General features: G+C 58.9%; 52 protein-coding genes and 8 pseudogenes. 27 read left to right on the forward strand and 33 right to left on the reverse strand.

The features are described 5' to 3' along the window. Both CP49_RS47130 and CP49_RS10740 read left to right on the forward strand, forming a co-directional pair. Window positions 1–409, forward strand: a 409-nt coding sequence (locus CP49_RS47130) for a GDP-mannose 4,6-dehydratase (protein ID WP_245310642.1), incomplete at its 5' end; no start/stop codon positions are given. After that, entirely contained in the window at window positions 390–1,349 is a 960-nt protein-coding gene (locus CP49_RS10740) for a GDP-L-fucose synthase family protein (RefSeq protein WP_082645960.1), read from the forward strand. The genes CP49_RS47130 and CP49_RS10740, both read left to right, overlap by 20 nt. Before the next feature lie 195 nt (window positions 1,350–1,544). On the opposite strand, the gene queD is transcribed toward CP49_RS10740, so the two are convergent. The 3 genes from queD to CP49_RS10755 form a co-directional block, all read right to left on the reverse strand. Next, window positions 1,545–1,901, reverse strand: a complete 357-nt coding sequence (gene queD, locus CP49_RS42535; RefSeq protein ID WP_082645956.1) for a 6-carboxytetrahydropterin synthase QueD — start codon at window positions 1,899–1,901, stop codon at window positions 1,545–1,547. A gap of 359 nt (window positions 1,902–2,260) precedes the next feature. Then, complete coding sequence (locus CP49_RS10745) at window positions 2,261–3,574, reverse strand: LLM class flavin-dependent oxidoreductase (RefSeq protein WP_063791667.1); 1,314 nt, start codon at window positions 3,572–3,574, stop codon at window positions 2,261–2,263. Window positions 3,575–5,653: 2,079 nt separating this feature from the next. Next, a complete protein-coding gene (locus CP49_RS10755) occupies window positions 5,654–5,944 on the reverse strand; it encodes a LexA family protein (RefSeq protein WP_338060342.1) in 291 nt (96 codons plus the stop codon). A 12-nt stretch (window positions 5,945–5,956) separates the two neighbouring features. Here CP49_RS10755 and CP49_RS10760 point away from each other — a divergent pair, with 12 nt between their 5' ends. Beyond that, entirely contained in the window at window positions 5,957–7,084 is a 1,128-nt protein-coding gene (locus tag CP49_RS10760; RefSeq protein ID WP_057850239.1) for an IS630 family transposase, read from the forward strand. Here the strand turns inward: CP49_RS10760 and CP49_RS45880 are convergent. Together CP49_RS45880 and CP49_RS48595 are read right to left on the reverse strand one after the other, a co-directional pair. Further along, a pseudogene (locus CP49_RS45880) lies at window positions 7,067–7,171 on the reverse strand (hypothetical protein); the annotation flags it as partial. The gene CP49_RS10760 and the pseudogene CP49_RS45880 overlap by 18 nt on opposite strands. A gap of 1,029 nt (window positions 7,172–8,200) precedes the next feature. After that, window positions 8,201–8,608: a hypothetical protein gene (locus CP49_RS48595; RefSeq protein WP_276326583.1), complete on the reverse strand. Its 408-nt coding sequence runs from the start codon at window positions 8,606–8,608 to the stop codon at window positions 8,201–8,203. 588 nt (window positions 8,609–9,196) lie between these two features. On the opposite strand from CP49_RS48595, the gene CP49_RS10770 reads away from it, so the two are divergent. Then, window positions 9,197–10,102 (forward strand): hypothetical protein, encoded by a 906-nt coding sequence (locus tag CP49_RS10770; protein ID WP_057850241.1) that lies wholly within the window; start codon window positions 9,197–9,199, stop codon window positions 10,100–10,102. 6 nt (window positions 10,103–10,108) lie between these two features. Here CP49_RS10770 and CP49_RS10775 read toward each other — a convergent pair. Beyond that, a pseudogene (locus CP49_RS10775) lies at window positions 10,109–10,709 on the reverse strand (ATP-binding protein); the annotation flags it as partial. Window positions 10,710–10,860: 151 nt separating this feature from the next. Between CP49_RS10775 and CP49_RS10780 the strand changes: the two are divergent. The 8 genes from CP49_RS10780 (at window position 10,861) to CP49_RS10810 (ending at window position 20,357) form a co-directional block, all read left to right on the forward strand. Then, window positions 10,861–11,610 (forward strand): P-loop NTPase family protein, encoded by a 750-nt coding sequence (locus CP49_RS10780; RefSeq protein ID WP_057850242.1) that lies wholly within the window; start codon window positions 10,861–10,863, stop codon window positions 11,608–11,610. Between the two features lie 60 nt (window positions 11,611–11,670). Next, window positions 11,671–12,342, forward strand: a complete 672-nt coding sequence (locus CP49_RS10785) for a hypothetical protein (RefSeq protein WP_057850243.1) — start codon at window positions 11,671–11,673, stop codon at window positions 12,340–12,342. 480 nt (window positions 12,343–12,822) lie between these two features. Further along, window positions 12,823–15,036 (forward strand): hypothetical protein, encoded by a 2,214-nt coding sequence (locus CP49_RS45885; RefSeq protein ID WP_245310643.1) that lies wholly within the window; start codon window positions 12,823–12,825, stop codon window positions 15,034–15,036. A gap of 273 nt (window positions 15,037–15,309) precedes the next feature. Then, window positions 15,310–15,513 carry a DUF3363 domain-containing protein gene (locus CP49_RS49200; protein ID WP_420807601.1) on the forward strand — a complete coding sequence of 68 codons (204 nt, stop codon included), beginning with the start codon at window positions 15,310–15,312 and terminating at the stop codon, window positions 15,511–15,513. A gap of 1,583 nt (window positions 15,514–17,096) precedes the next feature. Beyond that, the gene (locus CP49_RS10795; RefSeq protein WP_156438271.1) at window positions 17,097–17,501 is read left to right on the forward strand and encodes a type 1 periplasmic-binding domain-containing protein; all 405 of its coding nucleotides are present in this window, start codon (window positions 17,097–17,099) and stop codon (window positions 17,499–17,501) included. A gap of 1 nt (window position 17,502) precedes the next feature. Further along, window positions 17,503–18,192, forward strand: coding sequence for a response regulator (locus CP49_RS10800; protein ID WP_057850245.1), 690 nt, complete (start codon window positions 17,503–17,505; stop codon window positions 18,190–18,192). Between the two features lie 73 nt (window positions 18,193–18,265). Next, on the forward strand, window positions 18,266–19,681 hold the full coding sequence (locus CP49_RS10805) for a type II and III secretion system protein family protein (protein ID WP_245310647.1): 1,416 nt from the start codon (window positions 18,266–18,268) through the stop codon (window positions 19,679–19,681). A 10-nt stretch (window positions 19,682–19,691) separates the two neighbouring features. Further along, window positions 19,692–20,357, forward strand: coding sequence for a CpaD family pilus assembly lipoprotein (locus tag CP49_RS10810; RefSeq protein WP_057850246.1), 666 nt, complete (start codon window positions 19,692–19,694; stop codon window positions 20,355–20,357). 39 nt (window positions 20,358–20,396) lie between these two features. Here the strand turns inward: CP49_RS10810 and CP49_RS10815 are convergent, their stop codons facing one another. From CP49_RS10815 to CP49_RS45890, 11 genes are read right to left on the reverse strand one after another with little or no spacing between them, the layout of a single operon-like run. After that, a complete protein-coding gene (locus tag CP49_RS10815; protein ID WP_057850247.1) occupies window positions 20,397–21,434 on the reverse strand; it encodes an EscU/YscU/HrcU family type III secretion system export apparatus switch protein in 1,038 nt (345 codons plus the stop codon). Beyond that, the gene (gene sctT, locus CP49_RS10820; protein ID WP_057850248.1) at window positions 21,431–22,252 is read right to left on the reverse strand and encodes a type III secretion system export apparatus subunit SctT; all 822 of its coding nucleotides are present in this window, start codon (window positions 22,250–22,252) and stop codon (window positions 21,431–21,433) included. The genes CP49_RS10815 and sctT overlap by 4 nt, the downstream gene beginning before the upstream one ends. Beyond that, entirely contained in the window at window positions 22,253–22,537 is a 285-nt protein-coding gene (locus tag CP49_RS10825) for an EscS/YscS/HrcS family type III secretion system export apparatus protein (RefSeq protein WP_057850249.1), read from the reverse strand. Between the two features lie 2 nt (window positions 22,538–22,539). Further along, complete coding sequence (gene sctR / locus CP49_RS10830; protein ID WP_057850250.1) at window positions 22,540–23,205, reverse strand: type III secretion system export apparatus subunit SctR; 666 nt, start codon at window positions 23,203–23,205, stop codon at window positions 22,540–22,542. Then, window positions 23,198–24,253 (reverse strand): type III secretion system cytoplasmic ring protein SctQ, encoded by a 1,056-nt coding sequence (sctQ, locus tag CP49_RS10835; protein ID WP_057850251.1) that lies wholly within the window; start codon window positions 24,251–24,253, stop codon window positions 23,198–23,200. The genes sctR and sctQ overlap by 8 nt, the downstream gene beginning before the upstream one ends. 59 nt (window positions 24,254–24,312) lie before the next feature. Continuing rightward, entirely contained in the window at window positions 24,313–24,843 is a 531-nt protein-coding gene (locus CP49_RS10840) for a YscO family type III secretion system apparatus protein (RefSeq protein ID WP_057850252.1), read from the reverse strand. Continuing rightward, window positions 24,819–26,168, reverse strand: coding sequence for a type III secretion system ATPase SctN (gene sctN, locus CP49_RS10845; RefSeq protein ID WP_057850253.1), 1,350 nt, complete (start codon window positions 26,166–26,168; stop codon window positions 24,819–24,821). Before sctN ends, CP49_RS10840 begins: the two co-directional genes overlap by 25 nt. After that, entirely contained in the window at window positions 26,165–26,788 is a 624-nt protein-coding gene (gene sctL / locus CP49_RS10850) for a type III secretion system stator protein SctL (protein ID WP_057850254.1), read from the reverse strand. Before sctL ends, sctN begins: the two co-directional genes overlap by 4 nt. After that, entirely contained in the window at window positions 26,778–27,416 is a 639-nt protein-coding gene (locus CP49_RS10855; RefSeq protein ID WP_057850255.1) for a hypothetical protein, read from the reverse strand. The genes sctL and CP49_RS10855 overlap by 11 nt, the downstream gene beginning before the upstream one ends. Before the next feature lie 10 nt (window positions 27,417–27,426). After that, window positions 27,427–28,293 (reverse strand): type III secretion system inner membrane ring lipoprotein SctJ, encoded by an 867-nt coding sequence (sctJ, locus tag CP49_RS10860; RefSeq protein ID WP_082645958.1) that lies wholly within the window; start codon window positions 28,291–28,293, stop codon window positions 27,427–27,429. Window positions 28,294–28,298: 5 nt separating this feature from the next. After that, a complete protein-coding gene (locus CP49_RS45890; protein WP_245310644.1) occupies window positions 28,299–28,823 on the reverse strand; it encodes a nodulation protein NolB in 525 nt (174 codons plus the stop codon). Window positions 28,824–28,998: 175 nt separating this feature from the next. Here CP49_RS45890 and CP49_RS10870 point away from each other — a divergent pair, with 175 nt between their 5' ends. Further along, window positions 28,999–29,697, forward strand: a complete 699-nt coding sequence (locus CP49_RS10870) for a secretin N-terminal domain-containing protein (protein ID WP_156438272.1) — start codon at window positions 28,999–29,001, stop codon at window positions 29,695–29,697. A 1,536-nt stretch (window positions 29,698–31,233) separates the two neighbouring features. Here the strand turns inward: CP49_RS10870 and CP49_RS10875 are convergent. The 3 genes and pseudogenes from CP49_RS10875 to CP49_RS47140 all read right to left on the reverse strand — a co-directional run. After that, window positions 31,234–32,658 (reverse strand): M16 family metallopeptidase, encoded by a 1,425-nt coding sequence (locus CP49_RS10875; protein WP_057850256.1) that lies wholly within the window; start codon window positions 32,656–32,658, stop codon window positions 31,234–31,236. Next, window positions 32,655–34,160 (reverse strand): M16 family metallopeptidase, encoded by a 1,506-nt coding sequence (locus CP49_RS10880; RefSeq protein ID WP_245310648.1) that lies wholly within the window; start codon window positions 34,158–34,160, stop codon window positions 32,655–32,657. The genes CP49_RS10875 and CP49_RS10880 overlap by 4 nt, the downstream gene beginning before the upstream one ends. Before the next feature lie 268 nt (window positions 34,161–34,428). Continuing rightward, window positions 34,429–34,581: pseudogene (locus tag CP49_RS47140) on the reverse strand (NUDIX domain-containing protein); the annotation flags it as partial. A 659-nt stretch (window positions 34,582–35,240) separates the two neighbouring features. On the opposite strand from CP49_RS47140, the gene CP49_RS10885 reads away from it, so the two are divergent. Further along, window positions 35,241–35,450, forward strand: a complete 210-nt coding sequence (locus CP49_RS10885; RefSeq protein ID WP_057850257.1) for a hypothetical protein — start codon at window positions 35,241–35,243, stop codon at window positions 35,448–35,450. Window positions 35,451–36,197: 747 nt separating this feature from the next. On the opposite strand, the gene CP49_RS10895 is transcribed toward CP49_RS10885, so the two are convergent. Then, window positions 36,198–37,625: a DUF1521 domain-containing protein gene (locus CP49_RS10895; RefSeq protein WP_057850284.1), complete on the reverse strand. Its 1,428-nt coding sequence runs from the start codon at window positions 37,623–37,625 to the stop codon at window positions 36,198–36,200. A gap of 657 nt (window positions 37,626–38,282) precedes the next feature. Between CP49_RS10895 and CP49_RS10900 the strand changes: the two genes are divergently transcribed. The 7 genes from CP49_RS10900 (at window position 38,283) to CP49_RS10930 (ending at window position 43,573) form a co-directional block, all read left to right on the forward strand. After that, on the forward strand, window positions 38,283–38,570 hold the full coding sequence (locus CP49_RS10900) for a hypothetical protein (RefSeq protein WP_057850259.1): 288 nt from the start codon (window positions 38,283–38,285) through the stop codon (window positions 38,568–38,570). A 53-nt stretch (window positions 38,571–38,623) separates the two neighbouring features. Continuing rightward, complete coding sequence (locus CP49_RS10905) at window positions 38,624–38,830, forward strand: hypothetical protein (protein ID WP_057850260.1); 207 nt, start codon at window positions 38,624–38,626, stop codon at window positions 38,828–38,830. A gap of 114 nt (window positions 38,831–38,944) precedes the next feature. Then, window positions 38,945–39,832, forward strand: coding sequence for a SctD/MshK family protein (locus CP49_RS10910; RefSeq protein WP_057850285.1), 888 nt, complete (start codon window positions 38,945–38,947; stop codon window positions 39,830–39,832). A gap of 30 nt (window positions 39,833–39,862) precedes the next feature. Next, a complete protein-coding gene (locus CP49_RS10915; protein ID WP_057850261.1) occupies window positions 39,863–40,390 on the forward strand; it encodes a hypothetical protein in 528 nt (175 codons plus the stop codon). A gap of 1 nt (window position 40,391) precedes the next feature. Further along, window positions 40,392–40,820 carry a hypothetical protein gene (locus CP49_RS10920; RefSeq protein WP_057850262.1) on the forward strand — a complete coding sequence of 143 codons (429 nt, stop codon included), beginning with the start codon at window positions 40,392–40,394 and terminating at the stop codon, window positions 40,818–40,820. Window positions 40,821–40,831: 11 nt separating this feature from the next. Further along, the gene (sctV, locus tag CP49_RS10925; protein WP_057850263.1) at window positions 40,832–42,949 is read left to right on the forward strand and encodes a type III secretion system export apparatus subunit SctV; all 2,118 of its coding nucleotides are present in this window, start codon (window positions 40,832–40,834) and stop codon (window positions 42,947–42,949) included. Window positions 42,950–42,982: 33 nt separating this feature from the next. Continuing rightward, complete coding sequence (locus CP49_RS10930) at window positions 42,983–43,573, forward strand: tetratricopeptide repeat protein (RefSeq protein ID WP_057850286.1); 591 nt, start codon at window positions 42,983–42,985, stop codon at window positions 43,571–43,573. Between the two features lie 305 nt (window positions 43,574–43,878). Here CP49_RS10930 and CP49_RS42560 read toward each other — a convergent pair. Next, window positions 43,879–44,642 (reverse strand): IS5 family transposase gene (locus tag CP49_RS42560; protein WP_156438274.1). Its coding sequence is split into 2 segments (ribosomal slippage): window positions 43,879–44,304 and window positions 44,307–44,642, totalling 762 coding nucleotides; the frame shifts between segments, so codons are not numbered across the junction. Between the two features lie 158 nt (window positions 44,643–44,800). Between CP49_RS42560 and CP49_RS42565 the strand changes: the two genes are divergently transcribed. Then, a complete protein-coding gene (locus CP49_RS42565; RefSeq protein ID WP_197423073.1) occupies window positions 44,801–45,298 on the forward strand; it encodes a hypothetical protein in 498 nt (165 codons plus the stop codon). Between the two features lie 846 nt (window positions 45,299–46,144). On the opposite strand, the pseudogene CP49_RS47145 reads toward CP49_RS42565, so the two are convergent. Further along, window positions 46,145–46,438 (reverse strand): annotated as a pseudogene (locus CP49_RS47145) (transposase); the annotation flags it as partial. Window positions 46,439–46,524: 86 nt separating this feature from the next. Next, entirely contained in the window at window positions 46,525–46,890 is a 366-nt protein-coding gene (locus CP49_RS10960) for a helix-turn-helix domain-containing protein (protein WP_057850267.1), read from the reverse strand. Between the two features lie 566 nt (window positions 46,891–47,456). On the opposite strand from CP49_RS10960, the gene CP49_RS45900 reads away from it, so the two are divergent. Next, complete coding sequence (locus tag CP49_RS45900; protein WP_057850268.1) at window positions 47,457–47,720, forward strand: hypothetical protein; 264 nt, start codon at window positions 47,457–47,459, stop codon at window positions 47,718–47,720. A 263-nt stretch (window positions 47,721–47,983) separates the two neighbouring features. Here the strand turns inward: CP49_RS45900 and CP49_RS10970 are convergent. The 3 genes and pseudogenes from CP49_RS10970 to CP49_RS47155 form a co-directional block, all read right to left on the reverse strand. Continuing rightward, window positions 47,984–48,511: pseudogene (locus CP49_RS10970) on the reverse strand (hypothetical protein); the annotation flags it as partial. A 263-nt stretch (window positions 48,512–48,774) separates the two neighbouring features. Beyond that, a complete protein-coding gene (locus CP49_RS47150; RefSeq protein ID WP_245310645.1) occupies window positions 48,775–49,299 on the reverse strand; it encodes a hypothetical protein in 525 nt (174 codons plus the stop codon). After that, window positions 49,232–49,603, reverse strand: a complete 372-nt coding sequence (locus CP49_RS47155; RefSeq protein WP_245310646.1) for a recombinase zinc ribbon domain-containing protein — start codon at window positions 49,601–49,603, stop codon at window positions 49,232–49,234. Before CP49_RS47155 ends, CP49_RS47150 begins: the two co-directional genes overlap by 68 nt. Before the next feature lie 89 nt (window positions 49,604–49,692). On the opposite strand from CP49_RS47155, the pseudogene CP49_RS42575 reads away from it, so the two are divergent. Then, window positions 49,693–50,462 (forward strand): annotated as a pseudogene (locus CP49_RS42575) (IS5 family transposase). A 112-nt stretch (window positions 50,463–50,574) separates the two neighbouring features. Here the strand turns inward: CP49_RS42575 and CP49_RS10990 are convergent. The 4 genes and pseudogenes from CP49_RS10990 to CP49_RS49595 form a co-directional block, all read right to left on the reverse strand. Beyond that, window positions 50,575–51,279, reverse strand: coding sequence for a recombinase family protein (locus CP49_RS10990; protein ID WP_420807600.1), 705 nt, complete (start codon window positions 51,277–51,279; stop codon window positions 50,575–50,577). A 409-nt stretch (window positions 51,280–51,688) separates the two neighbouring features. Beyond that, window positions 51,689–51,997 carry a HigA family addiction module antitoxin gene (locus tag CP49_RS10995; RefSeq protein ID WP_057850271.1) on the reverse strand — a complete coding sequence of 103 codons (309 nt, stop codon included), beginning with the start codon at window positions 51,995–51,997 and terminating at the stop codon, window positions 51,689–51,691. Continuing rightward, window positions 51,991–52,307, reverse strand: a pseudogene (locus CP49_RS11000) (type II toxin-antitoxin system RelE/ParE family toxin). Before CP49_RS11000 ends, CP49_RS10995 begins: the two are co-directional and overlap by 7 nt. A 166-nt stretch (window positions 52,308–52,473) precedes the next feature. Next, a complete protein-coding gene (locus tag CP49_RS49595) occupies window positions 52,474–52,890 on the reverse strand; it encodes a DUF3363 domain-containing protein (RefSeq protein WP_476695622.1) in 417 nt (138 codons plus the stop codon). Window positions 52,891–53,395: 505 nt separating this feature from the next. Here CP49_RS49595 and nodS point away from each other — a divergent pair. Further along, the gene (gene nodS / locus CP49_RS11010) at window positions 53,396–53,995 is read left to right on the forward strand and encodes a nodulation methyltransferase NodS (RefSeq protein ID WP_057850273.1); all 600 of its coding nucleotides are present in this window, start codon (window positions 53,396–53,398) and stop codon (window positions 53,993–53,995) included. 73 nt (window positions 53,996–54,068) lie between these two features. Further along, window positions 54,069–54,445: pseudogene (locus CP49_RS11015) on the forward strand (transposase); the annotation flags it as partial. On the opposite strand, the gene CP49_RS47165 reads toward CP49_RS11015, so the two are convergent. Beyond that, window positions 54,359–54,574: a hypothetical protein gene (locus tag CP49_RS47165; RefSeq protein ID WP_245310649.1), complete on the reverse strand. Its 216-nt coding sequence runs from the start codon at window positions 54,572–54,574 to the stop codon at window positions 54,359–54,361. The pseudogene CP49_RS11015 and the gene CP49_RS47165 sit on opposite strands and share 87 nt — an antisense overlap. Window positions 54,575–55,990: 1,416 nt before the next feature. Next, window positions 55,991–56,410: a DUF7694 domain-containing protein gene (locus tag CP49_RS49205; RefSeq protein ID WP_156438276.1), complete on the reverse strand. Its 420-nt coding sequence runs from the start codon at window positions 56,408–56,410 to the stop codon at window positions 55,991–55,993. A 683-nt stretch (window positions 56,411–57,093) separates the two neighbouring features. On the opposite strand from CP49_RS49205, the gene CP49_RS44530 reads away from it, so the two are divergent. Beyond that, a complete protein-coding gene (locus CP49_RS44530) occupies window positions 57,094–57,243 on the forward strand; it encodes a hypothetical protein (RefSeq protein WP_156438278.1) in 150 nt (49 codons plus the stop codon). Window positions 57,244–57,671: the final 428 nt, after the last annotated feature.

Raw genomic sequence — 57,671 nt, forward strand, 5'->3', positions numbered from 1 at the left:
CCTCGAGGCCAAGCGCGACTGGGGGCATGCGCGGGATTATGTCGAGGGCATGCACAGGATATTGCAGGCGGATGCCCCCGACGCTTTCGTGCTGGCGACCGGCGAAACCCGTTCGGTGCGCGCATTCGTCGAGCTGGCGTTTGCCGAAGTCGGCCGCCGCATCGAATGGCGCGGCAAGGGCGTCGAGGAAACCGGCGTCGACGCCAAGTTCGGCAAGACCGTGGTCCGGATCGATCCCGACTACTTCCGCCCCACCGAGGTCGACATCCTGATCGGCGACGCCAGCAAGGCGCGACAAAAGCTTGGCTGGAAGCCGAAGCGCAGCTTTGCGCAGCTGGTCGAGGAAATGGTGGAGAGCGATCTTGCGATCGCGTGGCGGGAGGTCGCCAATGGTAAGGACGCCGTTTGAGCTGAAGGGCAAAACGGTTTTCGTGGCCGGCCACCGCGGCATGGTGGGCTCGGCGCTCATGCGCCGGCTCGCGCAGGAGGATGTCACGCTACTCACCGCGGACCACAGCGAGCTCGACCTGCGCGACCAGGCGGAGGTGTTCGACTGGTTTGCAAAAAAGACCCCGCAGGCGGTATTTCTTGCGGCGGCCAAGGTTGGCGGCATCGTCGCCAACAACACGCTGCGCGCCGAGTTCCTATACGACAATCTCGCCATTGCGGCCAATGTGATCCACGCGGCTTACCTGAATGGGGTTCAGAAGCTGATGTTTCTCGGCTCCTCCTGCATCTATCCAAAACTCGCCACCCAGCCGTTGCGCGAGGAGTACATGCTGACCGGGCCATTGGAGCCGACGAACGAGCCGTACGCGATTGCGAAGATCGCCGGGATCAAGATGGTGGAGGGCTATCGAAGCCAGTATGGCGCCGACTTCATCAGTGTGATGCCCACCAACCTCTACGGCCCCGGCGACAATTATCACCCCGAATATAGTCACGTGGTCGCCGCCCTGATCCGCCGCTTCCACGAGGCCAAACTGTCCGGCACCGGCAATGTGGTGGTCTGGGGCACCGGCACGCCGCGCCGCGAGTTCCTCTATGTCGACGAGATGGCAGACGCCTGCGTCCACCTGATGAAGGTCTATTCCGATCGCGCATTAGTCAATATCGGCCGCGGCGAGGACATCTCGATTGCGGAGTTCGCGCAGCATGTCGCGCGCGTCGTCGGCTATACCGGCACAATCAGCTATGACCCCTCGCGCCCCGCCGGAACGCCGCGCAAGCTGCTCGATGTCCGCCACCTCGCCGCGCTCGGCTGGCGAGCCCGCACGTCGCTGGAAGAGGGCATTGCGTTGGCGTACCGGGCATATCTCAACGAGAGGCCACAGGCCGCGGCAGAGTAGTCCTCCGCGTGCGGGACAAGCGAGCGTGATCCGGGACCCATGAGCAATCGGGCCCGTGACGAATCTCCCAAGCGCTTGAGGGGGACTCGATCATTCGGCAGAATGAGTTTGAGATGCATGCTTTTTTCAGGCTTTAAGGCTCGAAGGATTGCAGATTCGACGACGAGAAGCAGGCAAAACAAGCTGCTTTTCTTGTCATCGTCCATCATATTCAGTCCAACAATCGGAAGTTCCGTAGACTCGAACGGATGATATTTGATGAAGCTTGTGCTTCAATCTTTCCCAGATCAAAACGGCAATGTTCTCTGCCGTAGGATTCTCCAATCCCTCGACTTCGTTTAGGCATCGATGATCAAGTGCATTGATGATACCGATAAAGGGCTCCACTAGGTCAGAAAAGTCTACGACGAATCCGGTGACAGGATCCACCGGTCCATCGAGTTGCACCTCCACCCTATAGGAATGGCCGTGCACGCGGCTGCACCTATGTGTGGGCGGCACGTTCGGGAGCCGGTGAGCCGCTTCAAACTTGAAGGCTTGGGATATCTTCATCGAGTGCGCAGATGCTTATAGGTTTCAATTCTCAGCCCAGTTCGGATAACTGAGTAGTACCCCATGATTTCGCGTATGGATCGGGGCCATCCATTAGCTAAAGGGGCAATTTGGATTCAGGGGGTGAAGCATTCGGCATCTTCCCCGATCAACGTAGTCACCCAGAAAACTCAGACGCATAGCTTTGGGTTCGACCCCGTGTTCCCAGCTTCGGAGAGAAATCACTTGTAAGATTGGCGCGGGCCAGCACACAAGCTTCTTCGGACTGTGAGCGATGCGTGGCCGATTTCCTCGGCCGTTACCGGCCACTGACGCCACCCGCCCATGAACTCGGCCAGATCCCATCGTGGCCTTCGCTGTCAGTCGACCTTGGCCGACTTGGCGAAGGACTCGCGTGAAGCCATCGGAATGGCGCCTCCGCGGGTCGGGTCCGCGAAGGTGCCACCCGCCGAGGCGTAGTCCTTACCTGTACAACGCTCGAGGACGATGCCAATCGCCTCGACATTGGGGATGTCCGACTCGCTCAGCTCGGGCATCGAGGGCTTGCGGGCAAGTGCCGCCTCTACGTAGGGAGCCAGCTCCTCTTCTTTACGTCGGACGCGCTCGTCTTCCCGTTCTTTCAGAGCAGGCATGACCTCTTTGGCGAACAGCTCAAGTGCCTCACAGACATGCTCGTGCTTATTTATGCCGCACTGCTGGATAAAGATCATCTGGTCGATACCGACATCAGCATATCCCATGAGATGCTCGCGAACACTCCTGGGCTGTCCGATGCTGCCTGAGCCTGGCGTCTCCTTCATCTCGTCCTTGATCGCTTGGAAGCGCCGCCACAAATTCGTGCGCCCAGGACGGTGTTCGCCATATACCGCATAATGCGCGATCGAATAACCGAAGAACTTGAAACCATCGAGTCCTCGGTGCATAGCTTCTTCGGCGTTCTCATGAACCATCATACCGTTGAGAGTGGCGATATTGGCGTTTACCGAATGCCCAATGGGCACGCACTCATTGGACTTGATGATCTGATAATACTCGTCGCGCCAAACTTTCGCTTGCGACGCCTCCACAAATCCAAAAACCAGCGCCCCTACCCCGTGACGCGCGGCACGCAAAATACTGTCGCGCCGGGAACACGCCATCCAGATCGGTGGGTGCGGCTTCTGGACCGGCTTTGGCACGATGTTACGGGTCGGCATTGAGAAGAATTGCCCGTCGTACCCGGGATACGGCCGCATCGTCATCATATTGGCGGTCTGCTCGACCCCTTCCCGCCACATGGCATTTTTCTGCTCGGGCTCGATCCCAAAGCCATGCATCTCGATCAGCGACGCGGATTCTCCGGTCCCCCACTCGGCGCGCCCACCAGAGATCAGATCGAGCGTCGCCAGGCGCTCCGCCACCCGCGCCGGATGGTTGTAATTCGGGGAGGACAGGCAAATGCCGTGACCAATGCGAATAGTCTTTGTACGCTGGGAGACGGCACCCAGAAAGACCTCGGGTGCGGATGAGTGGGAGTACTCCTCGAGGAAATGATGCTCAACCGCCCACATGTGATCGAATCGGAGCCGATCGGCCAGTTCGATCTGCTCCAGCGCATCACTGAACAATTTTCGCTCGCTGCCGTCCTCCCAAGGACGCGGCAACTGGTGTTCATAAAACAGTCCAAGCTTCATCCTTTTTCTCCTGGGGCACGATGGTCACCGAGCCGCTTCAAACGTGGTGCCCAGCCCAGTGTCGCAGGGTGGTTCTGCGCCGCGGCCAGCAAATGTACTTCGTTCTCTCGGTTCAAAGCTCTTGCGCGCCGATCGAGCTCTCTGTCTTAACTCTAGCCGCCCGATCTGCTGGAACGGCTCGCCGCCTCCTCCACGAAGGTAGTGCACAGCGCCTCATTCGCGACCATTTCCGAAGCCACTGAAGGGCAGGCTCTCCCAGCTCGCCGCGACCGAGGCGCGATCTGGATGTCCTCTCTGCCGACGATCAGACGCGATAGGACCAATGCCGCTGCTGGCCGAATGACAGCGTACCACGACGGATGTGGCTTCAATCGGCGGTACAGCACTCAACAGTGCAGCAGTTATGGCATTGATTTGGATCAACTGAGCAAGTCACATCTAAGCTCCCGGGCCGGTGCCTGCGATACCGCCATTGTCGTGACGGATTCTTCACCGTCTCCCAGCAATCGGCGTGCCACAAGACCTTTTGTGCGAGGCTGCTTGAAGAAACACCATGTGCTTCGCGTCACGCCGGGCGGGCTACTAGCTGCGTAGTGTCGGGCAGGGAAATTACGTCTTCAACCGGACACGGCTGACCACGACAACACGTGCGTTAAACGACGACCCTGGGTCTCGTGCCTAACTCGAATGCCTACTCGGGGATCATCTTCCCTCTGGCGACTTCACGGCCAGGGCGCTCGGCATCGCAGCATGACCTGGTATCTGGCAATTTGCGGCGGGGGCATCCAATGGTGCTGGCGTTGGCCAAACAGGCTGCCGCATCACCGATGCTTGCCGGTTGCCATCTCCAAGTTTGTTGGCGGCGAGTCCTCAAACGCGCTCTGAGCGAGCCTGCACGTCGGATCCGACGACGATGTCATAGGGCGCGATCGCCGAGTGAGATTCCGACCTGACGGCGTTCGCATGTTGAGGAGCGCGGTCATCGTCGCGCTCTGGGTATCCGCGCTTATAGAGGGAGCCGAAGGTGACCCGTAAGCGGCCGGCCAGTCCTGCTGATCAAAGTGGGAGAGCTGGTCGCCGGGGCGAAGGACGTCACCCGCGATTGCGATCGTGGCTTGGCGAGAGGCCGCCTCTTCCGGCCACTTGCTGAAACCGTTCACCAGCGATGCTAGACTTTGGCTGTTCAACTCCTGAAGCGCTCCGCTTTCATCGCCCGAACATTCGGCTATTCTGATCGTTGCATTACGGCATTCGGCCATCGTTGAAGTGTCGACCGAATGATGATGCGAAGAACGAAAGGGCTCTGAGCCCGACTTCCTTAATCAGAGCGTTATCAAGCCGCGACATACATGCAGCTATGCGCTCGCACGCTTCGATACCTGCCTGACCTCAGGCCTGCTGGCTCACCGCGTTGCATGTCGTGGCGTACCCCCACGATATCCTGGCGCGGATGTCTTCTTCGAAGCATGGCACGAATCTCAGTTAGTATCTGCGGCGGCCTTTTACAGGAACGTTGCCTGGTCCACGCCGGCACCCCGGCCGGACACGACTGCCTATGCAGCGGGAGCGCGTCTCTTCGCGAGCTTCTGGTAGCTTGATCGGAGCGCGGGCGGTGCGCGACCTGCGCAATTGCAACTTACATCACCAAGCATTCAGCATTCGTATCATCCGACACTCCCCAGGCCACATGCGACTTTGCCCGCTTTCAGTGTCATTCCAATAACCGGCGAGAGCGCTTCCCATCCTGGCACAAGATGTACCTGAATGATCGGTCATCATCCGCAAGCGAGAAGGTCGACCTCGCAAGGCATGCCGCTCGAATTGATGCCTCAAATGAGCCATAGACGCCTGCGTGGTAGCCTTGGTCATCGTTCTTCCAAGCCTACAACCTGACGCTACGTGAGATTCAAGCTGTTTGATGCTCATCTATATACGGCGATGTACTGCTGATGGTGGTCGCGGTGATCATCGCCGCAGTCGGCTTTTTCCGAGAACGGCTCGTTCGCATGTTCACAAACCTGACGTGGAACACCGCTTACAGTACCTCGGCACGGTGATTTTGACAGGTTGGACATGGGGTCAAAGTAGCTCTGGCAGGAGCTTGGGATCGACGAGCAATTCGATGCTGCGGGGTGCTCTTGGTTGCCTTTTGATAAAGCCTTCTCGTTCGAGCGTCAGCACCATCTGATGGACTGAAGGCGGGCTGACGCGAAAATACTGCTGCATGTCGGCTTCGGCCGGCGGGCGGCGGTGCAGGCGTGTATAGAGGTGGATATACGCCAGGTACTGGCCCTGCTTGGGCGTGAAAGTTTTTGCAGGGCGACTCACGCCGGCCATCCGATTCAGCTGTTCGTCCGTGCCTCGAACCATGAGGAGGCACAGATGAATGTACGCTACCGGGTCGAGCTTGACCAAGCCGAGCGTTCCGAACTGGCGGCACTTCTAAGCGGCGGCAAACATGCGGCACGCAAGCTGAAGCGGGCGACAAGCGACGAGGCGATCGCGAGGAGCGTCGGCGTTGGCGGCTCGACTGTCTACCGGACCAAGCGCCGCTTTGTGCTCGGCAATCTTGCGGCGGCACTCAGCGAAGAGCCGCGTCCCGGAGCGAGCCGCAAGCTCTCGGGCAAAGAGGAGCCGCTGCTCGTGGCGACCGCCTGTTCGAGCCCGCCCGCGGGTCGCGCCCGCTGGACCCTGGAACTGTTGGCTGGTGAACTGGTCCGGCTCACCGCACACGAGCGCGTCTCGCGCGAGACCGTGCGCCGGCGCTTGGCCGAAAACGACCTCAAGCCCTGGCGCAAGGACATGTGGTGCATTCCGCAGGTCGACGGCGAATATGTCGCCCGTATGGAGGACGTGCTCGACCTCTATGCGGAAGCGCCCGATCCCAAACGTCCCGTCATCTGCTTCGACGAGAGCCCGATCCAGCTCATCGGCGAGGTGCGCCAGCCGATCCCGGCGAGGTCCGGACAGATCGAGCGCTATGACTGCGAGTACCGGCGCAACGGGACGGCGAACCTGTTCGTCTTCCTTGATGTGCACCGCTCGTGGCGCAAGGTGAAGGTCACCGAACGGCGTGCCGCCAAGGACTTCGCCGCCTGCATGCGCGAACTGACCGATGTCCATTACCCCAAGGCGGAGCGCATCCGCGTCGTGCTCGACAACCTATCCACCCATTCAGCTGGCGCGCTCTATCAGAGCCTCCCGGCTTGTGAAGCACGACGGATGCTGCGCCGACTGGAGTTCCACTACGTTCCTAAGCACGCCAGTTGGCTGAACATGGTGGAGATCGAGATCTTGGCCAAGCAATGCCTCGATCGGAGAATCAAAAGCCACGCAAAACTCGCCGCCGAGACAGCTGCATGGGAGAAGCAGCGCAATGCCGCCCGCGCTCGCATCAAATGGATGTTCACAACCGATAAAGCACGCGCCAAAATGGGGCGCGCCTATCCAAAACTTGACGCCAAATCAGCCTCAAGCCAAAGAGTCAAAACCTCTGTGCAGAGGTACTAGCAGCAGGTGGCAGTCAGCCCCGCCTGTGACGAGACGCAGGCCGCCCGCTGTAAGGGTCTCCGCAAGAGCACGCGCGTTAGCAACGACGGCTTACCTACGCTGGATTCCGCAACTCGCTGCTGCAGCCAGCCATCGGCTCGAGACGCATTTCGGCCACCTCATCACCGGAGGTGCCGCATGAGATCCCAAAGGCCCAACGAACTCGCCAAGGGCATCGAGCGGTTCTTCCGGGAGTATCTACCGACCCTTCGCGGTACCAGTCGACATACGATACGCAACTACCGGGATGCCATCGTTCTGTTCTTGCGTTTTTCAAATTTAAAGCGGTGCGCGAGAGGCGGACCTCCTTTCCGGCTATACGGGCTGTAGCGATGGTGATCCGCCGACGCGCCGAAAGGAAAGCAAGCAGCCGGCGCTCTGGACACCGAGTTTGAATAAATGCCGGCTGCGCTGGCGCGAATGGATGAGCCGCATCGAAGCGTGATTTCTGCCGTGAGCACACCAGTAGCCGGGGAGACGCTGGTGCGTGTCGTCGAAAGGCCGCAACATCGCTGATCATCGCCGGCATCCGCGAGGAGCCGCACGGCCGACCGCATGACCTGGCCTCGGTTGCCGCCGGCCGGCAGAACCGGCCCCAAGGGCGTTGCCGATATCATCCGCCCTGCGACAGGCCAAGCAGAGAGAGTACGTCCGCTGCCCCAGGCCGCGGTGCTGGTGCTGATATTCATCGCGTATTTCGAGCCGATCACCCGCGGTAAGCTGTCGACTTTCTCCGGCAAGGAGGTGTCACGCGATCTGATCGGCTTTCCTGTCGCTGTGGCCGTGCGGCAACCTTGTTCAGCTTGCGCGTCTCGATTAGCTTATGGCCGTGGGAAAGATGGCCACAAGGCGTCCAGCGGGTCCGGCATCAGAATACCCGATCGACCTACGAAGTTGTTAAACAAGAGCCTGCGCGCAGGCGGTAGCTCCTCCACCCACGCTCCTTCGCCGAATGGATAGCGCTCATTGCGCGCGCCGCCGTTTGCGACGAGCCCTCCCGTTCACTGCGCACGACCATAGGACACCTGTAGTCGGATGCGGCCGCGACCATTACGGCTACATCCAACAAGAGTCTGGTCACATGAAGTCATCCTCGTACGAGTATCTGGGGGGACTTGATGCGCTCTCGGTATCACTGCTCTCGTTCTTCTCGGTTTTGCAGAGATAGAGTGGAGGCTTGTCCGCACGCTGCCATTCACCGGCACTGTTCTTCGTCCACTTTTCGGGATGCTGCGAAGGGTCTAGTACCATGCTCCCATCATCCACTTGAACGAACCCCATCATCGCTGCACGGGCTTGTGCTTCCGGATTAGCCGGACGCCAATTCAGCAACGGTCGTTCGCCATCTATCCGGAGTTGATGCTCAAGCAGAATATCGCCTGCGTTCTCGACAAGTGGATGAGCCACCTGAAAATCCACGGTCGAGGTGATCTCAGCCCGGCCAGGAAACTGGTGCCGCCAATTTTCGGATTCGAACTCAGTCATGCTGAACCCGCCTTCCGTTCTCAGCAGTCCGGCGCTCTGGTTTCCTAATTGGTAGCTGAAATATCGCGCGTCCTCCGAATCTCGCCTCACGGCGTATTGCTGAGCAACGTCCGCGGTGCGTATGGCCCTCGAGGATACGAAATCCGAATACTCTTGTGGATTCTCGGCAATGTGCATGATTTCATCGCCATGAAACTGCCTCGCCTCCCTCCTGAAAGAAGGCCTGTCTATCTCCACCACTGGAGGTCTATCATGGAGGAAATACGCCGGTGTTCCCGCTGAAGATGAGCTTCCGCTGGAAGTCGATCCGTCTAAGCGCACCCGGGCAAACGTGTCAGCGAAGCTTTGGCTTCCTGGATCCGTTTGCCCGCTGGCGCCACGCGTGTAGGGGTTATCGGAGGACCCACCAATTCGACCATACATGACTGTTCGCACTCCTATTTTTCGCATTGGGTTCAGGCCGGTTAGGCGCGGCAGGTACACATAGACCGCTTGGCTGACGACTAGCTGACGAAGGCGTTTCTCCCGGACGCACAAACCAATGCGAACTGCCTTAAGCGTTGGCGATCAACCAAATTAGGTTGCGGGGTGCCGGATCAGATTGAGATCGCACTCGCGGCGGCGGGCCAACTGGAGCAGGAGAGCCGTCAGCTCGAGCGCCAGTGGGCGCTTCGCGTGGAGCGCGCCCGCTACGAGGCCGAGCGCGCTCGGCGTCAGTATGACGCCGTAGAACCCGAGAACCGTCTTGTGGCGCGCTCACTTGAGCGGGCTTGGGAAGAGAAGCTGCGTGTCGTCGAGGCGGTCGAGCAGCAGCATGCGCGCTGGCGCGTACAAGAGCCGCTTCTGATTGGCCCGGCGGAACGCGCTGGGCTACAAGCGCTCGGCGAGAACCTGCCGCGGATTTGGCATACGGCCACCACGTCGGCAGCCGATCGCAAGCGCATTCTGCGATTTGTCATCCGCGAAGTCGTCCTTGATCAGAAGCGGACCCGAGGTCAAGTGTGGCTCAAGATCGTCTGGCAGACCGGCGCAACCAGCGAGCATCACGTACAACGGCGCGTTCACACCTACCGCGATTACATCGACATTGATCGGTTGCGGCGACGGATCGCCGAGTTGAATGCTGAACACAAAATGGATGGCGAGATCGCGGCGATACTCAATCAGGAAGGCTTCATCGCGGCCCGAGGCTGCGCCTTCAAAGGCGAGAACGTCTGGGTGTTACGCACCCGCTGGGGCATTCCCACCGTCAAAATCAACGGCATGGACAAGAACCCAATGCGCTGGCCCGACGGGAGCTTCTCGATTCAGGGCGCAGCGGCTGAGCTTGGAGTAACCCCACAGACGGTGTTCGATTATCTCGCGCGCGGATTGCTGGCAGGTCATCAGTTGGCGAAGGGCGAGCCATGGCAGATCGAGCTCTCAGGCAAACAAATTGCTCAGCTTCGCAACCGGGTACGACGCACCAAGCGTTCGAAGAAGGAGGCATCATGAAGTCATCGGCTCGCCGATAACTTCGTGCCATGTGTCCACAGGGAGTTGGCTGGTTACGATGGTGGAGGCGCGGCCATGGCGGTCCTCGAGGACTTCCAGTAGATCGCGCCGCTCGGCGGCGGTGAGCACCGACAATCCCCAATCGTCCAAAATCAGAAGCTGGGCGCGGCCAATGGTTTTGAGCAAGCGGGCATAACGTCCATCGCCCCGCGCGAGCGCCAACGCTTCGAACAATCTTGGGACGCGATGATAGAGAACCGAGCGATTGCCGCGGCAGAGCGCACAGGCTAACCAGCATGAGCAACTTCTCGTGGCGATCGATCCAGTCGCCGCTGACGAGCTTGGCGAAGACGGTCCGGTCGATACCCCGCGGCGTGCGCAAGTCGACGTCCTCCACACAGGCATTCTGGCGGAGCGAGGCCAGCTTGAGCCGCGTGGTGAGCCGTCTGGTGTCGCGTTCCGCGGCTTCCCGGTCGACCAGCAGGCCGATGCGATCTTCGAACGGCAAGGCTTCGAGATCAGGCGATCGTCGCTGCTCCTCGAAGGCCTTGGCCATGCCGCTCAAGCCGAGCTCGATCAGGCGTTCGTGGGCAGGATGGTTAAGCATATGGCCTCGCATCAAGAAATCCCCACCAATCGCCTTGGTGACGCGTCAAAGATTCCACTATCCCTTGTTTCTGCCATCTTCGCATCCAAAGCAGAGATTTGCTGATTGCACACGTCGCGGTCGGCGGTAGCGACTGCTTTAAGGGGATTCCATGACAAAGCCAGTTGTGATTGTGGTGGGTGCGGACAAGGGTGGGGTTGGCAAGACGACCGTATCCCGAACGCTTCTGGACTATTTCAATACCAATAACGTGCAGACACGCGCATTCGATACTGAGTCGCCGCGAGGAACGTTGAAGCGCTTCCACCCCGAGATAACCAAGATCGTCGACATGAGCACGACTGCGGATCAGATGAAGATCTTCGACACACTTAACTCAGGGTTATCCGTCACGGTGATCGACGCCCGCGCAGGCTTGCTGTCTCCGGCGCTGGCATCCTTGCGCGACATCGGCTTTTTGGATGCCGCGCGGTCCGGCCAGATCACCTTTGCCGTATTCCAAATCTTGGGATCATCCATCGCTTCCCTGGACGAGATCGCCGAGACCGCCAGTTTCATGACTGGTGCAACGTATTTTCTGGTCAAGAACTTCATCAACGACACTCAATTCTTCCAGTGGGACGAGTCGAGCTACAACTCCTATTTCCACCGTATCAAGAACGCGACCGAGCTGACGATCCCTAAGCTCAACGAGATGGCCTATGAGCAGGTCGAAGTTGCTTCCGTCCCGTTCGTCAACTTCGTAGCCAACAAGGGTCGGCACGACGATGCCGCGAACCACTCCTTCGTGCTGCGCGGCTATGTTCGGCACTGGCTCGCGAATATCTGGCGCGAATATGATCGCATTAACTTGACCGACTTGGCCGGCGCCAAGTCAGTGATCCGCGGCGGCGAAAAATAGTCGCTCGTTCGGCGATTGAACGTCTGCACCACGTACGAAATTCGCTTGATATTACTAGCAATGTTAGCCACGCCCATTTACATCATCTACTCTCCTAGCCCGCAGGTCGGCAAGACCCTCGCCTCTCGCCTCATGAGCGAGTTCTTGCTGCTAAAGAACGGTACTGCGCTCTCGTTCGACATCAACCTGAAGGAGCCGTCACTGGTCGATTACCTCCCTAACATTACTGAGACGGCGGATGTGATCGACACCTACGGCAAGATGCAGCTGATGGACCGGCTTATCCTGCACGACCGGGTGGCCAAGGTAATCGACCTGGGCTTCCATGCCTTTGATGAATTCTTCAAGATGTGCGAGGAGATCGGCTTCATCAAGGAGGCGCTCCGCCGCCGTGTCGCCCCCGTCATCCTATTCGTCGCCGGCACCGACCGCGCCTCCTCGCGCAGCTATGAGATGCTGCGGTGGCGGATTCCCCCGTGGGCGCTAATCACCGTCCACAATGAATTCATGCTGCGCGGCGAGTTACCTGAAGCCATGGATGGCGCGCGCGTACTCCACTTTTCAGCGCTACCGGTATTTCTAAAGACCTACATCGATCGACTGAGCTTTTCGTTCACCGGATATCTGCGCAAAGAGAAGGATACCTCCACCGAGTTGCATCAGTGGAGCCGGCGGAACTACATCATGCTCCGCGATCTCGAATTGATGGCGATGCCACAGCCGTCGTCTTGAGTCGGGCTCCACAGGTGGAGAATTCCCGCGATACAAGAATTCCTCAAGTCTGATCGTCTTGCTTTCAGACGTAATGTCCGAGCGCTTGGCAAGGCTGTTTGCCCGCTACGTGTCGGGACGGCATCGTGCGTGGCTTGGTCCAAAAATCACGTGGCGAGTACGCGACAGAGTTCTGGAGAAATCAACGCGGTCGCCATTAGCTCATTGTGACCTTCTGAGACTCGTCAGCTTCTCATCAGGTAACTCTCCTAGCATGAGAACCTCGATATCTAGACGGCGACGTCATCAGGAAATGAACACCCGATTGCTTGATCTCGGAATCGGAGGGGCGTGGCGGCGGTCTCGGTCGCGGCAAAAGATTGTTGATTGTCAGTTGTCTTCAGGCTTCGACAGTCGGAATCTCGGCCGAAGGCTCCACCGCTTTCACTCGATCACCCTACCGTGCGCCAGATACGAGCTTGCTGTGGGATGTGAGGTGCCATGGAGCGAACGAATAACAATTTTAACCTGTTTGATTTTGATGTGGAAGGGTTCGCACAAGCGTACTATCAACAGTCGCGCGCGGGGCAGCAATCGGGCAACACGAGGGAGCAAGCTAGCTTTGAGCAGCAGATGAACGAGTTACAACTCAACTCGTCTGATGAGAGCTCCGCAACGTCTAGTTCGCCTGATGAGAGTCCCGCAAAGGGCGATGGAGGAATCCGGCGCACTGACTTCGGCGGTTCGGTGCGGATGCCGCCACACTCCCGGCTGAGGGACACCTCGTTCAGCAGCACGCGCCACAGCGTAGACATCCCCCGAGCTCACTTTCGAGATTCGGCCCAAGTACCGCCGCAGTCCAATTTGCGGGATGATATGTTCAGCAGTGCGCGCTACACTTTGCCATCTGAGGAGCGGCCCGCGATTCAGACGAAGAACAGCAAGGATCGCGGACTGTGGTCGCGTATCAAGTCAGGTGTCGGAAAGGCGTTTGGGACGAGTCGCAGCGAAAAGCCGTCCGGCGCCACGGCTCAGCAAGAGGTCTTTTCAACGAAGTTTCGCGTGGATTACGCCAAGCAGCCCGGCCGAACACGCGGGGTCCCTGAGGAGGACGAGGAGCTGTTTGAGGACTTCAAAAGCAAAGCCAAGGTCACCCGGGACGACGGCACCGGCAAAGTACTGGGCGACGGCACCATCAAAAATGCGATAGCCGATCTGCGCCATTTGAGCGGCCGACTTAGCCAGAACGGGAGGCCATCAATCGCGGATCGAATTGGCAACCCTGAGCTCGAAGCTGGGTTGGATGACGATGTGGAAACCTATGCGAAGGATCGCAGCGGGCGCATCAAAGCGGCATTGAAAAAGCTCCGGGACGTCGGCGCCGGAAAGGCCTTGTCAGCCGATATCCGGCGCTTGGCTCCTTATCCGGCAGACGCAACCCTCATCGACATGTGGGCCGCGGCGGAAAAGGCGACACGCAGGATTGAGCCGGAGACTGTCGATAGACAGGCTCGCCGCCTTTCCAGGTTGAGTGATTGGCTGCAAACGCGCGAAAAAGGGGCCATGGCTGGCCGACTGAATGACAATGGGCTGGCCCAAGATGTTGAGGAGTATAGGAACCAAACCGCGGACACCAAAATTAACGCCGATTTGCTCAGGCTTCGGCGCTACCAGCAAGTCCGCGAGGCGAACAGAGCGCTGGGGCTACCTCCTCCTGAGAGCGCGCGTCCGCTCGCCGGGGAAGGCGCTCGGCAGCCCGGGTCGCCGCAGGAGCTTCCCGCAACGCCAGCTACCCCGAGCGAGGGAGCTTGGGATTGGTTTAGGAATCAGATGCAAGAACCCGCGTCGTCCACATTCACACCGCACCATGGCCCGCAGCCGAGCTCGCTTCAGGAGCTTCCGGCAACGCCAGCCACCCCGAGCGCGGGAGCTTGGGACTGGTTTAGGGAGCAGATGCAAGAACCCGCGTCATCCTCGTTCACACCGCACCGCGGCCCGCAACCGCGCTCGCTTCAGGAGCTTCCGGCAACGCCAGCCACCCCGAGCGCGGGCGCTTGGGATTGGTTTAGAGAGCAGATGCAAGAACCCGCGTCACTATCATCTGCGAGGCGTCCCTCGTCAGACGTCTACGGCGGTCTTGAGCCGCTGGTTAATTTGAATCCGCCCACACCGTATGAATTGCGTGACGACGCTCACTCTGTGCCGGCGCCTGACCTCGCCAGACCGCCGTCGTTCGTTGGGCCATCAGGGGCCCCTCAGGAGCGGCTGGATTTCGGATCTATCGTCGGCGAGGGCTGGCACCACGGCTCCCAACCGGCCTCGGACGTCCTGATCGATGTACTGAGTAACATCAATCTCATGCCGAACCAGTTCGGCCCAAGCCAGTTCGCGATCAACGGTGAGCATTACTCGGCCACGTTTGGGCCGGGAGAGCACAGGGACGTTCGTCTCATCCATCATCCTCGCGCGAGGCCGATGAATGAAGCTGGGCCATCGCGGCAGCCCATAGCTGATCTTGGGTTTCTTATCCGCGGGGGATGGCAGCACCGCGAACGCTGGCTTCCGCCTTACCTTGTCCGTGCACTAGAGGGGGAGCACCTCATGCCGGAAGCCGGGCGCCCGACGTATATCAACATCCGCGGCGTGCCTTACAGGGCCGAGTTGCTGGAAACGGACGGCGGCGCACGCGTTCGTGTTTATCCTGAAGCTGGTTGAAGAACGCGCTTGGGCTGCAATCTCGGGGTCAGCGGGGCGGCGCATGGGGGGAAGTTTTACCGCACACCCAGCGGCATTGGCTTGCTCGCACCAGGGGCACCCACGGGAAATGCGCTGCGCAATACGAGCGTTTGGATAAAAGGAAATGGCGATCGCGAAATTCAACTTACTTACTGCCGAGGTCCGCCGGCACTCGAGCGGCTGATCGATGTGCTGGCAGACCTTTGACTTGCCCACCGCCACGGCGACAAGGTCCGGCTTGGCCTCAACCTGATTGAGCGCCCGCGCCGCCGTGAGCTCGACACCGGAAGCCGTCTCGCCGAGGAAATGGGCCTTGCGTATTGCCCCCTGATGCAGGTGGGTAGATTGCGGGGGATCTATCGCCGAAGATTGTCGATCGCCTCGGGGCGCTTTGCCATGATGGCATCATTCTCGGTTTCAGCTCGTGCCCTGCCCCTTCGCTCGAGCGCGAATTGAGCAACTACGTGAGCGGCATAGCCCGTCCCGGCAGCGTTGACTGGAGCCTTGGGCACAAACGCGGCCTTTCGCTCTGACCCGCCGATCTCTGGGCTGGGACGCGCGCGACTGCGATGCGCAGGCTGCGCCGTGGTTGTACCCGCGTCGATGGACCTAAACCCGTGTCACTCTACCTCGTTGTGGCGCCCATCGTTCGCAACCACCCTCGCCAGAAACTCATTGTGATGACTTTGATGAGCTCGCAGCACCTTGGCCGCTCTTCTTGAGAGGCGGCCTGCCTTCATGGCTGGCTCTGGCATCCGCAGCTTCCTAATCAGCCCGGATCCTGAATCAGCTCGAACGGGCCTAGGGGCGGAACCACGATCCTCGACAATTGCCACCGATGACGAGCGCACCGTCAAGCGCGTAACCGACGCGCTTTGGGAAATGCGAGCCATGAAGAACTATGCCGGGCACCGATTGAGCCCATAGCTCGGACACATGGTGGTGAGCTGTCAGGAAACGTCGCGCCCCTTGCTTATCTCGGGTGAAGTGATGCAACTCTCACCCATGCGAACGGGCTTATCAATTTTCGTCGGTGCACGAACGACGTCACCGGATATAAGACGGCAAACGTAGGACGAGAGTATGAATCGAGCGTCAGGGGGCTTGGCCGCTTATCTTCACGCAACGAGCTCTCGGAGGACTTGAATCGTATGCAGCCTAAGATTGTAGTATTTCCGACACAGGTCGCGACAATACTTCCTGACAGATAGCAAAAAGCGCGAAATGTCTCAAACCCGCATGACAGGCATCGATTTTCCGTCCAGATGACCACGAATGATGAGTCTCGGCGCCAGCGAAGGCCCTCTGGTTCCCGTAAGATGCTTTGCTGTTTTGATGCGTCGCGGTGATTTTTATCCAATTTCCCATGGTGGCTGCCTGCGATTTTTAGAATATTCATGCAACGAGCTCTCGAAGGGACTTGAATCGCACGTAGCGTCAGATTGTAGGGTTTCTGACACCAGTCGCGACAATGCGTCGCGCGCAACACTTCCTGACAGGTAACAAGAATTGCGAATGTCTCCAACCCGTAGGGCCACACCGCTCGACCCCGTCACGCTCCTCGATCAGTCCACTCGAAAGCCTGTTGGCAACGTAGCCTACGCGCCGGACGGGGTACCCGCGCCGGCCAAGTTGAGGCTGCAACAGCACGAGGAGCTCAAGAGAAGTACTCGCTGTCGTCGCGTTCCCGTTGTCGGAGGGGAAATGAAGTTGAGTCCAAGTTCGGTATCCGCCGCCGTTCGTCCCGAGAGGTGGAATGCAGGCGGCGGAACCACCCGAACCACATGCCTGATAACGCCGCTGCGGGGTTTTCTCGCGCTCCCGATGCACGTCACCGCCCACCGAGACAATCTTTTCATAGCCCGCGGCGCATTGGTTGTTTCGTCCCACGTTAGCGGCATCTAGAGCATCGGCCCGCTGCGGGGGCTGCGATCTGTCTTCACGCGTTCAAGGTTGCATTTGCTATGACCAAACGACCTCACAGGTCGATGGCATAGCAACGCTCACCGCAGAGTCAGGGCAACATGGTGAGCTTCCAAATGTCTCGTATCAGTTCGGATGCCAATGCAGCCATTCTCTCTTGTGCTTTGGTTTCGATTGCGCGTGCTGGCAATGCGCTCGCCGAGCCGATGACCGGAAGCACTGCCGAGATTGGCGCGAAGATGCACGAGGGTCCTGCCACAGCGCTCAATGCTCTGACTGATTCTGGCCTAGTTCCCGACATCAAGACCACGTTGACTGTCAAGGACGCATGCGATCCACAGCAAACGGCCGAAATTGCTAATCGGCAGGCAATGGGCGGAGCGTTGTTGGCCGTTGGCAACATTGCTCTTCTTAGTCGGGACCGTCTCCCGACGTTTACGTTGAAGCTGGAGAGCTCAATTTCGCCCGACTTCATGGTCGACGGTGATCTGCTTGGTAGTTTTGGCATGAAGAGGCAATGAAATGCGAACGCTACTGGTTGATCATGATGCGGACCTTGCGCGCGCTGTGCAAGGAGCGCTCTCGGATTGCGGTTTCGCCGTTGATGTGGCGGGCACGCTGGATGAGGCGGCGACCGCTCTCGACTACGCCAAGTACGACATTCTCCTGCTCGAGTTGGCCCTACCGGATGGAAACGGCCTGGACTGGCTGAAGCGGTTGAGACGCGACGGACATTTGATGCCTGCCATGGTTATGAGCAGCCGCAATGATCTCGGTAGGCGGATCGCCATTTTCAATGGTGGTGCAGACGATTTTCTGCCCAAGCCCGTGTCTACTGATGAACTCATCGCTCGGATGCGAGCCATTCTGAGGCGATCAACGCAAATGACAGCCCCCGTCGTTGTGTTTGGTAATCTAAAATTCGATCCGATCGCCCGGCAAGTTTCAGTTGGTGGTCGGCCGCTAAAGATTGCACGCCGCGAAGTGTGCATTCTTGAGCATCTGCTCAGCCGCGCAGGCCGCGCCGTGCCACGCGCGTCGCTGGAGGATAGCCTCTATGCGTTTGACAACGAGGTCTCTGCTAATGCACTTGAAGTCGCAATCTATCGCTTGCGCGGTCATTTGAATCAGTCTGGTGCGACGCTACGGATCACGACCGCACGCGGCGTCGGCTATATCCTTGAATTGAACAGCGCGGCATCGGCCGCGTAGTCGATCGAACTTGAAAGCAAAGACTACCTTGAAGATCGCTCTTGATAATGAGGGTGGCAGCGATCGACGCTCGATCGTCGCTAGCGCCCTGTGGTCTGCCGTTTGTCCTTCTCTTTCCCACCTCCTGTGCGCGGTCGCTTTGCTATCGCCACTAACTGCCGCAGCTCAGACGACGCGGGACGCTAGAGGGGGGCCGCCGCGCGCGGCTCCTAGCAGCATCAATGGGACGCTGGACCTTTCCTCCTCGCTCGGCAAGACAATTCATCTGCCCGGGCCGGCGGCGAGCATATTTGTTGCCGACCCGACGATCGCGGATTATCAAGCGCCATCGAACACGACCATCTTCGTCTTTGGCAAGAAGTCCGGACGGACCAGCCTGTTCGCTTTGAACGACAATGGGGAAGCTCTCGCCGAGTTGCGTGTTGTCGTCACGCAACCGATCGAGGATCTGCGTGCCATGCTGAAGGCCCAGGTCGGCGACTATCCGATCCAAGTCAGCTATACCCCCCGCGGCGCGATCCTTAACGGTACGGCTCCCAATGCCGATGTCGTCGCCACTGCCGTGAGGGTCACAGAGCAGTTTCTCGGTCCGGGTGCGCTGGTCTTCAATAAAATTCAGGTCGCCGGATCGTTACAGGTCAATCTGAGCGTTCGCGTAGCGGAGGTCTCACGCAGCGCCATGAAGGAGCTCGGCATCAACCTCTCCGCTTTGGGTCAGAATGGCACTTTTTTCTTTAGCAGCGGCAAAGGTGCTGGTTCCGGCACGGCTAGCGGCGGCGGCAAGGCAGGTATCGGCTTCAGCGCCGGTAGTATCAACGTCGGCGCTGTTCTCGACGCGCTCGCCAGCGAGCACCTCGCTTCCGTACTGGCTGAACCGAATCTCACCGCAATGTCCGGTGAGTCCGCGAGCTTCCTGGCGGGCGGCGAATTTCCAATTCCGGTCATGCAGGACAACCGACAGGTTTCGATCCAATTTCGTCACTTTGGAGTGAGCCTCGACTTCGTCCCGACTGTTCTTAACAACAATCAAATCAATGTCCGCGTGAAACCTGAGGTCAGCGAGATTTCGAAAGTAGGTGAGGTCAAAGTGAACGGTATGGCCGTGCCTGCCCTCTCTACGAGGCGTGCGGAGACCGTTATCGAGCTTGGGAGCGGACAAAGCTTCGCAATAGGCGGGCTAATCAGGCGTAACTTCAGCACGGATATCAGTACTTTTCCTTGGTTAGGCGACCTGCCCATTCTCGGTGCACTGTTTCGCTCTTCGTCCTTTCAAAAGCAGGAGACGGAGCTCGTTATTATTGTCACGCCTTACATCGTGCGGCCAGCATCGAACCCGAACCGGATGAGCGCCCCCGCCGACCGCATCGGACCGCCCTCAGATATGGGGCGCGCCTTGACGAACACGTTGGCAAGCCCGCCGCGAGGCCGCGACGCTCCGCGCACCAGTGTACCAGGCGCGACAGGCGGCGCCGGCTTTATTATCGAATGAGGATCGTCGAATGACTTTACGAGCCCTGCCCTATCTGTTCGTTCTGATGGCGAGCCTAGGCGGCTGCACAAGCACTGCTCTGATCAACACGGGGCCGGCTGAACAACCAAGCATGGTGCAGCAGCAGAACAGTGTCTTGGTGCTGCAGAGCCTTCGTGGCCTCGAGCGGTATCGACTGAGGGATTTCATTGCCGGCGCCAGTCGCGGTCGGTTTGATGCGCTCCATCTCGATATCACCGGCTCGCCCCGGCTCGCCGCGCAGGTAGCCAGCGAGGCCCGCGCAATGGGCGTCGCGCCTTACAACGTCCGCCTGTTCGGCCCTCGCATCGACCGGCCTGTCGGCTTCGCGGTGCGAATCGAGGCCATTGTCTATGAAGCACGTCCTCCCGTATGTCCGTCCCTTTCGATCATTGGTCCTTCGGTTAACGATAATTCGTTCGACCAGACGCTAGGCTGCTCAATCCGCAACAATCTGGGCGTCATGGTCAACGATCCGAGCGACCTGCTGGACAATAGAGCTGTCATGGCAACAAAAGGTGATCGTGCCGCCATTCCTGTTGCCACATATGGGTCCATGGGGCGACGCAACAAGAGCGACTTGGAAGATGGAATTGGCAACAGGTCCTCGCCAGAAGCCGGGTCAACGGCGACGAGGGATATACAGTCGCCTCGATAGCGCGCCGGATGGCGCAATCATTGCTGCCATAAGCAATGTCTAGACCAGCCCGGCGGAATAGAGTGCTCTCGCAACCCCTTCAAAGTACTTCCCAGGGACGACGTTGCCCAGCCTGGCATTCCGGATGAGCTGCCGCGCCAGGACTGGATCCTGGACAATGCTGAGGCGCAGCGACTGCGCCTCAACAAGCAGTCGTGAGGCAAGTTCGCCCTCACCACGGCAAACCACGATCGGCACGCCGGTCTCGCCACGAATGTAGCGAAGCCCAATCAAGATCGCTTGTCCTGTCACTATCAATGTGGCGCGATGGACGCCAAGCGGAGGCTCGTTCGCCGTCTCCTGACGAAGGCGACGGTGTTCTCGTTTGACCTGCGGATTGCCCTGCTGTTCTTTGGACTCGCGTTTGGCCTCGGTCTCCGTCATGCGCATGTCCTGTAAAAACAACCAGCGCTGGATAAGAAGATCGGCCAATCCGGCGATCAGAAAAGCACCGGCAGCAATTTCGGTCAGCAATTTGATCTCAGTGAACACGAAGTTGAGACACCCCCTACCGCAGGTTGGCAAGTATACCAGCGCCTTCCAACTTGCGATAACCGTGAGTAGCAAGCTTGCGCCGAGAACGCACACCTTAAGAAGCGATTTCGAGAGTTCAATGAGCGACCGCTTAGACGCAATCCGCTTGAGCCCCTTCATGGGATCCAATTTCTCGAATTTCGGCTTTAAGGGCTCGAAAGAGACGTTTAATCCACCATTGGCAAGGACCCCCGCTAGAATACCAGCGGCAACACCGGCCCCGAGGAATGGACCAACGGCCGCAAGAAACAGTTCGATCAAGCCGCCCAGCGCCTGCTGGACCGCGCTTGTGAACGGCTGCCCCTGCAGTTTGTCGATTAGCCGTACCGTTTCATACCACTTGGTCTCAATGAGGCCGGCTCTTAACCAGAGGCAGCCGAAACCGGCGCAAACACTGACTGCGCTGACCAAATCGGCGCTGCGCGGACTCTGCCCTTTCTTGCGCGCATCTTTTAGCTTCTTGGGAGTGGGAGGGAGCTTCTTCTCTTCGCTCGAGCCACTCATTTAAGGAGGTTCTTGAACAACTCGAGCACGGTGTTGGACTGACTGATTTCCGATCCCATATATTCGACGAGGAAGGTGGCGTAACTTACCATGATTATCCCATACGCCAGATTCTTCATGGTGGGAGAGACATCGTTCAGTTTGAGTTGCGGCGCAAACCGCCCGAGTATCATGACCGATACATCGAGTAGCAGCAGGAATGCCAACACGGGGCCAGAGACCAGTAGCGCCGTATACATGATGTGACCGAGAAGCCCCAGAAATACCATCGCGCCTTGCACGGTCAAGCTAGGCATCAGCCGATACACGGGCCAGATCAAATAGCTGCCATAAAGGCCCCTAATCATATTCTCCAATCCCCCGGCTAGAACGAAAATCGAAATCGCAGTGGTACCGAGTAAAACCGCCGTCGCCGAAGCCTGGCCACGCGTGGCTGGATCATCGGAAGCAACAGGGTTCGTAATCCCCCTTTGGGTATCGATGATCTCACCCACTGCCTGGATGCTCCATAACGGAATACTGAGCAAAAAGCCGATGAGCAGGCCGACGAACACCTCCTTCAAACCGAGCAGCGTGACACTGATCAGTCGTGAGCCCTCATCCAGCGACTGCAAGCCGTGCCTGATCTGCAACAGGCATGGCAGTCCCATCGCAAAGGTCACGCAGCCGCGGATCAGCCCCCTAATGCGCGGCAGGGTAAACACGGGAAGGACCAACATAATGCCAAGGGCGCGGGCTGCCGCGAGCCCGGCTGCGAGCACGAGTTCGATCGCCTCCTGGATCAGAGTTTGCGTCTCGGTGAATGAGGGGACGTTCATCTAACGTCGGCTAATACTTGCTGTGAGTGCGGGAAAGTCGATAAATACCTGCTCTGCTTCCTTGATCAGCGCGGCGCTGAGCACTGGAGAGAACAAAGCGATCACCGCGACAACGACCAGAAGCTTCACAGTCAGTGGCAAAGTTTGATCCTGAAGCTGTGTTGCCGCCTGGATGATGCCGACGACCAAGCCGACAACGACCGCCGCGATAAGCGGTGGCAGAACCCAGATCATAAAGAGCACAAGTGACCGGCTCATATGAGTGAGAATGCTTGCCTCATCCATGCTCAGCCTCCCGGCGTTGTGTAGCTGAGCACCAGCCCGTGCATGAGCCGCGACCAGCCGTCGATTGAGACGAATAGAAACAACTTAAAAGGCACGGATATCACCGTTGGCGAAACCATCGACATACCCATGGCCATCAAGATGGTCGTTACAATCAGATCGATGGTGATAAAGGGCAGATAGAGAAGAAACCCAATTTCGAAGCCACGCTTGAGTTCTGAAATTAGGAAAGATGGCACCAGAATGACCAGGTCATCGGCGCTCACGTTGCCGCGCATGTCCTCGGGCCAGACCTGTTCGGTTGAAGCCAAGAAGAAGCGGCGCTGCTCGGCAGCGGTGAACTTCTTCAGATGCCCGCGCAGCAGCTCCTGCGCCTCCTTTGCGGCGCTCAGCCAATCATCGACCGTTTGGTAGCGGAGTTGTGGCGCAGAAAGGCGATTATAGGTCTGTTCAATCACTGGCGCGCTAATGAAAACTGTCAGGATCAGCGCCGCGCCATATAGAACGAGGTTCGGTGGGATAGATTGAGTCCCGAGCGCGTTGCGAACGAGGAAGAGCACGACGGACACCTTTATGAACGCTGTGCTTGTTACGACTAGGAACGCCAGCAGGCCAAGGCCGGCTGTGAGCGCAAGGAGTCCAAGAATTCCCGGTTGAATGTCAGTCATTGACGGCCAACCTGCCCCGCAACCTGACGCCAAGCTCCCCGCCGATGCTTACGATGTCCCCGCGGCCTATGCGGCGGCCGTTAGCAAGGATATCAACCGGTCCGTCGAGCGGCCGGCCAAGTTCGAACACATGTCCCTCGCTGATATCCCTCAAGGCTCCGAGTGCGACAGTCCAGCGGCCGCATTCGAAAACAAGAGTAATCTCGATGTTGTCGAGATCACTTTCAGAGGGCGGCCGGGGTTTTTCGGATTGAGTCATCATATGTGCACCCTCCAGGGGATGTGGTTGGAGGCGGAATGCCCCTCGGACGATCAAGCGATCCTCTGCAACATGTGCCGGAGCCCATAAGGTTCCCGCGTTGAGGATGGCTTGGCCACGGGCCAAGGGTATTACGTCCGGCAATAGAGCGTCTCCAGCATTTGCTTTCCCTAGCAGCGCAACCGTCGCACGGAGCGAACCGATCTCTCCCTTAACGATGACAGGCAATTCTGGGGGAAGCTGGCGTGCCTCTCGCGGCAGCTGCCTGAGCAGTCCGCCTAACGCCCGAAACGCGGGTGGAACTGAACCATCGAGAGGTGAGAACAGGAGCAGGCGCGCTTTTCCCTTGAATGGGCGGTAGGTGATTTCGAGCTCCAGATAAGGACCCCGAGCCGTTGCTTCGCTCAAACAGATCAGCTGCAACTTCTGTTGTGTCAGACCCTCTAGTTGATCGAGCAACGGATCGAGTGCAAATTCGACGAGGAGCGAACGAGTGGGCTCGGCAGGTAGGCCAAGCTCACTTTGCACCGTCGCGATCAGCCCTTCTACAACCGGACGGGCCAACGATAAGATGATTGTTTCATGTCCGATGGCCCAAACGCAGTCGAGCATCGATACGGCACGCGGCTCCGGCTCCCAGACAAGCCGCTCCATCCGTACGGATAGCGGCTTATCGCGGAGACGGCTTTGCAGAGGCTTGCGGGCAGCAGCGATCTCGTTGAGCCAAGAGACGACCGCAGGGGACAGGGTTAGCGCCGGTTTAAATCCCGATTGTTCACCCGTAGCCATGGTCACAGGCGCGTCTACAAGACAAGGCGCTTTCCCTAGCATAGAAGAAGCCATCAGATTCAGTAGCTAGCCGTGTGAGTACGCGAACCACTGCGATACCGAAGCAAAACCTCATCATCGGCCTCCATCTCGGCTTCCGCCTCTGAATGGGCATCACTCGCGCGCTGAACGTCGCCTTCAATTTTCTGCCATTTGTGACTCGCCGCCGAGCACTTGGTCAAAGTGGTCCGCGCCTCGAAGACCGCCGTCTCGGCCCGCTCTTGAGCGGCGCGCGCTTCCTCAAGCGTTCGGCGTGCTCCTGCGATCTCAGTTTTGAGCCGTCCAATGACGATGTGACAGCGACGATCGAGCTCTTCAACAGATAGCGAATCAAAAGATGCCAGTTCTCGGTAAAGCTCCGCTTCTAGCGCCGCTTGGTTTTTCTCGGCCGTTGCAAGATCCCGGACAGCTTGTTCCACCGCTTGAAGCGCGGTGCGGCGCTCGGCCTCCATGTTGTACACCTCACGAAGGGCGCTCCGCTGTCTCATGTCCTTCACTAGCCGCAATTTCGAGGCATGGACGCGATTCACGCGGTCAGACGCGACATCCATGTGACCGTCTCCTCAAAGCTTGACGCCTCGTCTCCGCCCTGACGCAGGAATTTCCGCAACTCCTCGATCGAATTAATTGCCCGGTCTGTCAGAGGATCACTGCCTTGCTTATATTCGCCAACCTTCACCAAGAACTCGGCCTCGGCGTAGCGGGAGAGCAGATCACGGAAGAAGGAAGCCGCCTTTCGATGCGACACAGAGACGACCGCATTCATCACGCGGCTGCGGCTTGACAATACGTCAATAGCTGGAAAATGCTCGCGCGCAGCCAAAAGGCGTGAGAGAACAACGTGGCCATCAAGAATGCCTCGTGATTCTTCGGCGATTGGATCACCCGAGCCGTCGCCTTCGACAAGCACAGTATAGAAGGCCGTGATCGAGCCGCGCTCGGCCATGCCGGCACGCTCCAACAGGCCAGGAAGCATCGCAAAAACCGATGGCGGAAAGCCGCGCCGCGTCGGCGGCTCTCCTGCCGCAAGGCCAATTTCGCGCATGGCGCGGCTAAAGCGCGTCAATGAGTCCATCATCAGGACGACGCGAAGTCCTTCATCACGAAAATATTCGGCGACTGCCGTCGCCATGTGAGCGCATTGCGCTCGTTCCATTGCCGAGCGATCGGAGGTCTCAACGACAACGACGGTGCGGCGAAGCGCTACCTCACCAAGGTGCTGCTCGATGAATTCCCGCACTTCACGACCGCGCTCACCGATCAACGCGACTATGGTGGCGTCGGCAGCCGCGCCTTTTACGATCTGCGACAGGAGCGTCGACTTACCGCACCCTGGGTCTCCGTAGATGCCGATCCGCTGCCCCTCGCCACATGTTAGAAGCCCATCCAAGACACGGACGCCGAGTGGGAATGTTCGCTCGATACCGCGCCTTGTCATGGGGTTGGGGGCCTTGCCGCGCAGCGGACGAGTTTGAGCGGCGTTGATTGGACCCTTTCCGTCGATGGGACGGCCGAAGCTGTCGATCACCCGGCCAAGCAAATCGGGGCCGACCGGAACTTCATGCATTCGTCCGGTCGCGACCACTTCTGCTCGGCTGGATAAGCCCGCCATGTCACCAATGGGAGTGAGCAATACCCCATCTTGCGATAGGCCGATCACCTCGGCCTCGAGCGACCATCCGGTGCGGGGATCCTGCAACAGGCAAAGCTCCCCTATACGCGCCTCTGGCAAGACGGCATGGAGCAAGGTGCCGACCGCCCGTGTGATCCGCCCTCGTACAGCACGCGTGTCGATATGCTTTGCTGTAGATTTCAGAGACGATAGCGCGGCGTGCAGATTCCTCTCTCCCGCCGCATTGGTCGCTGATGTGGTCATGGCCCGTCTTCCTTTGAAGGCAAACCCAGGCCAAGGCGTAGAGCCCGCAGCTGCGCGGCAACTCCAATGTCTACATTGCCAAATTCGCTCCACAACACGCACTGCTCTGTCGTTAGAGCCGGATCCGGAGCAACCCGCACTTTCGGCCGGCCCTCCTGTCCATCGCACGTAGCGAACTCGCGCGCTAGCGCATCGGCTTTCAGAGGAGAGACATGAAGGCAAATTTCCGCGCTACCATATTTTTGCTCGATCGCGTGACGAACGGTCCTCACCAGCATCTCGCCTGGATCAAACGCGCCCAGAAGATCGCTCACGATCTCCATGACGAGCTGCGGCAACTCCTGCTCCAGAATGGCTTTTCGCTGCGCAAGTGCGGAAGCAGCCTGCGCAATCAGCCGAGACATTTCCTCGGCGCCGCTCTTGAAGCCATCCGCACGGCCACGCGCCCGCTCCCGCTCATAAGCTGTCCGTCCCCAGCCGCGAACGCGTTGCAGATGCCGCTCGGCAGCCGCGCGCGCTTCTACGGCATCGCACCAGATCCCGATCTCGGCAGCCGGTATGAGAGGCCCGAGCGGCCGTATCTCGGGGGCCACTGGCAGTGCCGGGTCATCAGCTGTCATGCCGTGGCGTCTCCCTCGACAAATGTGCGATCACCAAGGAAAGCAATGGGCCCGCGGCATTGCGGTGTTCGGCCGCTGGATTCTCGGCAGCAGTGCCCATGGGCAAGCGTAGCAGTACGCGCGCGCGATCAAGTGCCGAGGCTTCGTCGAGCCAAGCACCTAGGCAGGCATGGCCATTGCGTTCAATCTGTTGCGAAAGTTGCTCCGGATCAGCGGTAGCGGTGATTGCGACCGCGCTGGCCAAGTTCCGGATACCGAAAGCGTGCGCTTCTGCCCCGATACGGTCGAGCAGAATCGCGAGATGCTGCTTTGAGACGAGCTTTAGGAGCGAGCGAGCATGCCAAATGCTGCCGGCAAGCAAAGCAGCCCTATTCGGATCATGGCCGAGCAGAAGATCGTTTCCCCAGTTACTGCCGTTGGAGTCCATTTCATTACCAAGCAGCATTTCAGCAAGTCTTACCTGCAGCCTTGAGCTCTTCTGTAGCCGGACCAAAGTCGAAGCCGACAGCCGCCCGTCAAGACGGGCAGCAAATCGGGTCAGATGGGTCGAGGCAGCAAGCTCGCGCAGCCCCTCAGAGGTCGATTCGGACCACGTATGAGAACCGGAGGATGGCAGCGGTATGGGCATCTGCGCACTCCTATGCCTTGTCGGAGGTGATCTTTTTACCGGGAGGCGGGATAGCGGGCGTGTTCGAACGGTTGCCGAGTCTGGATCGCGCGCGCGACGGCTGGGCGCGCTGATGCATACGAGAGCCCAGGAATATGTAGCACAGAAGGCCAATCGCAGCGCCGCCCCCTCCGATACCGGCCGCAAGTAGCGGGTCTGAAATGGATTTGGTCGACTGAGCGGACGCAGCTCGCGGGGCAGGCTGCTCAAGCGGAGCCCGCTCAACCGGCACAAAGACCACCGCCACCTTATCATAGGATAGGCCCTCGATGCTGTTGGCGACCAGCATCTTGATCTGCGGTAGCAGGAGCGAGAGCTTTGCATTGGAGTTATGTCGAATGAACACCGACGCTGAGGACGGCATCGTGTCCTGGCGCAATAGATCATTTTTTGGCAAAACAACGTGGACACGCGCGGATATGACGCCGTCGATATCGCTAATCGTGCGCGACAATTCTTCGCTCAGGGCATAAACGTAGCGGGCGCGCTCCTCGATCGGCGAGGCAACCAGGCCCGATCCCTTGAACACCTCGCCGAGGTTCTTGAAAGGGTGGCGCGGCAACCCTTCTAGATTTAGCAGCTCAATCGAAAAGGCTAGCTGCTTCTCCTCGACCTGAATCGTGCTGGTCCCGTCCTTGGCAGTAACACGGACCGCATCGACGCCCTTGCTAAGCAGGAGAGCAAGCATCTCATTGGCCTCGCGCTCCTGCACTTTGCTGTAGAGATCGGCCTTACAACCTATCAAGGGGAGGAGAAGCGATAGCACGGCAAAAACACGCAACCACCGACGGGATAGGCGGGCATGGCCGTTTTGTCCATAGATGAAACCAGACGTCAACGAACTCAGCCCGCCGATAGCAATTTGTTCAAAGATGAGCTGACGGCGCTGGTGCTCTTGGACACAAGCGAAACCTCGACGACACCCTTGTAAACGTCCCGCAGACCCGCAACCATCGCGTCGAAGTCGAGCACCCCTTCCGGCTTGCCCGCAGGGCTTGCCCCGACTAGCTGCGACCGCGAAAGCGGCTGAGCGGCCGGCCCAGGTTGAGCGGTCTTCGAAATCGCGGCCACACCGCCGCTCGTTGCAGAAGGAACGGGATTGCTCCGATACATCGAAGAGAGAGCCTGGAGCACGCGCTCGCCAGGCGCGCTTGCCTGCACTGTTGCACGCTGAACCTCTGACACCGCAGGAACGGACGCTGCCCTATCGGTAACCGAGGAGGCAGCGCCTGATGTCGAAGTGACATGCAGAAGAGTCTGCTGAAACTGGCTCTGCTGGCCCATGGCTGCCGGCTGGCAGAGCCCGGACAGACCTTCGGCAGGGTTCAGAGAGATTGGCGTGGCGCCTAGCATGATCGAAGGTTTCATTGGTTTGGCGCCGGTGAGACACCGCCGTTGTTAAGAATTGATGGTCAATACCGTAAAGAGGCCAGCTGACAGCAAGCTGACGAACACGCCAGCCATAAGGCCATTTTAAAGATCACGCTTGGCTTCCAATTTGGGCGAAGTCTTAATACTTGTTCTCAGGTCGAAGGGACTTGGAATGCTAAGCCGACGCGCGATCCTGAACATTTTGAACCGAGTTGCGGGCGCAGGAGTTTTCCTTTGCTCCGGGGTACTCACGGCGTTTGGGGCTCCGCTCTCGCTGCCTTCGGCACCTTATAGTTACACGGTTCTGGATCAGGACCTGTCTGCCGCACTGCTGGAATTCGGTAACAACCTCAATATCAGAGTAAACGTCAGCACCGAGGTGAAGGGTCGGATTCGCGGGCGCATGCCAGATCTGCCACCGCGCGAGTTCCTCGACCGTTTGACCAATCTCTACAATCTTCAATGGTACTACGATGGGCTCGTGCTGTATGTATCTGCCGCAAATGAGGCGCAAAGTCGTCTGCTTGTGTTGAGGCCGATCAGCTTCGATGCATTCAAAGCGGCCCTCGATGCACTCAACATCTCCGACGAGCGCTATCTTGTGAGACCGGCACCAGGAGATGGCCTTGTCCTGGTTTCTGGCCCACCACGCTTCATCGCGCTCTTGGACCAAACGCTCAACGGCCTTGTAGCGGAGGCGCAGGCGCGGCCGCACGCTGCCGTCGAAAAGCAGTCTCGGGAATCGGTGCTGAAGTTATTTCGTGGCTCCTCAACCACGGTCGTTCGCGATGGACGACCGGAAGCCCCCTATTCTTCCGACGCGCCGCGTCAGGACAGCATCGTGCGCGAGCCTGCGCCGGGCCAGAGATGAAATTTAGAATGCGCGGCAGCTTTCGGCGAAAGTCAATGCCGTCTCCATTGGCTCATTTTGAATCCTTCTGATGCTCGTCAGCTTCTCGAAAGCTCACCCTCCTAGCATGAGAGCGCGGATGTCTCGGCGGCGATGCCGTCTATCCACCTCATGCAACGTCGGGGCACCCGATGCTCGGAATAGCCGTAAACCTGGTTGGCGCCATTGTTGCCGGCAGATTGGAGGCTGCAGAAGGCGAGTCTTCTAAGCGGTTCTCCATAGGTCGCGATGCAAGTGGCCTTCGTCAAAGAAGGGCTCGAGCCGCTCCATTAAAAGGAGGAACAGGATGGATTTCAACTCAATCGACCCACTGAACACGGACCCACAGCCCGCCTCACCGCCACCGCCCGCGGATCCAACGGGCTTTGAGCACCAGCTGAGCGAGTTGCAAGATAGTCCTCCGCCATATGCTGCGTGGTCGCCAGTGCCGCAGGGGGAAGCCTATTCGCCATATTTGGAGGCCGAGCATCCCTATTCGTCACATTTGAGTTGGGACGATGATCTGCGAACGCCGGCTGCGGCCCCCCGGGCCATTACCGGCGCCGGCGAAAGTTTGCTGCGGCCCAGCTCGCAGCAGACGATTGCTCAATCGCTGGCGGAAGCCCCAGATTTCGATCAGGATCTGATTTGGCAGAATGTCGAACCCGGTCCAATGCAAGCCGAGCCATCCGCGGCCGCCGGCGAACGGGCCCAGCTCGCAGCAGCCGCCAGTCGCTGGCGGAAGCCCCCGATAAGGACCCGGTTTGGGAGGAGCTCGAACCCAGGCTGTTACAGGCCGGGCCATCGCATGCCGCGCCATCACAAGCCGGGCCATCGTCCTCCACGGGGGATGCGCCACTGGAACTCGGAAATTTCGTCATGGAAAACGGACGTCGCGCCAGCGAGTACTGGGTCTTCTGTCCCCAAACGGCCTCGAACGCCCAGCTCAACGTGCTAAGAACCGTCGGCCTCATGCCGAGCAAGGACTCACCGACAACCTTCTCTATCCTAGCTGTGCCCCACACAGCCGAGTGGCGAGAAGAGGATTTTGTTCGTCGCAACCCGTCGCTTGACCCTAGCCTCTGGCCTGGATACTCGGGTGAGGATTCCCCCACCGGGTAGGCGTTTCCACAGCCCAGCTTGCGGCAGAGCCATGCCCCTCCCCGCTGAAACAGACCTTTGGGATGCCGCCGGTGGCAGGAGCACTTGGCGGCGTCCCTTCTGTGCCGGCGTCGATTATCTTGGCTAGGCTATGTTGGCCTCGCGCCAAGATGATTGTACGCGGTCAATTAATTATGTGTCACTTTAAGAGATCTGGTCCGGCAGTCGGCGCGGACAGGATATCCTGGCTGAGACGACGCAGATAACCCCGCAAGCTTGCGGTTCCCAACCGGCAGAGGTTTTTGAAAACACCTCCTGCGGACGTTCCGTCGCATTGACGGCATCGCTTGCCGCGACCGCAGCTGTCGCGGCCGCAAAAAAGAAGTTCAGAGCGCATGTCACCTCACGAACACAAAGTTAATTGGGTGTTGCCGGCGTTGCGGTGGATGGCGCGGCGCCTGGCTGTACTGCCGCTGGCGGCGGCGTCGTGGCCGATGGCGCGGTGGTCGACTGGGCTGCGGCCAGTGGGGAGCTGCCGACGATGACGGTGAGCAGACCCTGGCCCCACAGCCGCTGCGCCGCCTTCCTGGCATCCTCCAGCGTCACCGCATCGACGAGCGCGCAGTGCTTCTCGATATAGTCAATCGGCAGCTTGTCGATCTGGTATTGCAGCAGCGCCTGCGCGAGTTTGGACGATGTATCCAGCGCCAGCATCTGCGAGCCCTTCAGGTACGACTTGGCCTCGTCGAGCTCCTGCTGGGTCGGGCCTTCCTCGGCCATGCGGCGGACCTGCTTTTCGATCTCTTCCACCGTCTCGCCGGCGCGATCGGCGCGGGTGCCGGTATTGCCGACGAACAGCGCGGAATGATCCATCCAGAGCAGCGTCTCATGGACGGAATAGGCGAGCCCACGCTTCTCGCGGACTTCGCGGAACAGCCGCGACGACAGACCGGCGCCGCCGAGGATCTGGTTGACGACATCGGCCGCCATGAAATCCGGCTCGCTGCGGCGGACGCCGGGACCGCCGAAGGTCACGACGGTCTGCGGCACGTCGAGCGGAATGAAGACGCGCTGCGGCGGCTTTGCCGCAACCACATCGGGGACCTCTGTCAACTGCGCCTTTGCCGGCAGGCTGCCAAAGGTCTTGTCGAGCAATTTGCCAAGCGTCTCTGGATCGACGTCACCGACCACCGCGATCTTGAGCGTGTCCTTGGCGATCACGCGGCGGACATAGTCCTTCAGATCGGCGACGTCGATTTTCGGCACGCTCTCGACCGTGCCTCCGGCCTGGCGAGCATAAGGATGATCGTTAAAGGCGACTTCAAGGAACTTGCGATTGGCGAGCGTTGAAGGATTCGTGGAGTCACGCCGAAGGTTCGCGAGCACCGCGGTACGGCTCCGTTCGACATCGGCCGCATCGAAACGGGGCGAGGTCAGCGCCATTCGCAGCAGGTCGAAGGCCTCGTCCCTGTTGTCCTTGAGCATGCGCAAGGAGCCGCGAAACTGGTCACGGGACGAGGTAAAGCTCAGCTCAATGGCGCGGCGGTCGAGCCGCTCGTGAAAGGTCTTGAAGTCGAGATCGCCGGCCCCTTGATCGAGCAGGCCGGCAACCATGTGGCCGACACCGGGCTTGTCGTTGGGGTCCTGGGTCGCTCCGCCGCCGAAGGCGCATTCCATCGCGATCAGCGGGACGGTGGCCTCCTGCACGAACCAGGCTTCGATGCCGCCGGGCGAGATCAGGCGCTGGATCTTGGTAGCGGCAAATGATGGTGCAGAGCCGAGCGTCGCGATCGCGAGCGAGGCCCCACCGAGGACGGCACGCCGAGTGAGAGAATAGGTCACGAGCGCTTCTCCTTACGTTTGGGCGCAGAATCCTTGATCAAATAGCCGGTCACCGAGCGCTTGTTGTCGAGCCATGCTTGCGCGGCCTCGCGCACCTGCTCGGCGGTGACGGCGCGGATGCGGTCCGGCCAGCTTCGGATATCGTCGATGCTGAGCCCGGTGGTGAGCGCCCTTCCATACCAGCCCGCAAGCGTCTCTTGGTCATCCTGGGCGTAGATCGCTTGCGCAATCAATTGGGTCTTGACGCGCTCGAGATCCTCGGCGCGCGCGGGATTTTGCGCGAGGTCGGCGATCACCTTGTCGATCGCGTCCTCGATCTGGGCGAATTCGACGCCAGGTTTCGGCGTGGCCGAAATCATGAATTGCGAGGCATCAAGCGAGGTGCCCTGGTAGCTCGCGCTCGTGCTGATGGCGAGCTGCTTGTCGATCACCAGCACACGGTAGAGATAGGAGTTGATCCCGCCGCCCATCAACTGCGCGAGCACGTCGAGCACAGGGCTCTCGCCTGCGGCCGCAGTGGTAGCCGAGGGCACGAGATAGAATCGGCGCCAGGTGGGCTGCTCGACGCGGGGATCGGAGAGCGTCACGGTGCGGGGTGCCGCGGGCGTCGGCTCCTGTGGCCGCACGCGCTTCGCGGGGATCGCGGGCTGCGCAGGAATGTCGCCAAAATTCTTTTCCACCATCGGGCGGATTTCGTTGGGATCGACGTCGCCGGCGATGATCAGGATCGCGTTATTTGGCGCGTAGAAGCGCTTGTAGAACGCGAGCGCGTCCTCGCGGTCGAGCTTCTCGATCTCCTGGCGAAAGCCAAGATTGGGGCGGCCGTAGGGGTGGTTGAGGTAAAGCGCCGCCCTGATCTGCTCGGTGAGCCGCCTATCGGGATTGTTGGCGACGCGCATGTTGAATTCTTCGAGCACCACGTCGCGCTCGGACAGCACGTTCTCATCTTTGAGAATGAGGCCGGTCATCCGGTCGGCCTCAAATTCCATCATCTTGCCGAGCTGCTCGCGCGGCACGCGTTGGTAATAGCTGGTATAGTCCATCGAGGTGAAGGCGTTCTGGTTGCCGCCGACGCGCAGCACGGTCTGGGAGAATTCGCCGGGCGGATGCTTCGCTGTGCCCTTGAACATCAAGTGCTCGAAGAAATGCGCAAGCCCCGATTTGCCCGGCGTCTCATCGGCGGAGCCGACGTTATACCAAATCATCTGGGTCACGACAGGGGTACGATGATCGGGGATCACCACTACCTGCAGGCCGTTCGCAAGCGTGAAGCTTGCTGGTCGTTCCGAGGTGACTGTGATCTGGGCAAGCACGCTCCTGTTTTCAGCAACGTCCCGGAGGCTAGGATTGCTGCTATTATCCCTTTTGTATTCGACTTTGTATTCGACCGCCAGCGCGGTGGGTGTCGTCAAGGCCATTGCAACAGTGGCCGTGCCTAGCACCTTGGTTGTCACGGAACTCCAATTCTTCATGGCATCGCCTTTGGTCACATCGAGATACACATTCTGCAACGGCCGATCCCGACAAAGCAGAGAGCCGCACGCCGTTGGCAAACAAGGGAGCAAAAGCCGGGCCAATCGCCTAATGCTCCCGCGCACGGACCGCTGCGCGGGCAGCTGGACGCAAAACGAAGCGTGGCGCGTGCTTTCTCTTCCGAAAGCCAAAGCCGCACTTGTTTGGTATCCGCCAACATGTTGCGAACACTACGTTGCACACGAAAACGCACAATAACTCGCCGCCTCGCGCTTGCCTAAATCCTGCGACGCCACATAATGGCGCCTTGATCTCGCGCCAGAGGCACTGCTCCGCCGTTTCGTGGCCGCGCCGGCGCCCGCCAGGAAACATACAAAGCTTGTCGCGGCGCCGCCGCACCAGGAGTACCCGGCCGCGCTTCGACGCGACGAGCTTTGACGATCTTGCCATTTCTTCGATCCGATGACCCGAAATGTCCTAGCGTATACGCGACAAGATCATGTGGAAGGTTCGGGCCCGGCGAATTTTGTCCTGCACCTCGCACCGCACCTTGAGTTCAATCAGCTCGCCCTCCAGCACCGGCCGCTGCGCCGTTCAAGCGCTACTTTAGCGACCTGCGAGATCAGGTGCTCGCATTGCATCGAGTTTCACGTCCCTCCTCGGCATCACAAACTATTGGCTCCGGCAATGATGACGATCGCGCAGTTCATTCTTTGCCCGACCGTGCTCCACGGGTACACGAAGCGTGTCGGCCTCCATCGTCTTCTTCCTACAACTTACGTAGGTGCTTGAGCGCCTCAGCCAATTCGGACGCACCCTCTTGGCGGCCACTGCCGAGAGCTGCCGTCCTGCAGGAGGAGCTCTTCTAAATGAAACAGGCTTTGCGGATTGCCGCCGTGCTAGCGTCCACCAAGACCGTCTTGCCCCGCCTCAAAACTCTTCTCCGGCCAGCATTAGCTCTTCTTTGGCAGACCCCGACGCCGCACCTGACGGAAGCATCGATGCGGTCTCCAATGGCTCATCATGAAACGCACTGAGCCTCGTCAGCTTCTCGAAAGCTAACGTTGCTAGGATGAGAGAGCGGGTTATCTACAGGCGGTGTTACGAACATGAACGCAGGTGCACCCGATATCGGGCCAACGGGAAGCAATAACGGTGCGGATTTTGACGGAACCGAAGGGGCCGATGACGCCAACTCGCAGGCCGCGCAACAACGCAAAGCTTTCGAAACGGCTCTTGGCATGATCGCAATGCGAATTGTCAGCGATGCGCAGGCCGATCTAGACTCTGCCATGGACGACACAGAAGAGGATGTTTGAATCCGCCCCGTCGAGTCGGGAACAACGAGCGGCAAACGGCACATCCAAACAACGGTGAGAAGAGAGGAAGGAGAGGAGCTTCTCCGCAGCTGGAGGATCCGCACCACAATAGTGCCTGATCGTTCAGATCGGCTGCGGTAAGCTTGGCGTGACAGTCCTTAGGGTTCTTGTCGGTCCGGGCCACTCCGGTCATCCGCATCTCGGTAGCCCAAGACGTCTGGCTCACATACCTAACGGACGCGCCTCGCTTCAGGCAATCTCGCATTTACAAACTTGCAGGTCATAAAGTACCTTATACGGGTGAGAGACCGAACAGGATCTTCCTCTCCTCGCACGCTGCGTAGCGGCTGGGACGTGCCTAACGACTCGGCGCGTCGCTTTTGGCGTAAACCCGATAGATCGCGCATTCCTGCCGCCTGGCGTTCGCCGCCATAGCGCACCCGGCCGCCGAGGCGTGTCCCTCTTGTCAATCAATCGACCTTACAACGGAACTACTGGCAGAAACTGTGCAATGTCGACTTGAGGTTGGACCAGCTCTCGCTGGTCGAGACGCCCTCACTCGTCCAGTCATGCCTTCGTTGCAGACTGTACCGGCAGAGATATGACAGCCAGATCATTGAAAGCGTGAAAGCGCGGATAAAGCATGGGTACCCCAAGCGAGGCGCTTTCCTGCGCGCTCGCGCTGAGAAGCATAGGAAAGCGGGCGACAGCGCCCGCTCCCATTTTTGAACTGTGATCAGATCTGCCTCACCCGGCGGCCTGCTCATTGGCGTCAATGCTCGCCTGGTTGACGTGCCATCCGGATCTATCGACCCACCCTTGATCTTGCTCATATATCGTCTGTGCACCATCCGCCGTCAGCTGATCGAGGGTTCGGCCAGCATTGGACTGCGTCACCTTCAGATTGTTGGCACCGTCCTTCTTGTCACCGAGTCCCTCAACAACCATAGCGTCGTCGCCATTCGTGATGGTGAGCTTGGACGAAATGGTCTTTCCCTTGCCGTAGTCGACCGTATCCACGGTGATCTTCGTGCCATCATCGAGTTGCAGGGTCATGCCTTTCTTGAAATCAAAGTCGTCCTTGCCGTCTCCATTAGCATCGACATGAGGATCGCCATGAATCTTCGAGACATGGCCGGTTTCTTTGTTGCGAATGGTCCAGGTGCCGTCCTTCTCGTCGGCCGTGATTGTATACTTGTCGCCAAGGTGTATCGTTGCCTTGCCGTCATGGACCTCATGCGACCACACCGGATTAGATTTAGGTGGCGGGCTCTGGTTCACCGCAACTGGGGTCATCGACGCAGGCGGGGGAGGAGGAACGAAAACTGGCGTGTAGTAGTACAATGGAGTAGCGAGCGGCGCAGGAGTGTACTGGGATTGGGAGCCGGCGCCCGGGGCGCGCCCCTCTTCACCAGCATCGATACTCGCCTGGTCCACCTCACGCCCGGCGCCGTCGACCCAACCCTGACCTTGCTCATGGATCGTTTGTGAACCATCGGCTGTCAGCTCATCGAGAGTGAGGCCAGCATTAGACTGCGTCACCTTCAGATTGTTGGCACCATCCTTGTCGTCACCGAGGCCCTCGACAACCATGGCGTTGCTGCCATTCGTGATGGTGAGCTTCGATGAAATGCTCTTGCCGTTGCCGTAGTCGGCCGTATCCACGGTGATCTTCGTACCATCATCGAGTTTCAGGGTCATGCCCTTCTTGAAATCGAAATCGTCCTTCCCGTCCCCATCAGCATCGAAGTGAGGATCGCCGTGGATCTTCGTGACATGGCCGGTCTCGTTGTTGCGGACAGTCCAGGTGCCGTCCTTCTCGTCCGCCGTGATTGTATACTTATCGCCAAGGTGGATCGCGGCCTTGCCGTCATGGACCTCATGCGTCCACACCGGATCAATTGAGGACGACGAGCTTTGGTTCTGCGCGACCGGCGCGAACGAGGGAGGCGGCGGCAGGGCGAGAACGGTTGGAGCAACGTAGGCCGGACTAAGTACGGCGGGAGCGACGACGGCCGGACTATTTACCGGCAGGTACTGGTAGGTCCCAACCGGGACGCCGGCAGCGCCGGCGTACTGCCCCATCGCCACGTTGAACATTGGAGCGGCGGGCACGCCTTCAGGCACTAGCCCTACCGCCGGATTGAAGCCGCCCACCACGGGAAGATACGCCATTTTCATTCACTCCTATTGCATTGAAGGAAGCGACAGACTGCGAGGACCACCCGCACAATCAACTTGGCACGTTGCGCCGAGGCCATTCAAAAACCAATCCCACGTCATGACCAGCAGCAGGCCGCCCTCGCGTTTCTTGTTGCGGGTAACAACAGCCTTGATCGGCGGACCACTTCTCTTACCCCCTGCCTTCGGCAATGCGGGCCTCTCACGTCGAGCGTATCCAACACGTCGAGCGTATCCAAGTCGCAGGAAGTTTATCCTGAGTACCTGTCGAAAAGCTGACGATAAGATAATCGCCCACCAGCACATCAGGCTTTCGGATCATCTGAATGTTGAGAGCATGTGATCGCGACGAATCGCTCTTCGTGATGGGCGTCGGAACAACGACATCTTGGGACGCGCGGCCGGCGAGCGTCCACGCTCTCTAAAGAACGTCGGCCGAGCGTCTCGCGTGAATGCTCCAGGCGGTCTTTCGGTGCCTTAGAGAACCGACACATTTTCCGTGAGAGAAAAAGTTGGGCCACCACGACTCATTCCGCGGCCTTTCTGAGACTCGTCAGCTTCTCGAAAGGTAATCCTCTTAGGATGAGAGCGCTGATCTCTAGGCGACGAGTCGTCTATTGATCTTAGTGGAGATGAACACAGGAGAATGCGATGATTGGAGAAATGATCGGAAGCGCGGCTGGTGGATGGCTCGGTGGACCGTCGGGAGCGGCAATTGGTTCCGCTGTCGGTGGAGTACTCGACCAAGCCTTCGAGAAGGTTATTCACAGCTTGGAGCCTGAGAAGGCTGATGCTGACAAGGTCGCCAAGGACAATGGCCCGGCCGCAGGAAGCACCCCCCAGTGTAACCACGGCAACGGCGAATTGACTCTCTTGAATGGCGCACCAGGCGCGCATGTAATGATTTCATTTCCTGCCGTCGTCACGCCAGCTGGTTAGGCGTGAGGCAGGTCATTAGTAGCAGTAACTTCCAAACAGAAAGGTGAGTCGATATGGTTTTTCGCGTTGGTGGTTCCCCCGCTGCGTCTGAAGTCGCGACGAATCAGCAAACCGGTGCTACCGGGGCTGGCGATTTCGCGGCGCAGCTCGCCGAGCTCGAGCGTGTTAGCAAAGAAGCTCAGGCCAATAGCATCGTGATGCGCAGAATTACGACCGAGCTCTCGTCCGAAAAGAAGGTTGCCGACGAGCGCGTAAGTTAACGCTGCAAGAGGGGGCCGCTCATTTCGCGTGCTGGATGCTCTCCACAGCCTGACGAATTCGGAACCAGCCGTACGGCAACGCCGTACGGCTTCTCGTTGCTCAGGAGACTCTCCGTGAACGAACCGGCCTCCGTTCATTTCGAAGTGCTATCAGGGGTCTATTCCGGGGTGACCGGTGAAGCGCCCGTCGGAACGAGCCTTATCGGAAGTGGCCTCGATGCCGATATCGTCTTCGTCGAACAGGGGCTCGAGCCCAATCACTTCCGTCTCACCCCCCTGCACGATTCGATGGAGATCGAGGCTCTAGCAGCCGGAGTCAGCATAGAAGGAAACGGAGATATTGCCGTAGGCACGCGGGTTGTTATTTCTCTTCCTGCCGTCGTTCATGCGGGCACGATGTCCATTCGCTGCACACAGGATTCGGAGCAAGGATCAATCGGCCTGTCGCGTGTCTCGATAATAGCAGCCGCCTTGGTCTTGCTGAGCTCTGTCGGGATCGCCACTCTTGCAGTCAGCTTCCTCTTTGACGGCAGTGCCGGTGCACTGAGCCCCGATGCGCCCCCTGTCGCCGCACTTCCACCCAAGCTGACGCTCAACGGTCCTGATGATCGCCCCCTCCATGCGGCCGCCGAACAGCTGCAAGAGGAGGTCAACAAAGCGGGACTTCTCAATATCAAGATCGGTCCTGGGCCAGGTGTGCTCAGCGCCGAGGGCACCGTGACGCCTGCGTCAGTCAGTAGATGGCAGAAGGTTCAGCAATGGTTCGATCAGCATACGAACGGATCGCTGACACTCGTAAATGGAGTGATCGTGAAGGAGGATAAGCCGCCCTCCTCAATTGCTGTCCAGGCGGTGTGGCGCGGAGCCCACCCCTATCTTCTTATTGGTGGCCAAAAGTACTTCGTGGGCGCGCTGTTGAACGATGGATGGACGGTCGATCGAATCGAGGCGGGACGCGTACTGCTCAGCCGGAATGGACGGCTTGCTGCTCTTCCCTATTAGAGCTCCACCGCCGCAGGAAAGGAGAACGTCGTGACCAAGCTACCCCAGCATCCTGTCGGACTTGGCACCTCTTCGCAAAGGCTCAACACGCACGACCATGAGCCAGCGAGCAAGCCGGCCCTCCCTCAAGTCCATAATTTAGAGATCCAAGGCACCGATGGCGGTGGCGAGAAGAGGCACGGGTCGGTTTGGCCGGATACCGAGGCGCCGGATCTGCCAATCGAGGCCGCGCTTGATGTAAACGATATCGATGCCGTCTCGCGTGTCAGTCTCAACGAGAGGCGCGTACCGATAGCTGAGATCGATCCCCGTGCAGCACTCGCTTCACTTTATGGCCGCAATCTCGCAACTGGCCTGCTCTCCTTCGTGACACCACGCCTGCGTGACCCGGACGTGCTGCGAGCAGAGAAGCATGGTGTTCTTCTCGAGCGCTTGGCCGATAGGCTATGCGCCGGACCGGAGGATTCGGCGGCGCGTAAAGGGACCGACGCCCTGCAGCAGGAGCTCCGGCGGCTCATCCTGCTCCGGCAGAACCAGAACAGCTTGATTGGGGGCTAGCATGATCGACTCGGGCGGAGCGCAGTTCGCCAGTCCACCGCCGCCGGCCGATGCTTCCAAAACCGGCGATGTCTTGCCAATCTCAGGGCAGGAGCGTGATTTGGTCTGCGCAATATCCTTCGTCCACCTTGCGTGTGGACAGAGCGCACAAGCTCTCGCTCTGTTGCGGCTCATTGCCCATGACGATTCGCAAGACGTCGACCTGCTTCGCATTCTTACCTATGCTCTCATCTCGGAGGGCTTTGGCAATGAAGCACTTGCGGTGCTGGATAGACTAGACACGCTTGATGACGAGCCCTCTTCGCGTCTGCCTTTGACGCTTCTCCGCAGTCACGCGCTACGACGGGCCGGCCGTATGGACGAGGCGCGGGCAGTCTTCCAAGACTATGTGTCCCTGCGTGGCAGGACAGCCCCAACGGAACAACAATAAGAATCGTCTCCATGATAAACCTCCTTCGTAAGCTTATCGTGCGCGCGCCATTCCACCCGGATTTCATGGTCGCGTTCATGCTGCTTCTGGCAATCGCAATGATGATCATGCCGATGCCGATCGTCGTGGTCGACATGCTGATCGGCTTCAATCTGGGTTTTGCCGTATTGCTGCTGATGGTTGCTTTGTATCTCAGTACGCCACTGGATTTCTCGTCCTTGCCCGGTGTCATCCTGATCTCCACCGTTTTTCGTCTGGCGCTGACCATCGCGACAACGCGGCTGATTCTCGCTGAAGGAGACGCCGGCAGCATCATTCACACCTTCGGTGAGTTCGTGATATCAGGGAACATCGCGGTCGGCATTGTTATATTTTTGATCGTGACCATGGTGCAGTTCATGGTTCTCGCGAAGGGAGCCGAGCGCGTTGCTGAAGTCTCGGCAAGATTCACGCTCGACGCTCTGCCTGGCAAGCAGATGGCTATCGACGCGGAGCTACGCAACGGTCATATCGATCAGCACGAGGCACGCAGCCGGCGAGCATCACTGGAGCGAGAGAGCCAACTTCACGGCGCGATGGATGGCGCCATGAAGTTCGTGAAAGGGGATGCCATTGCCGGACTCATAGTCATCTGCATCAACATGCTGGGAGGAATCAGCATCGGGCTGCTCTCCAAGGGCATGTCCGTCGATGAGGCATTGCATCAATATACGCTGCTCACCATCGGCGATGCGTTGATTTCTCAGATTCCGGCGCTCCTGCTGTCGGTTACGGCCGCAACCATCGTCACACGTGTGAATGGGCCTTCCAAGCTCAAGCTTGGTGCCGATATCATCAACCAAGTCACGGCCAGTACCCAGGCATTGCGGCTAGCGGCCGGCGTCTTACTTCTCATGGGGCTGATACCAGGTTTCCCTTTGCCCCCGTTTCTCATGCTGGCCGCACTTTTTGCCGGGACGAGCTATGTCAAAGGCGGTGTGCAAGGCGCGAACACGGGCTCCAAGACGAGCGCTAACGTTAGTACTCCGACTTCAAATCCAGCGCAGGCTCAACGGCAAACCATACCCGCGGAGGCGCTTCCGGTCGTGGTATTCTTTGCACCTAACCTGGTAAACGCGATTGACAGAGAGGAAGTTGAGCAGCACATCGCTCGCATTTCGGCACTGGTCTCAGCCGATCTTGGCATCACGATTCCCCGCATTCCAGTCCAGGTCGATCAACGTTTGGCCCAATCCGAGTTTAGGCTAGATGTGGAAGGGGTACCGGTTGAACGGGATCGGGTGGATCCGACGCAGCTCGCGCTCACCGACGACCGAGCGAACATTGAATTGAGCGGCATCCCGTATCGGCAAGATCCAGACACCGACCGGATCTGGATCGAACAGAGCCATGCACCGGCTCTCAAAGCGGCCGGGATCGGGCATCACCGTCCGAGCGAAATCATAGCCCTGCGCGTCAGTTCCGTACTGACGCGATATGCGCAGCGCTTGGTAGGCATTCAAGAGACGCGACAATTGCTCGCCCGGATGGAGCAGGAGTATGCCGACCTGGTGAAGGAAGTGCTACGCACGACTCCAGTTCCCCGGATCGCCGATGTCCTGCGTCGCCTGCTCGACGAGGGCATCCCGATTCGTAACACCCGGCTGGTCTTGGAAGCGTTCGCCGAATGGAGCGAACGCGAGCAAAACGCCGTCCTGCTCACCGAATATGTCCGCTCCGGCCTAAGGCGGCAAATCTGCTATCGCCATGCCAACGCTCACCGTGTTCTGCCCGCCTTTATCGTCGAACGTGAAACTGAAGATGTGATTCGCAGTGCGGTCCGAGAGACCACCGTCGGGCCGTACCTCGCGCTGGAGGACCGGCATAGCGAGATGTTGCTGTCGCAACTGCGCCAGATTCATTCAGGCATGCCACCAGGTCAGAGCCAGCCCGTCATCCTGAGTTCGCTGGATATCAGGCGTTTCGTCCGCGGCTTTCTCACCCGCAACGGGTTCGATCTTCCTGTTCTGTCTTATCAGGATCTTGCCTCCGATTTCACGGTCCAGCCGGTGGGGTCGCTCAAGCTTACAGGTCCCAAGGAAAAAGCTCCGACAGGAGAACAACCCAACCTGCTTGCCACAAACGGCTAACAGAGTGCAGCAGTCGGTCGTGAGATGGATGGCATGAATTCACCTACAACAACATTCGCTGCTCGATTGTATGCGTTCCATCCGCCCTCGGGCTTAACTCTCCTCGCTTTATTCGCCATCCTTGTGCTTGGTGGTTGCGCCAGTCTGGATCACCAAGCTATCTCAGTTCAAGAGACGCCGCGGCCAGAGTTGCTGGGCGCCAAGGACATCGATCCTGCTATGCGCGAGCGCATTGCACACGCCCTCCTCCGGGTTTCCGATGAAGAGAGTTTGCGTGAGGCTCTGAAGCAAAAGCCAGACAATGTCGATGCGGCAATCTCGCTTACGCAGGCCCTTCTGGCACAGAAACGCGCGGGCGAAGCACTTGAGGTAACCGACAAGATCTTGCTTACAGTTCCTGGTGATTTGCGTGCCCTGAACGCAAAAGGGGTGGTCCTCGACGCCGAGGGGCGTCATGATGAGGCACAAGCGCTATATCGCGAGGCTCTCGCAGCGGCCCCAGGCAATCAGATGTTGCGCAACAATCTCGGCCTATCGCTCGCACTTGCTGGGAATGCCGATACCGGAAATCCTAGCCTGCAACCGCTTTCGCACGAGCCGGGTGCGCTGGCCCGTTCGCCATAGCGTGGCCTTCGCGTAGAACGCCGGATCGTACACGCTTAACGCCTGCGCGTCAGCTCGTCGTCAGCTGGGCTGACTATCAAATTCGCGGTGCCCGACGAGTCTGAACTCAGTGGGAGAATACTTCACCGATAGGAAACCCAATCACCATGTATGGCCGAATCAATAGCTCACCCGGTGCTTCCGACACTGATGAAATGAGACAATCCGCCACCAACCACACGCAATCTGATGCAGACAGCCAGCGCTTTGCGGACATGTTTGCTGGGATGCACATAGCGGCGCCGAGCGCTAGGTGGTGTGGACACTTACCGCATCCATAAGATGATGGCTGCGAGAGTGACGACGGCACGGTAGTTTCGGGCAGTCTTTTCGAAGCGGGTTGCGACGCGGCGGAATTGCTTGAGTTTTGAGAAGCAGCATTCCACGAGATGGCGCTGGGCATAGAGATGCTTGTCGAGCGGATATTTGAGCGCGCGTGACGGATTGTTAGGGATGACGGCGAGCGCGCCTTTGGCAGCGATGGCCTGGCGCAAGTGATCGGCGTCATAGGCCGTATCGGCCATGACGACTTCGGCGGCCAATCCCTCGATCAATGCGGCGGCTTGCGGTGCATCGCCCTTCTGACCTGCGGTAAGGATGAACCGCACGGGACATCCCAAGCCTCGAACGGCCAGATGTATCTTGGTGCTCAGGCCACCGCGCGAACGGCCGAGCGCCTGATCTTCAGACCCCCTTTTTTGGCCGCGGCAGCGTGCTGGTGGGCTCGGACGATGGTGGAGTCGACGATCAGATATTCGAAATCCGGATCATCGGACATCGCCTCAAAGATGCGCCACCAAACACCCTTGACGCTCCATCTACTGAAGCGACGGAATACACTGTTCCATTCCCCGAACGCTTCCGGAAGATCACGCCAGGGAGAGCCCGTACGCACGATCCACAGCACACCTTCCACAAACATCCGATTGTCGCGGCCCGTCGAACCCTTCTGGTCAGGTCGGCCGATGATCAGCGGCGCCATCCGCTCCCACGCCGCGTCGCTCAAAACCAACCGGTCCATCACACCCAAGGCTGCCTCCCCAAAAGCAGCCTTGAATCTGATTTGCTCCTAAAAAGGAATCCTTAGAGTCCACACCACCTAGCTCGTCTTCGGGAGCAACACCCTCGTACTCCCTCGTTCGGCGACCTCCTTTGGTGGAGATCACAAGGTCTTCATTCGAGGAGAACGTGAAGGACTTTTATAGCGATGAAATCGAGCATATCGCCGCGAAACCACAGCAATACTCGCTTCCGGTATCCTCGAAAGCCGAACGAACGGCACAAGTTGCTTATGACCACGGCAGGAAATCTGGTTCGGAAAACGCACGCTATTTCAGCTATCAGCTAGGCAACAAGAGTGTTGGACTTCTGCGAACGGAAGGCGGAGCTAGCATGAGTGATGTGTTCAAAGAGGAAAAGGCACGCGCGCGCTGGCGGGAACAGTTTCCCGGACGGACCGAACTCACATCCACTGTGGATTTTCGGGTTACTCATCCCCTGGTCGAGAACGCAGGCGATATTCTGTTGGAACATCAGCTTCGGCTCGACGGCGAACGGCCTTTGCTCCTCTCTCATGCTGTCAACGACGACGCGAAAGCCCGCGCAGCGGCGTTGGGTTTTGTTGAGGTGAGTGACTCGAGATGGTGCTTGACCTACCCAGCATTCCGACAAGTGGACGAAGAATGATGACGGCGAATGGCAGCGGAAAAACAAGCCTCAATTGTATCTTTCTAAAGCTGAACCCAATGACGGCAGTGAAACCAGTGGGGCCCAGTGGGGCCCAGCGTGCCCCAGATACCACGCCGGCTTGGGACGACGACGACTTTATGTAGATTGGTCCGAAGAAGATCGATCATGCGAAGCGAGACCGGATTTGCAGTGGGTCCAGAATACCCTTCTTTGGTGTCCGTCGCCATGCAGCACTTCAGGATGCTGAAGAAGATTCATCGCCTACGCGGGCCTCACGCGCGGTAAGCGCTGGTTGTGCTGGTTGGACAAAAGAGCGCGCCGGCTATTCTCATCGAGAGCCGGCAAATCGAGGCTATGGTCCAGCTTGCGAAATCGTCTCGGGGCAGCTCACCACAGGTTCGGTGAGTGCCGCTCGCTGATGCGCCCAGTGGGTGTCAAAAGAATGTGTAAGCAGGTTTCTGTGAGTTTACCTTACCGAGGAGACTCACATGAGGACCGAGACGACGATTACACCCTGAACTATTTGGATCAACTGCTTGCTAAGTAAGTATGAGAAGCCTGAAGACCTCACAGGTGCAGACGGGCTTTTCAAGCAGCTGAAGAAGGCGCTGATTGGGCGGGCGCTTGGTGCGGAGCTGAGTGATCATCTTGGCTACGAGAAAGGGATCCGGTGCCTTGACAGAGCTTGCTGCCCGGCCACTGTTAGCCACCATGGGATCGATGACAATGTCCGGCTGATGCAAGAAACAACTACAATTCAACTTTCACAGAGACCTCTTACACGAATTCTGACATTCCCCCTTTCAAACGGCCGATGGCCTGTCTTGTATTTTTTGCGCCCTATCCGTGGCGATGGACCTTGACGATCGTGGCGTCTACCATGGCGTATTCCATGTCCGGCTCGTCCGAGACCGCGCCGAACAGGCGTTTCCACACCGCCTTCACCCAGTCGCGGAAACGCGTGTACACGCTATTTCATTGGCCGAAAGCGCGCGGCAAATCGCGCCAGGGACTGCCCGGGCGCGCGATCCATAACACCGCCTCAACAAACAGCCGGTTGTCCTTGCCGCTGCGTCCGGGATCGCTCGGTTTGCCGAGACACAGCGATTCCATCTTCGTCCATTGGGCGTCAGTCAAAAACGAATCGTTCCATCCGAAGCTTGAATCACAACCGAGCCCCGATGAGGACCCCAACAGGACCCAGCGCCTGGATTTGGGACTTTTCATCCACACGGCGCCGAGACGTAGGCTCGCCAGATGCCTTGCACCGTCGACACGGACAGGCCGTTGGCGTTCGCCATGTCGCGCGAACTCCCGAACTCCAATGGGTGGCGTTCTCGGGGGCATTGCTCCAGCATCCGCACGACCACCGCTTCGATGCGAGCATCGTCAATCGTGCGCGGCGCCCCGGAACGCGGCTCGTCGTGCAGCCCGGCCACGCGCCGCTTCACAAAACGACGCTGCCATTTGCCTACCGTCTGCGTGTCCAGGCCCAACTTGGCCGCCACTTCCTCGTTCTGACCGCCCTCGGCGCAGGTCAGCACGATCCGAGCTCTCAGAGCCAGCGCTAGCGCCTTCTTTCGCCACATTGTCAGCGACTTCAGTTCGGCACGCTCGTCATCGCTCTATATCAGGGGCGCAAGTTGCTGGACCGCGATCAGATCCGCCGTCGCTGTTGCCAGCGCGTCATCTTTGGCACAGCGACGCGAAGCTACGATTGCGAACTTGTGACTCGGGACACTAGCTAGCACCACGGCATCTTCCATGGAATTGGAGCCACGGTGATTCGGATTTTCTTTGTGCATCCGTGAGAATGCCCTTCGTCAGCTAATTGTCAGCCAGGCTGTCTATCTAGACAGGCAGCGCATTCTCGCCTGTATCGGAGATTGGAATATGACGGGCATTGGCTGGCCTGGCAAATCCCACGTTGGGGCTGCTGGAGCCGACAGCACGTGGGGATTGAGCAGTTCGCGCTCGCCGCGGCCCTGTGGCTGCCTCCCGGCGTGCAACAAGACGAGGAGGCGCTGGACGAAATCATGGCGCAGTCCCTGAGCCCGGGGATTACCGAGGATATGGTACACCTGCGGCGGGGAATGGCCCCGCTCACGCCAATGTTGCGAACGGCTATTAAGCGGAATTCGGAGACGCTGAAGCGTTGGCCCAGCGCTTTGGCGTCGGCCAGGAAGCCGTGCTGCGGCGGCTGCTTACGCTCGGTCGCACCACCCAGGCCTTCTATGACAGCAAGCGCGCTGATTTCCAGAAGATCTGCGCCCAGCTTGACGAACAGAAAGAACCGTCCGAAGGCGGCCCCAAGTATCATTACGTGGTGCTGAGTCAGTTCGGTCGCACGTTTACCCAGCTTATTTCCAGGGCTATCACGATCGATATTTCACACTGCGCGATGTCGCGGATCTCTTAAATATGAAGGTTACGACCGTTGCTCTAATGGAAAAAGGCGGCCTTTGGCATGGCGCCGTAAACCGGAATGGCCAAGAAGATTTACTGCATCGAAACGAGTGCGCTGATTGCCGCATGGTACGAGCGTTATAAACCGAAGCGGAAGCTTTCAGTCTACCGGCCTGCTGAAGACCCATGATCTGATCACGGCCTGCTGGCTCCGGATTTCGGAGGTCTGGCTGATGGTGTCACCACAATCGGCACTCTACCGCGAGACGCCCCCGACTACATCCCGTGTCGAGCGGCCTGCGTCGACCGGTGCTCCGCCTCGGCAAGCGGATAGCGTGGGTGGCCGCCAAGCACTGTGCTCAACAAGGACTTACAGAACGCAGGCGTAAGCTTGCCGCGGTGGACCACGACGCTCTCGTGACCCGTCGCAGCCCGGGCGTTCTGCCACTGCCGATTGTAGCCGCGCTGTTCATTGGACTTGACGTGGCAAGCGGCGAAGTCCGCGTCATCCAGCGTCGCCAATTGCCGCGCAAGTACCGGCCGCTTCGTATGGATGTGCACCCACATCGGACTCGGCATTGCACCATTGCGCAGCGCCTTGGGTTGCAGCTTGATCTCGAACAGCGTCCCTGGCTCGCCCTTTAACGCGCGCGGTAGATCCGCAGGCGCCAACTCCTCGGCCGCCCGCAAGTGTTCAAGGTACTTCTGCGACGGAAAGGCGTAGGTTTTCATGCAATCGATCCTAGTCGTGGCCTTTCGCTCGTTCAAAGCCTTGGCCAGCCCCTGCGCCTGGCTCCAGAGTGCGGGTCAAGCGCAGCTGCGAAGCCCGCGATGCATCGCGTGTCTTGTACGAAATCTCCGTGCCCCAATTCTAGCAGATCATGGAAAGCGAGTTCCGCGATTGACAGCCCAGACGCTTGCCCCCCGAATGCACGTGTCAAACCAGTTGGTGCAAAAAAGAGTTTTGAGAGGTCGAGAGGTCGTAATTCAACGACTTGCGAGAGCGTTATGCCGTCGCTTCACATTTGCAACAAATGCGCGCAAGTACTGCGAGATGCACGCGTAGCTCAGCTGGATAGAGCGCGACCCTCCAAGGTGGAGGCCACCCGTTCGAATCGCGTCGGCTGCGCCATTTCAGTACAGAACCGCGAACGCCGAGAGCCGCCGATTTTTCGCTTGAGCCGGCGACCAGGGTCGCAGCAGTTCTGACTTCGATCCCATGATGCGGACTCTTTTTCCGCCACCTCAATGCGCTGAGCGAGCGCGCGCAGGTGATCGCGGCGATAGCCGCCGTCGCGAAGCCGGAGCCGCTCACGGGCAACGTCTGCGAACGTCTTGACCATATCGGGGCTGACAGCCTGATTGCCGACGCTGTCGAGCGCGGCCTGGGCGCGCTCGGCGTCAGCCGTGGCCTGATCCCGAATCGCCTTGAGGCCCGCGATGCTCTCTTTCAGACCTGGGGCATCCAGTACGGCTACGCCCGATTCGATCGCGTCGTAGAGCCGGTTGAGCCGCTGGTCGGTTTCAGTGATCCGCTTGTTGAGCTCGGCGATGTGCGCGGCGGCGCGCTGAGCGCTCCTGGCGACGGTCAAGGACGCTGGCAAGCACTTCCTCCAGCCGGTCGGGATGGAGCAGACGGCTCTCAAAGTGACCGGCGACAAGATCGTCGAGCTTGTCCATGGGAATCGAACGGCCCTTGCATCCGGTCTCCCCCTGCCGGGCCTTGGTCGAGCAGGTGTAGTAGCGATACATGCCGCCTGCGCTGCCCTTGCCGGTCCGCAGCGTCATCGCTCCCCCGCACTTGGCGCAAAAGCAGATGCCGGTAAGGAGGGTGGGACCGCTGGTGACGCGGGTCGGCGTCACCATGGGGCGACGAGATTTCAGGTCGGCCTGCACCGGTCACGACCTCGCTCTAGGTGGTGTGGACTCTAAGGATTCCCATTTAGGGGCAAATCAGATTCAAGACTGCTTTTGGGGAGGCAGTCTTGGGTGTGATGGATCGGTTGGTTTTGAACGACGCGGCGTGGGAGCGGATGGCGCCGCTGATCATAGGCCGACCTGACCAGAAGGGTTCGACCGGCCGCGACAACCGGATGTTCGTGGAGGGCGTGCTTTGGATTACCGGCTCTCCCTGGCGTGATCTTCCAGAGGCGTTTGGAGATTGGAACAGCGTGTTCCGACGCTTCAGTCGATGGAGCATCAAAGGTGTCTGGTGGCGGATCTTCGAGGCGATGTCCGACGATCCGGACTTCGAATATCTGATCGTCGATTCCACTATCGTTCGGGCGCATCAGCACGCCGCCGGCGCCAAAAAAGGGGGTCTGAAGATCAAGCGGAAGATCAAGCGATCGGCCGCTCGCGCGGGGGCCTGAGCACCAAGATACATCTGGCCGTTCGCGGCTTGGGATGTCCCGTGCGGTTCATGCTTACCGCAGGTCAGAAGGGCGATGCACCGCAAGCCGCCGCATTGATCGAGGGACTACCCGCCGAGGTCGTCATGGCCGATACAGCCTATGACGCCGATCACTTGCGCCAAGCCATCGCCGCCAAGGGCGCGATCGCCGTCATCCCCAATAACCCTTCACGTGCGCTCAAATACCCGCTCGACAAGCATCTCTATGCCCAGCGCCATCTCGTGGAATGCTGCTTCTCAAAACTCAAGCAGTTCCGCCGCGTCGCAACCCGCTTCGAAAAGACCGCCCGAAACTATCGGGCCGTCGTTACTCTCGCCGCCATCGTCCTATGGCTCCGCTAAATGTCCACACCACCTAGCGTTTGCGCTCCCGGTCCTTGTGCGAGCGCTTGTTGAACTTGTGCTCGCCGATATAGGTCGTGCGGGTCAGGATGCTGTGGATCTGAGCCAAACCTCAGCGCCCGCCATCGCGGGTGAAGGTTCGGCGTTCATTGAGATAGTAGGTAATGGACTTCACGCCCATCGGGCCGGATACGCCGTCCCCCTCCAGAAACAGACGATAGATCATTCGCACCGTGTCGGCGTGCAGTCGGTCGATCTCCAGTTTCTTCTTGGGTCTTGGCGCACGCTGCTCGGCCGCGACGATGCGATAGCCGATTGGCGGTAGGGCGCCATTCCAGAAGCCCCGCCGTGCATTCTCGCTCATCGCGCGCAGCACGTGCTTGGCGTTCTCCTTGGATTGATATTCATCGAACAGCGCCATGATCTGGCGCACCATGACGTGCATCAGGTCATCGCCCATCTCCTGCGTGATGGAGACGAGCTTGACGCCGTTCTTCGCCAGCTTGCGGACATAGAACTCAAGCTCGAAATGGTCGCGGAAGAAACGGCTGAACGAATGAACCACGACGATGTCGAAGGGTGCGGGCTTGCATGTGCCCGCCTCGATCATGCGCTGAAACTCAGGGCGGCGGTCGTTGGTCGCGGAGGCTCCCGGCTCCACATAGGTCTCGACGATCGCATAGCCGCGCGCCGAGCAATAAGCCTCACCTTGCCGCTTCTGATCAGGAATGGAGACATCATGCTCGGCCTCCCGCGCCGTCGAGACGCGCAGATAGAGGGCGGCGCGCGCCCCTTTCGAACATTGGGGCACGGTCATGGCGGGCGTCTCCTTGTCAGATCATCGGCATGGCCCGAACAGGTCGTCGAAGAGATCGGCCGAACCACGCCTCGAGTACGTCCACCTCGGCGTCCGTGACCGCGACGCGGTCGGGCCAATCGACTGTGACGGTCCAGTCAGCAAGATCATGCTTTGGCGGCCTGCCGGCACGCGGCCACGGCTCGATGCTGGCATAGTCGAAAAGATCATCCGGCAGGATGCCGGGACGCGACGGTCTTTGCTGGGTTTGGCGCGCGCTCGGGGCATCGCGCCAGGATCGCGCGATCTGTCGAAAGCAAGAAGTAGCCTAATTTTACGTCATGATACGCTAAGCTGCGCGATAAGCCGCGCAGCGTGAAAATACTTGCGTGGTGCGGGACCAGAGCTATTCATCGCAATTCATCGTCGACTACGCGGCGCGTTTCAGCGGACGAGCGCGTTCGATCCGCTGACGCTCCTTGGGGCTGTTCATCGCTTCCCAGAGATCGCTGCGCCGCTGCACGTTGAGCCAGAAGTCCGGGCTGTTGCCGAACACGCGGGCGAGGATCAGCGCGGTCGCCGCCGTCACGTTCCTGCGGTTGTTGCACAACTCGTTGACGTGCTTGCGCTGAACGCCCATCGCCTGGGCAAGCGCGCCCTGGGTCAAGCCCATCGGCTCCATGAACTCCTCGGTCAGTATCTCGGCGACCGTGGCCGGCTTGCGCTTCGTCGTCAGCATGGTTTGCCTCGCTCACATCGGTAGCTGTGATCATCGAGATAGACGCCCGCCGCTTCGCCTCGCTTGCCGTCCCAGCGGAAGATCAACCGCCATTGCTGGTTGACGCGGATCGAATGGAACCCCGCCAGATTGCCGCGCAGCTTCTCGAAGTGATTGCTGGGCGGCGCGCGTAAGTCCTGATCGGTCGTCGCATCGTCGATCATCTGAAGCTTGCGGAATAACCGGCTTCAAGATCGGGCGGGACGTTCCGCGAGCGGACATCATCCACAAAGAAGGCGCGTAGCCATTCATCCCGAAAGCCAACGATCATTCCAAGGCTCCAACATAGAGCCTATGTACCACCCTATGGGTCATATTACAAGCCGCAACCTACCATTGCGAACCCCTTCACCTCGGGCATTGGAGCGCTCGCGCCCTCAATTCGCCTTACCTGCTTGGAGAGCCCAAGCCGGGGCGGCGACGACTGGTCCAGGCCGTCAGCCGCGAAGAGGAGGCGCGACAGCGGCAGCCTTGAAGAGTCGTCGCTGATCCGGCCCACTCGCGCCAAGCACGCAGGGCTTTTCCGCTGCTTCACAAGCCCAACGTGTTTGCGTCCGAAGCTCCACTCGATGCCGCCGCTGTCGCGCATCACACCGCTGATGCTGGCCGATGCGCTTGTCGAGCACAGGCTGCCAGGGGACGAACTGGAAGCCGAGGCCGTCGTCGATCATGGCAAAGTGCCCGCTGGCGAGCGTGGCGATGCCCGCAAGCTTGCCGGCGACGAACTCACCCGGCTTGCTCGGTGTGTAATTGACGCGATCATCGGAGGAGCCGCCGCTGGCCTTCATCAAACAGTGGCATCGGTTCGAACGTTCGCCGCGAGCAGTGTTCGAGCGCGTCCAGCTCTGCGTCATGACGTGAGCTTTCGAGGCATTCGATGTCCGGCGAGGATCTTCGCCGGATCAACGTCGTGGGGGCCGTTCAGCATGTGCTGCTACGTCAAGACGGCCGGCTCATCATGCGCGAAACGCCAATGCGTTCTTCGCGGACCATTACCGGACTGGATATGTTCCATCCAAACAATAGATTTTACCAATTTTGCCGCAATCCCCATAGTCAGACGCTGGCTAACTCAAGGCATCAATCAGGAAAATGCGTGTGAAATGACTGGTGGTTTCAACACAGTTGCTGGATGATAGGCAAGCGCGAACGGATGATTGCCCAGCTGCGTCCTGGTGTGCGCCGTACTGGATTGGGACTGACGAGGTGCTCATGAGGTCTGCGAAAGCTGGACTGGAGGCTCTTCAATGGTCGGTAGTCCCGCGGAGGCGGAGCTTTCCCGTAGTTCTTCGAGGCTGGTCTCGTTTGACAGCATCGGCACGGGCACCCGATCGTGCATTCTCAGTAGGTAGGTGACTCATGAGTTCGGACAGCAAGCATCAATCGCTAGAGCAGGAACTAGCCGCCGACGATCCGTGGAGGCTCGACGGTAATCCATTCGAACGCGAGCGTCACTCGCAAATGCTCCGGCTATCGCTTTCGCAAGGCGTGATTTCGCACGCCCTCGAGGTCGGGTGCGCGGCCGGCGCATTTACGGAAATACTAGCACCTCATTGCAAACGGCTCACAGTCATCGACGTTATGCCGCAAGCGATTCGTCGAGCTAGCCTGCGGACGAAACGGTGGTCGCACATAACCTGGATGGCTTCGGACGTTCAGCAGTTTTCGACCGCCGAGCGATTTGATTTGATCGTACTGGCCGAAGTCCTCTACTACCTTGGAGGCGTGGCCGAGATGCGTGCGACTATCCGCAAGTTGGTGCAGATGCTGGCGCCAGATGGACAGCTGGTTTTTGGGTCAGCCCGAGATACCAACTGCAGGCGTTGGGGCCATGCCGCTGGAGCTGAGACTTGCATGCTCATGTTGAAGGAATCGTTGGTCGAAGTCGAGCGAGTGAGTTGCCAAGGTCAGTCGGCTAACGAAGACTGCTTGATCTCCTGCTTTCGGAAGCCGAATTGATGCCGGCTCAAGAGGGTGTCAGAAAGAATGTGTAAGCAGGCTTCTGTGAGTTTACCTTACCGAGGAGACTCACATGACGACCGAGACGACGTTTACACCTGAACTACTGGATCAACTGCTTGCTAACTATGAGAAGCCTGAAGACCTCACAGGTACGGACGGGCTTTTCAAGCAGCTGAAGAAGGCGCTGATTGAGCGGGCGCTTGGTGCGGAGCTGAGCGATCATCTTGGCTACGAGAAGGGGGACCCGGCCGGCCGCGGCAGCGGCAATAGCCGTAACGGGACCAGCGCGAAGACGATCCTGACCGAGGACGGCGAGACGACATAGCTTTGCCACGCGACCGGGCCGGCAGGTTCGCGCCGCTATTGATCGCCAAGGGCCAGACCCGTTTCGACGGCTTCGACGACAAAATCCTGAGCCTCTACGCGCGCGTTAGCTTGCGCAAGATCATTAAGACCCGCGGCAGTTTCCCAACGACGACGATGCGTTGAAGCTGCTTTATCTCGCACAAGAACGCCGGATTGAGGTGGCGGCGAGGTGTCGAGTGGACTGCCGCCATGGGCCAGTTCGCCATTCACTTCGGCTCGCGCTTTCCGGGATCAGCGCGATGACCAAAATGTCCGCCTTATCCGGCGGACCGAGTTTGGCCGATCAGCAAGCTCTGTAAAGGCGGGCCTGCGGCCCCCGCCTGCGACGGCTGCGGCTTTGACAGAGCTTGCTGCCCGGCCACTGTTTAGCCACCATAGGATCAAATCACAATGTCCGGCTAATGCCAGAAACGACTGCAATCCAGCTTCACAGAGGCCTCTTACACAAATATCTGACATTCCCTGCGCGCCCTTGTTCCTGCTTCCTTAAGCCCTTGAACGAGCTGCTCTCCGCCCATCATTCTCGACCCCTGGTTACTTCGGAGCGGCGGTGCGCGATCAGATATCAACCAGCTCCGTCTCAAGCTCAGACCGCCACGAGGCGTGGCTGATCTATGCATGAATCCCTAAGACGATCCGCCCTGTAGATTCCTGCCACCCTTCTTACCGACACCAGCGTAAGAACATATGTATCCTCAATCGTGTAGTCAGCGCCCGCGAGGCAGCCACGCGCTATCTCATTGACCGTATCCCGGATTGAGCTTGTGTCACGGTACTCAGTGTTGAGGCACGCTGCGATGAGTATACTCTCTGCTTTGAGAGGCGCTACCCTGCTCAGGCGTGCCTCATTGATGCAGTGCAACGGCATCGGCTGACCTCCTCGCCAGTTCAGAGGCTCGAACCCGTTTTCCCGTTCTTGCAAGTTGAAACTATGACAGGAGCGCATCTCATGTGGCGCGATCTGCTGTTTTCAGGCGGTCGACTACTGCGGGTTCTACTCGATCGTATCTCCTGAGGCTGCGGGTCGAGTTTGTGTGCGCCACCCAACCACTTCTTGGTGCGGTCCGACATGCTTCTCATTTTTGGCTCGAAAGCGATCTGGTCCACCTTCCACAATAGACGTTGCGATTTGCACACACCGAGCCCGCCGCTTCAGATGAAGCAAAAGCAGTACGCCGCCAAAAAGGCTCGTCATTATTATAACGGCCGTCATCACAAGGCACGCCACACAGCACAATGCGGCTATATCCAAGGCCGATCGCAACCAGAACGGCACCCAATCCAGACGTGCCGTGTCCTCCGTAGGGCCAGACATGCTCGCTATAACCCGCTGCTCTTCTCGATGCGTGATAAGGCTAATCGTTCACCGCCTATTGACGGATCGGCACCATAAGGATACGAGCTGACGCCAAGCTGACGAGTTTCCCCACGGCAACGATATCGTCTGGCGGGAGTCCCAGCCCTTGTTGATCAGCCGAAGGGATCTGAAAACTCCCCGAACAAACATCAACAAGCATCTTAGTGTATTGAAGAGAGTTGTTCGTCTATCGCAGTTGTCGTTCCTACCGGAATAGATGCGGCGGCGCCCCCTGTTGGGGCCCTCAAATCGTTGTAGTAATACGGGTCTCATGATAGCCCCCCAATCTGTGCAAGCAACATTGCCGTTTCAGATGGATCAAGCCCGACGACGCCTACGAAGCTAGCCGGTGGCATTGGAATGTCCCGACGAGTCGGCTTCCAGAGATGCAGGCAATACCGGCTGTTATTCACGTATTGCGAATGAGGAGGATGCAGCTGCATCACGCACTCCTCTTCATCCCAAAACAGGTCTTTGACGAAGCACATCTCTTCCCAGTTCGGACAACGTCGCGACGTAGAGACGGAGACATGCTCCCAACTTGGGCGAACAAGTCCGATTATCCTGAGCTTGCAGCCACAAGGCCCCTGGACAAAAAAGAGGCCGCAAGGACCTGACTCCGGCGCGCTGGCGAATTGGCCATATCGTACGCGGCCAGCCTCGAGCTTTTCTAGAACTTGTGCTCTCACGTCGCCTCCTTTGCCTCGCTTGATTTCGAACAAACTGCTGAGCAAACCGTAGTGTAGATCATCTCTCTTCTTCCGCTTCCAATGCCGGCAAGCACATGCAACCGGGCGCTCGCTTCTCCTTGAACCGGTAAAGAACCTCCATCGAGAGGCCGGTACAAACTTTCGCCATCTCCTTCACCTTTACTGAGAAGAACGCGTACGTTTCCTCACGGATATGGTCACAATGGTGCTTTTCAGCTTGCGAGTTTGGTTCAGAGCACCAGATCTTCCTTTTTTACCTCACCACATCAACGCACCGTCGGAAACAGCTGCTCTTCCAGTTCAGTCACGGCCGGCCGGCGGAATGAGCCCCCTTGAATGCCAGGATCATAAGGCGACCGTTTCCGAGCTTGATCCCGCCGTCGAAGGCGCAGCGGTGCCCGTCGAACCTGGTGAACGGTCTCGGCAAGTGGCCGGACGAGCCAGGCTTCTCCCAAGCCTCAGTCGCAATCGCTCGAGATGTTCTTCGAGCCGACGAGCTCGCTGCTTACACTTACCAAGCGCTAAACAGCTGGTGAAGGGATCCAGCGAGCGGCCGCGCCAACGCACAGTCGGGTCGGCTGTAACATGTAACGGCAATTGACGGCCACCCCTTGCGCTTCCGCAGGATGCTCACCTCAGACGCTTTATCGACGAACAGACCAATGTTCAAATTGCCCTTTGATACAGTTCTAAATGCCACTCGTGATGAGATCGCAGTGCGCATCATTGAAACGCTGCGCAAGCTTGGCTTGGCGCTGCGCTCACTCGCGCCGTCTTTCCAACATACTCAAGGACTGCTGCAACGATACTGAATTGGGAGCGATCGAAGCAGCCCTTGACTGAGGATAAGCGGTCCACTGAACAAGAATGTGCAGGCAGAGCATCGCGAAATGGCGTCCGAGCGAGCACTAAGATCAGCAATTGAGGGCAAGACATTTCGCTATCCGTGAATGACGTCTGGATGAGGCGCGGAAAGCGGAGCTGCGAGCAGCTGAGCCCCTCCTCGGCTCGACAACCAAGTGTCCAGACAATTGGCGGTATTGATCCACGAACAGCGCGATCTGGTTTGCATCACGCGCGGGTGTTTTTCATCGATCTAGACCCAGACTGGTTTCATCGCTTGCTCCTCCCCTAGCGCGCCGGATTAATGTCGTTGAAGCCGCAGATCGCAGGCGGCAGCGACATTCGGCTTGGCCGTTGGCGGTCATGAGGAGGCACACCTCAATTGATCGTCCGCGAA

Origin of the sequence: Bradyrhizobium valentinum (assembly GCF_001440405.1) — a bacterium.
GTDB lineage: Bacteria > Pseudomonadota > Alphaproteobacteria > Rhizobiales > Xanthobacteraceae > Bradyrhizobium > Bradyrhizobium valentinum.

Coding starts and splice junctions, on each gene's coding strand:
- CP49_RS10795 (WP_156438271.1), top strand. CDS start 17,097: ATGTCTCGTATCAGTTCGGATGCCAATGCAGCCATTCTCTCTTGTGCT.
- CP49_RS10810 (WP_057850246.1), top strand. CDS start 19,692: ATGACTTTACGAGCCCTGCCCTATCTGTTCGTTCTGATGGCGAGCCTA.
- sctT (WP_057850248.1), bottom strand. CDS start 22,252: ATGAACGTCCCCTCATTCACCGAGACGCAAACTCTGATCCAGGAGGCG.
- CP49_RS49595 (WP_476695622.1), bottom strand. CDS start 52,890: ATGACGCAGAGCTGGACGCGCTCGAACACTGCTCGCGGCGAACGTTCG.
- CP49_RS10840 (WP_057850252.1), bottom strand. CDS start 24,843: ATGGATGTCGCGTCTGACCGCGTGAATCGCGTCCATGCCTCGAAATTG.
- nodS (WP_057850273.1), top strand. CDS start 53,396: ATGAGTTCGGACAGCAAGCATCAATCGCTAGAGCAGGAACTAGCCGCC.
- CP49_RS10740 (WP_082645960.1), top strand. CDS start 390: ATGGTAAGGACGCCGTTTGAGCTGAAGGGCAAAACGGTTTTCGTGGCC.
- CP49_RS45890 (WP_245310644.1), bottom strand. CDS start 28,823: ATGAAACCTTCGATCATGCTAGGCGCCACGCCAATCTCTCTGAACCCT.
- CP49_RS10990 (WP_420807600.1), bottom strand. CDS start 51,279: ATGACCGTGCCCCAATGTTCGAAAGGGGCGCGCGCCGCCCTCTATCTG.
- CP49_RS10870 (WP_156438272.1), top strand. CDS start 28,999: ATGCTAAGCCGACGCGCGATCCTGAACATTTTGAACCGAGTTGCGGGC.
- sctQ (WP_057850251.1), bottom strand. CDS start 24,253: ATGGCTACGGGTGAACAATCGGGATTTAAACCGGCGCTAACCCTGTCC.
- CP49_RS10815 (WP_057850247.1), bottom strand. CDS start 21,434: ATGAGTGGCTCGAGCGAAGAGAAGAAGCTCCCTCCCACTCCCAAGAAG.
- CP49_RS10780 (WP_057850242.1), top strand. CDS start 10,861: ATGACAAAGCCAGTTGTGATTGTGGTGGGTGCGGACAAGGGTGGGGTT.
- CP49_RS10825 (WP_057850249.1), bottom strand. CDS start 22,537: ATGGATGAGGCAAGCATTCTCACTCATATGAGCCGGTCACTTGTGCTC.
- CP49_RS10760 (WP_057850239.1), top strand. CDS start 5,957: ATGAATGTACGCTACCGGGTCGAGCTTGACCAAGCCGAGCGTTCCGAA.
- queD (WP_082645956.1), bottom strand. CDS start 1,901: ATGAAGATATCCCAAGCCTTCAAGTTTGAAGCGGCTCACCGGCTCCCG.
- CP49_RS10995 (WP_057850271.1), bottom strand. CDS start 51,997: ATGCTGACGACGAAGCGCAAGCCGGCCACGGTCGCCGAGATACTGACC.
- CP49_RS10930 (WP_057850286.1), top strand. CDS start 42,983: ATGAATTCACCTACAACAACATTCGCTGCTCGATTGTATGCGTTCCAT.
- CP49_RS44530 (WP_156438278.1), top strand. CDS start 57,094: ATGTTCAAATTGCCCTTTGATACAGTTCTAAATGCCACTCGTGATGAG.
- CP49_RS10920 (WP_057850262.1), top strand. CDS start 40,392: ATGATCGACTCGGGCGGAGCGCAGTTCGCCAGTCCACCGCCGCCGGCC.
- CP49_RS10905 (WP_057850260.1), top strand. CDS start 38,624: ATGGTTTTTCGCGTTGGTGGTTCCCCCGCTGCGTCTGAAGTCGCGACG.
- CP49_RS48595 (WP_276326583.1), bottom strand. CDS start 8,608: ATGACTGAGTTCGAATCCGAAAATTGGCGGCACCAGTTTCCTGGCCGG.
- CP49_RS10960 (WP_057850267.1), bottom strand. CDS start 46,890: ATGTGGCGAAAGAAGGCGCTAGCGCTGGCTCTGAGAGCTCGGATCGTG.
- sctV (WP_057850263.1), top strand. CDS start 40,832: ATGATAAACCTCCTTCGTAAGCTTATCGTGCGCGCGCCATTCCACCCG.
- CP49_RS10745 (WP_063791667.1), bottom strand. CDS start 3,574: ATGAAGCTTGGACTGTTTTATGAACACCAGTTGCCGCGTCCTTGGGAG.
- CP49_RS10885 (WP_057850257.1), top strand. CDS start 35,241: ATGAACGCAGGTGCACCCGATATCGGGCCAACGGGAAGCAATAACGGT.
- CP49_RS10755 (WP_338060342.1), bottom strand. CDS start 5,944: ATGGTTCGAGGCACGGACGAACAGCTGAATCGGATGGCCGGCGTGAGT.
- sctL (WP_057850254.1), bottom strand. CDS start 26,788: ATGACAGCTGATGACCCGGCACTGCCAGTGGCCCCCGAGATACGGCCG.
- CP49_RS10855 (WP_057850255.1), bottom strand. CDS start 27,416: ATGCCCATACCGCTGCCATCCTCCGGTTCTCATACGTGGTCCGAATCG.
- sctN (WP_057850253.1), bottom strand. CDS start 26,168: ATGACCACATCAGCGACCAATGCGGCGGGAGAGAGGAATCTGCACGCC.
- sctR (WP_057850250.1), bottom strand. CDS start 23,205: ATGACTGACATTCAACCGGGAATTCTTGGACTCCTTGCGCTCACAGCC.
- CP49_RS10785 (WP_057850243.1), top strand. CDS start 11,671: ATGTTAGCCACGCCCATTTACATCATCTACTCTCCTAGCCCGCAGGTC.
- CP49_RS45885 (WP_245310643.1), top strand. CDS start 12,823: ATGGAGCGAACGAATAACAATTTTAACCTGTTTGATTTTGATGTGGAA.
- CP49_RS10900 (WP_057850259.1), top strand. CDS start 38,283: ATGATTGGAGAAATGATCGGAAGCGCGGCTGGTGGATGGCTCGGTGGA.
- CP49_RS10800 (WP_057850245.1), top strand. CDS start 17,503: ATGCGAACGCTACTGGTTGATCATGATGCGGACCTTGCGCGCGCTGTG.
- CP49_RS10895 (WP_057850284.1), bottom strand. CDS start 37,625: ATGGCGTATCTTCCCGTGGTGGGCGGCTTCAATCCGGCGGTAGGGCTA.